Source organism: Shimia sp. W99 (assembly GCF_053851455.3).
The window spans coordinates 2,350,452-2,406,719 of the sequence record NZ_JBSQBU020000001.1 but is presented as its reverse complement, the minus strand read 5'-3'; the positions used below and the strand labels follow the sequence as shown (position 1 = coordinate 2,406,719).

At 62.1% G+C, this 56,268-nt stretch carries 54 protein-coding genes (2 of these 54 running past the window's edge); 10 read left to right on the top strand and 44 right to left on the bottom strand.

The window, feature by feature from the left end; translation table 11 throughout:
- Positions 1-256, bottom strand: the 5' end (the start) of a protein-coding gene (locus tag ACS3QZ_RS11825) for a Rieske 2Fe-2S domain-containing protein (protein WP_456038005.1). The gene continues 1,064 nt to the left of window position 1, outside the view; only the first 256 of its 1,320 coding nucleotides appear in the window; it begins with the start codon at positions 254-256; the stop codon falls past the left edge of the window.
- Positions 257-412: 156 nt separating this feature from the next.
- Between ACS3QZ_RS11825 and ACS3QZ_RS11820 the strand changes: the two genes are divergently transcribed.
- The 8 genes from ACS3QZ_RS11820 to ACS3QZ_RS11785 all read left to right on the top strand — a co-directional run bounded on the left by ACS3QZ_RS11820 (position 413) and on the right by ACS3QZ_RS11785 (position 9,548).
- Positions 413-1,180, top strand: a complete 768-nt coding sequence (locus tag ACS3QZ_RS11820) for an IclR family transcriptional regulator domain-containing protein (RefSeq protein ID WP_456038004.1) — start codon at positions 413-415, stop codon at positions 1,178-1,180.
- A 10-nt stretch (positions 1,181-1,190) separates the two neighbouring features.
- Entirely contained in the window at positions 1,191-1,448 is a 258-nt protein-coding gene (locus ACS3QZ_RS11815; protein ID WP_093091345.1) for a CBU_0592 family membrane protein, read from the top strand.
- Between the two features lie 84 nt (positions 1,449-1,532).
- Positions 1,533-3,521, top strand: coding sequence for a CocE/NonD family hydrolase (locus tag ACS3QZ_RS11810; RefSeq protein WP_456038003.1), 1,989 nt, complete (start codon positions 1,533-1,535; stop codon positions 3,519-3,521).
- 107 nt (positions 3,522-3,628) lie between these two features.
- Entirely contained in the window at positions 3,629-5,209 is a 1,581-nt protein-coding gene (locus ACS3QZ_RS11805) for an ABC transporter substrate-binding protein (protein ID WP_093091341.1), read from the top strand.
- A gap of 1 nt (position 5,210) precedes the next feature.
- Positions 5,211-6,167: an ABC transporter permease gene (locus ACS3QZ_RS11800; RefSeq protein WP_456038002.1), complete on the top strand. Its 957-nt coding sequence runs from the start codon at positions 5,211-5,213 to the stop codon at positions 6,165-6,167.
- A 13-nt stretch (positions 6,168-6,180) separates the two neighbouring features.
- Positions 6,181-6,996 (top strand): ABC transporter permease, encoded by an 816-nt coding sequence (locus tag ACS3QZ_RS11795; protein ID WP_093091337.1) that lies wholly within the window; start codon positions 6,181-6,183, stop codon positions 6,994-6,996.
- Entirely contained in the window at positions 6,993-8,630 is a 1,638-nt protein-coding gene (locus tag ACS3QZ_RS11790; RefSeq protein ID WP_456038001.1) for an ABC transporter ATP-binding protein, read from the top strand. The genes ACS3QZ_RS11795 and ACS3QZ_RS11790 overlap by 4 nt, the downstream gene beginning before the upstream one ends.
- Positions 8,631-8,711: 81 nt before the next feature.
- The gene (locus ACS3QZ_RS11785; RefSeq protein WP_456038000.1) at positions 8,712-9,548 is read left to right on the top strand and encodes an alkaline phosphatase family protein; all 837 of its coding nucleotides are present in this window, start codon (positions 8,712-8,714) and stop codon (positions 9,546-9,548) included.
- A gap of 1 nt (position 9,549) precedes the next feature.
- Here ACS3QZ_RS11785 and ACS3QZ_RS11780 read toward each other — a convergent pair whose 3' ends face one another.
- The 18 genes from ACS3QZ_RS11780 to ACS3QZ_RS11695 form a co-directional block, all read right to left on the bottom strand.
- On the bottom strand, positions 9,550-12,192 hold the full coding sequence (locus ACS3QZ_RS11780; protein WP_456037999.1) for a molybdopterin-dependent oxidoreductase: 2,643 nt from the start codon (positions 12,190-12,192) through the stop codon (positions 9,550-9,552).
- A complete protein-coding gene (gene nirD / locus ACS3QZ_RS11775) occupies positions 12,192-12,524 on the bottom strand; it encodes a nitrite reductase small subunit NirD (RefSeq protein WP_456037998.1) in 333 nt (110 codons plus the stop codon). Before nirD ends, ACS3QZ_RS11780 begins: the two co-directional genes overlap by 1 nt.
- On the bottom strand, positions 12,521-14,965 hold the full coding sequence (gene nirB, locus ACS3QZ_RS11770; protein WP_456037997.1) for a nitrite reductase large subunit NirB: 2,445 nt from the start codon (positions 14,963-14,965) through the stop codon (positions 12,521-12,523). The genes nirD and nirB overlap by 4 nt, the downstream gene beginning before the upstream one ends.
- Positions 14,962-15,387: a globin family protein gene (locus ACS3QZ_RS11765; protein WP_456037996.1), complete on the bottom strand. Its 426-nt coding sequence runs from the start codon at positions 15,385-15,387 to the stop codon at positions 14,962-14,964. Before ACS3QZ_RS11765 ends, nirB begins: the two co-directional genes overlap by 4 nt.
- A 5-nt stretch (positions 15,388-15,392) precedes the next feature.
- Entirely contained in the window at positions 15,393-17,078 is a 1,686-nt protein-coding gene (locus ACS3QZ_RS11760) for an ABC transporter ATP-binding protein (RefSeq protein WP_456037995.1), read from the bottom strand.
- Between the two features lie 6 nt (positions 17,079-17,084).
- The gene (locus ACS3QZ_RS11755; protein ID WP_456037994.1) at positions 17,085-18,167 is read right to left on the bottom strand and encodes an ABC transporter permease; all 1,083 of its coding nucleotides are present in this window, start codon (positions 18,165-18,167) and stop codon (positions 17,085-17,087) included.
- A gap of 152 nt (positions 18,168-18,319) precedes the next feature.
- Entirely contained in the window at positions 18,320-19,684 is a 1,365-nt protein-coding gene (locus ACS3QZ_RS11750) for a CmpA/NrtA family ABC transporter substrate-binding protein (protein ID WP_456037993.1), read from the bottom strand.
- Positions 19,685-19,955: 271 nt separating this feature from the next.
- The gene (locus tag ACS3QZ_RS11745; protein ID WP_456037992.1) at positions 19,956-21,131 is read right to left on the bottom strand and encodes an ABC transporter substrate-binding protein; all 1,176 of its coding nucleotides are present in this window, start codon (positions 21,129-21,131) and stop codon (positions 19,956-19,958) included.
- Complete coding sequence (locus tag ACS3QZ_RS11740) at positions 21,128-21,712, bottom strand: ANTAR domain-containing response regulator (RefSeq protein WP_093091315.1); 585 nt, start codon at positions 21,710-21,712, stop codon at positions 21,128-21,130. Before ACS3QZ_RS11740 ends, ACS3QZ_RS11745 begins: the two co-directional genes overlap by 4 nt.
- Positions 21,713-21,885: 173 nt before the next feature.
- Positions 21,886-22,629 (bottom strand): SDR family oxidoreductase, encoded by a 744-nt coding sequence (locus ACS3QZ_RS11735; protein WP_456037991.1) that lies wholly within the window; start codon positions 22,627-22,629, stop codon positions 21,886-21,888.
- Between the two features lie 90 nt (positions 22,630-22,719).
- Positions 22,720-24,171, bottom strand: a complete 1,452-nt coding sequence (locus ACS3QZ_RS11730) for an aldehyde dehydrogenase family protein (protein ID WP_456037990.1) — start codon at positions 24,169-24,171, stop codon at positions 22,720-22,722.
- Positions 24,161-24,637, bottom strand: a complete 477-nt coding sequence (locus tag ACS3QZ_RS11725) for a hypothetical protein (protein ID WP_456037989.1) — start codon at positions 24,635-24,637, stop codon at positions 24,161-24,163. The genes ACS3QZ_RS11730 and ACS3QZ_RS11725 overlap by 11 nt, the downstream gene beginning before the upstream one ends.
- Entirely contained in the window at positions 24,634-26,229 is a 1,596-nt protein-coding gene (locus ACS3QZ_RS11720; RefSeq protein ID WP_456037988.1) for an ABC transporter ATP-binding protein, read from the bottom strand. The genes ACS3QZ_RS11725 and ACS3QZ_RS11720 overlap by 4 nt, the downstream gene beginning before the upstream one ends.
- Positions 26,226-27,047 (bottom strand): ABC transporter permease, encoded by an 822-nt coding sequence (locus ACS3QZ_RS11715; protein ID WP_456037987.1) that lies wholly within the window; start codon positions 27,045-27,047, stop codon positions 26,226-26,228. Before ACS3QZ_RS11715 ends, ACS3QZ_RS11720 begins: the two co-directional genes overlap by 4 nt.
- Positions 27,044-27,991 carry an ABC transporter permease gene (locus ACS3QZ_RS11710; protein ID WP_456037986.1) on the bottom strand — a complete coding sequence of 316 codons (948 nt, stop codon included), beginning with the start codon at positions 27,989-27,991 and terminating at the stop codon, positions 27,044-27,046. The genes ACS3QZ_RS11715 and ACS3QZ_RS11710 overlap by 4 nt, the downstream gene beginning before the upstream one ends.
- Before the next feature lie 6 nt (positions 27,992-27,997).
- Positions 27,998-28,405, bottom strand: coding sequence for a (R)-mandelonitrile lyase (locus tag ACS3QZ_RS11705; RefSeq protein ID WP_456037985.1), 408 nt, complete (start codon positions 28,403-28,405; stop codon positions 27,998-28,000).
- A gap of 61 nt (positions 28,406-28,466) precedes the next feature.
- Complete coding sequence (locus ACS3QZ_RS11700; RefSeq protein ID WP_456037984.1) at positions 28,467-29,951, bottom strand: ABC transporter substrate-binding protein; 1,485 nt, start codon at positions 29,949-29,951, stop codon at positions 28,467-28,469.
- A 26-nt stretch (positions 29,952-29,977) separates the two neighbouring features.
- Positions 29,978-31,282: an acetylornithine deacetylase/succinyl-diaminopimelate desuccinylase family protein gene (locus ACS3QZ_RS11695; RefSeq protein ID WP_456037983.1), complete on the bottom strand. Its 1,305-nt coding sequence runs from the start codon at positions 31,280-31,282 to the stop codon at positions 29,978-29,980.
- Between the two features lie 173 nt (positions 31,283-31,455).
- Between ACS3QZ_RS11695 and ACS3QZ_RS11690 the strand changes: the two genes are divergently transcribed.
- Positions 31,456-31,995: a helix-turn-helix transcriptional regulator gene (locus ACS3QZ_RS11690; protein ID WP_456037982.1), complete on the top strand. Its 540-nt coding sequence runs from the start codon at positions 31,456-31,458 to the stop codon at positions 31,993-31,995.
- On the opposite strand, the gene ACS3QZ_RS11685 is transcribed toward ACS3QZ_RS11690, so the two are convergent.
- The 7 genes from ACS3QZ_RS11685 to urtA form a co-directional block, all read right to left on the bottom strand.
- Positions 31,980-32,255 (bottom strand): hypothetical protein, encoded by a 276-nt coding sequence (locus ACS3QZ_RS11685; protein WP_456037981.1) that lies wholly within the window; start codon positions 32,253-32,255, stop codon positions 31,980-31,982. The two genes, ACS3QZ_RS11690 and ACS3QZ_RS11685, sit on opposite strands and share 16 nt — an antisense overlap.
- A 1-nt stretch (position 32,256) precedes the next feature.
- Positions 32,257-34,074, bottom strand: coding sequence for a Na/Pi cotransporter family protein (locus tag ACS3QZ_RS11680; protein WP_456037980.1), 1,818 nt, complete (start codon positions 34,072-34,074; stop codon positions 32,257-32,259).
- 82 nt (positions 34,075-34,156) lie between these two features.
- Positions 34,157-34,852: an urea ABC transporter ATP-binding subunit UrtE gene (gene urtE, locus ACS3QZ_RS11675; RefSeq protein WP_456037979.1), complete on the bottom strand. Its 696-nt coding sequence runs from the start codon at positions 34,850-34,852 to the stop codon at positions 34,157-34,159.
- Positions 34,853-34,855: 3 nt separating this feature from the next.
- Positions 34,856-35,596: an urea ABC transporter ATP-binding protein UrtD gene (gene urtD, locus ACS3QZ_RS11670; protein ID WP_093091291.1), complete on the bottom strand. Its 741-nt coding sequence runs from the start codon at positions 35,594-35,596 to the stop codon at positions 34,856-34,858.
- On the bottom strand, positions 35,593-36,825 hold the full coding sequence (gene urtC / locus ACS3QZ_RS11665) for an urea ABC transporter permease subunit UrtC (protein WP_456037978.1): 1,233 nt from the start codon (positions 36,823-36,825) through the stop codon (positions 35,593-35,595). The genes urtD and urtC overlap by 4 nt, the downstream gene beginning before the upstream one ends.
- 102 nt (positions 36,826-36,927) lie before the next feature.
- Positions 36,928-38,883 (bottom strand): urea ABC transporter permease subunit UrtB, encoded by a 1,956-nt coding sequence (urtB, locus tag ACS3QZ_RS11660; protein ID WP_456037977.1) that lies wholly within the window; start codon positions 38,881-38,883, stop codon positions 36,928-36,930.
- A 68-nt stretch (positions 38,884-38,951) separates the two neighbouring features.
- Complete coding sequence (gene urtA / locus ACS3QZ_RS11655; RefSeq protein WP_456037976.1) at positions 38,952-40,232, bottom strand: urea ABC transporter substrate-binding protein; 1,281 nt, start codon at positions 40,230-40,232, stop codon at positions 38,952-38,954.
- A gap of 582 nt (positions 40,233-40,814) precedes the next feature.
- Here urtA and ilvD point away from each other — a divergent pair.
- Positions 40,815-42,665 carry a dihydroxy-acid dehydratase gene (gene ilvD, locus ACS3QZ_RS11650; RefSeq protein ID WP_456037975.1) on the top strand — a complete coding sequence of 617 codons (1,851 nt, stop codon included), beginning with the start codon at positions 40,815-40,817 and terminating at the stop codon, positions 42,663-42,665.
- 115 nt (positions 42,666-42,780) lie between these two features.
- Here the strand turns inward: ilvD and ACS3QZ_RS11645 are convergent, their stop codons facing one another.
- From ACS3QZ_RS11645 to ACS3QZ_RS11560, 18 genes are all read right to left on the bottom strand, one after another.
- On the bottom strand, positions 42,781-43,950 hold the full coding sequence (locus tag ACS3QZ_RS11645; protein WP_456037974.1) for a thiolase family protein: 1,170 nt from the start codon (positions 43,948-43,950) through the stop codon (positions 42,781-42,783).
- Positions 43,931-45,439, bottom strand: a complete 1,509-nt coding sequence (locus ACS3QZ_RS11640; RefSeq protein WP_131814327.1) for an AMP-binding protein — start codon at positions 45,437-45,439, stop codon at positions 43,931-43,933. The genes ACS3QZ_RS11645 and ACS3QZ_RS11640 overlap by 20 nt, the downstream gene beginning before the upstream one ends.
- Before the next feature lie 13 nt (positions 45,440-45,452).
- On the bottom strand, positions 45,453-45,989 hold the full coding sequence (locus ACS3QZ_RS11635) for a biotin transporter BioY (protein WP_456037973.1): 537 nt from the start codon (positions 45,987-45,989) through the stop codon (positions 45,453-45,455).
- Between the two features lie 88 nt (positions 45,990-46,077).
- Entirely contained in the window at positions 46,078-46,674 is a 597-nt protein-coding gene (locus tag ACS3QZ_RS11630) for an energy-coupling factor transporter transmembrane component T family protein (RefSeq protein ID WP_093091276.1), read from the bottom strand.
- Positions 46,674-47,348, bottom strand: a complete 675-nt coding sequence (locus ACS3QZ_RS11625) for an energy-coupling factor ABC transporter ATP-binding protein (RefSeq protein ID WP_456037972.1) — start codon at positions 47,346-47,348, stop codon at positions 46,674-46,676. Before ACS3QZ_RS11625 ends, ACS3QZ_RS11630 begins: the two co-directional genes overlap by 1 nt.
- Before the next feature lie 141 nt (positions 47,349-47,489).
- Positions 47,490-48,890 (bottom strand): TRAP transporter large permease, encoded by a 1,401-nt coding sequence (locus tag ACS3QZ_RS11620; protein ID WP_456037971.1) that lies wholly within the window; start codon positions 48,888-48,890, stop codon positions 47,490-47,492.
- 3 nt (positions 48,891-48,893) lie between these two features.
- Positions 48,894-49,535: a TRAP transporter small permease subunit gene (locus tag ACS3QZ_RS11615; RefSeq protein ID WP_456039334.1), complete on the bottom strand. Its 642-nt coding sequence runs from the start codon at positions 49,533-49,535 to the stop codon at positions 48,894-48,896.
- Positions 49,536-49,739: 204 nt separating this feature from the next.
- Entirely contained in the window at positions 49,740-50,750 is a 1,011-nt protein-coding gene (locus ACS3QZ_RS11610; RefSeq protein WP_456037970.1) for a C4-dicarboxylate TRAP transporter substrate-binding protein, read from the bottom strand.
- A 98-nt stretch (positions 50,751-50,848) separates the two neighbouring features.
- Positions 50,849-51,484 (bottom strand): urease accessory protein UreG, encoded by a 636-nt coding sequence (ureG, locus tag ACS3QZ_RS11605; RefSeq protein WP_456037969.1) that lies wholly within the window; start codon positions 51,482-51,484, stop codon positions 50,849-50,851.
- Positions 51,481-52,149, bottom strand: coding sequence for an urease accessory protein UreF (locus ACS3QZ_RS11600; protein WP_456037968.1), 669 nt, complete (start codon positions 52,147-52,149; stop codon positions 51,481-51,483). The genes ureG and ACS3QZ_RS11600 overlap by 4 nt, the downstream gene beginning before the upstream one ends.
- Positions 52,115-52,585, bottom strand: a complete 471-nt coding sequence (locus ACS3QZ_RS11595) for an urease accessory protein UreE (RefSeq protein ID WP_456037967.1) — start codon at positions 52,583-52,585, stop codon at positions 52,115-52,117. Before ACS3QZ_RS11595 ends, ACS3QZ_RS11600 begins: the two co-directional genes overlap by 35 nt.
- A 22-nt stretch (positions 52,586-52,607) precedes the next feature.
- The gene (locus ACS3QZ_RS11590; protein WP_456037966.1) at positions 52,608-52,832 is read right to left on the bottom strand and encodes a DUF1127 domain-containing protein; all 225 of its coding nucleotides are present in this window, start codon (positions 52,830-52,832) and stop codon (positions 52,608-52,610) included.
- A 122-nt stretch (positions 52,833-52,954) separates the two neighbouring features.
- The gene (gene ureC / locus ACS3QZ_RS11585) at positions 52,955-54,667 is read right to left on the bottom strand and encodes an urease subunit alpha (protein ID WP_456037965.1); all 1,713 of its coding nucleotides are present in this window, start codon (positions 54,665-54,667) and stop codon (positions 52,955-52,957) included.
- Positions 54,668-54,714: 47 nt separating this feature from the next.
- A complete protein-coding gene (locus tag ACS3QZ_RS11580; RefSeq protein ID WP_456037964.1) occupies positions 54,715-55,215 on the bottom strand; it encodes a hypothetical protein in 501 nt (166 codons plus the stop codon).
- Between the two features lie 23 nt (positions 55,216-55,238).
- The gene (locus tag ACS3QZ_RS11575) at positions 55,239-55,547 is read right to left on the bottom strand and encodes an urease subunit beta (protein WP_093091256.1); all 309 of its coding nucleotides are present in this window, start codon (positions 55,545-55,547) and stop codon (positions 55,239-55,241) included.
- Entirely contained in the window at positions 55,544-55,708 is a 165-nt protein-coding gene (locus ACS3QZ_RS11570) for a peptidase M23 (protein WP_110680244.1), read from the bottom strand. The genes ACS3QZ_RS11575 and ACS3QZ_RS11570 overlap by 4 nt, the downstream gene beginning before the upstream one ends.
- A 17-nt stretch (positions 55,709-55,725) precedes the next feature.
- Positions 55,726-56,028, bottom strand: coding sequence for an urease subunit gamma (locus tag ACS3QZ_RS11565; protein WP_456037963.1), 303 nt, complete (start codon positions 56,026-56,028; stop codon positions 55,726-55,728).
- Position 56,029: 1 nt separating this feature from the next.
- Positions 56,030-56,268, bottom strand: the 3' portion of a protein-coding gene (locus ACS3QZ_RS11560; RefSeq protein ID WP_456037962.1) for an urease accessory protein UreD. Its footprint extends 571 nt past the window's final position; the window shows 239 of its 810 coding nt (coding positions 572-810); the start codon falls outside the window, past its right edge — the gene reads right to left on this strand; the stop codon is at positions 56,030-56,032.

The following is a 56,268-nucleotide window of genomic DNA, read 5'->3' as shown; positions in this document are numbered from 1 at the left end:
GGCCGTTGTCTTCTAGTCGGCCAAAGCACATGTCGGCGCCGCGATGCGGGCAGGCGCGCTGGATCAAGCCCAGTTCGCCGTCGCTGTCACGAAACAGAACGAGGTCTTCGCCCAGAAGCCGAACCGGGACGACGGGCCGATTTCCGGCTAGTTCGTCCGAAAGGGCGGCGGGCTGCCAATAGCGGCGCATGACCTCGCCAGCGGGGGTGCCGGGGGTGATTCGGGTGATGAGGTCGTTCATTTCCTGGCTGATCATGGGAATCTCCTGTCGCGCTTGGGTGCTGGGATGGTTGCCCATGTTTGCGATAATCGCAAGAAATTTCGTATAGGTGATGATTGACCCGAGTTGCGCCATCGGCCTAGAACGGAGGAACGCTTTGACGGGATTGGGAAATTGCCAAAAGAAACGCCGTTGAAATCGACCCAGAACCGGGATATTTCGCTGACCTTTCTCAAGGGTATGTCGGTGCTGAAAGCCTTTGACGAGGACAACAGCCACATGACGTTGAGCGAAATCGGGCGGCGCACGGGGCTTGATCCGGCGGCGACAAGGCGGCTTTTGCTGACGCTGGTGCATCTTGGATATGTGCGGCGCGAGGGGCGGGTGTTTTCGCTGACGCCGCGCATTCTTGTGCTGGCGGGGAGCTTCTTGCGGGGGAACCAGTTTGGACGGGTCATCCAGCCGCTCTTGAACGGGGCGGCGGCGGAACTGGGGCGCGAAGTCATTCTCGCGATGCCGGAGGAGGGCGGCGCCTTGATGGTGGCGCAGTCGACCCTGCGCAATACGGGCGTGACCTTTGGGTTCACGATCGGGAGCCGGCTGCCGTTGTTTCACACGGCCATGGGGCGGATGCTTTTGGCGTGGGGAGACCCGGAGGCGGCAGAGGCCGAGATCGCGACGGCGGAGTTGGAGGCGTATACGGCGGCGAGCGTTACGGAGCGCGATGCGCTCAGAGCGGCGGTCGCCGAGGCGGCGGCGCAGGGGTGCGCGGTGGTCGCCGGGGAGTTCGAAAGCGGCGTAACGGGGGTGGCCGTTCCGGTGGGGGCCAAGGGCGCGGTGCGGGCAGTTCTTGGGGTGTCGGATGCCGGGGACGTCTTTGCGGAAGAGAGCGCCCTCGAGGCGAGCAAGGTGGTCTTGCGGCGCTGTGCGCGTGACCTGATAGATGCGGGTGTTTTCTAGGGGGCAACACATGGTTCAGGATTTCGGTTGGGCGGATTGGGTTGGCATCCTCGGTGCGCTGGTCATCGCGGCCGCCTATTTTGCGGCGACGCGCGGGCGGCTTCCGGCAGATGGCGTCGGGTTCAACCTGTGGAACCTGCTCGGGGCGGGTTTAGTGCTGACGTCGCTTTGGGCGCGTCCGAATTTCGGCGCCATCGTGATTGAGGTTCTGTGGGCGCTGATCGCGCTGTCCGCTTTGCTGCGGCTCTGGCTTGGGCGGCGGCGGTGATGCCGGGGTCCAAGGAAATTCGAAATTCCTTGGACAGGCGAATTCCAAATCGCGTTTAGTGGCACGGCAACGAGGGAGCCAGCCATGCAGATCGTCGAAACTTTTCCATTCGAAATCGAGGAAACGCCCCATGTGGTCATTCCGATGCCGGATGGCGTGCACCTGTCGGCGCGCATCTGGAGACCCGTGGCAAGCGGCCCTATCCCGGCGATCGTAGAATTCCTGCCCTATCGCAAGCGGGACGGTACCGCCGAGCGCGACGCGCTGACCCATCCCTATATGGCGGGTCATGGATACGCCTGCGTACGGGTGGACATGCGCGGATGTGGTGACAGCGAGGGGTTGTTTGACGACGAGTACTCCGAACAGGAACTGTCGGACGGGGTCGCGGTGGTGAATTGGCTGGCCGAGCAAGAATGGTGCAGCGGCAGCGTCGGGATGATGGGGATCAGCTGGGGCGGGTTCAACGGGTTGCAGATCGCCGCGCGCGCGCCGGAGCCGCTCAAGGCGGTGGTCAGCATCTGCTCGACGACGGATCGCTATGCGGACGACATCCACTATAAGGGCGGGCTGATGCTGGGCGAGAACCCCGGCTGGGCGGCGACCGTGCTGGGGTGGTTCGCGCTTCCCCCCGATCCCGAGATCGTGGGCGATAGTTGGCGCGACATGTGGCTGGAGCGGTTGGAGAACACACCGTTTTTGGCGGCAAAATGGATCGAGCACCAATTGAGGGATGATTATTGGAAACACGGCTCGGTGTGCGAGGATTACAGTGCAATCAAGGCGGCGGTGCTGAGCGTGGGGGGGTGGCACGACGGCTATCGCAACACGGTTGCGCATTTGGTTGAGAACCTTGATGCGCCGGTCAAGGGGCTGGTGGGGCCGTGGAACCACAAATACCCGCATATTGCCGTGCCCGGGCCGCAGATCGACTTCCTGGGAGAAATGCTGCGTTGGTGGGACCGCTGGCTGAAGGGCATTGAAAACGGCGCCGAGGACTGGCCCGAGATGCGTGTCTGGGTGATGGACAGCGTTGCGCCCAAGGTGCGTTATGACACGCGGCCGGGGCGCTGGGCCGCGATCCGCGATTGGAAGGCGGAGCGGTCGGTCGAAACCTGGCATCTGAACGGCGAAACGCTGGCAGATGTGCCCGGCGGTGGCGTGCGCAAAGTGTTTCCGGCGCTGGGCTGTGGACAGGCTACGGGCGAGTATTTCCCGTTTGGTTTTGGCCCCGGAGAATTGCCGGATGATCAGCGCACGGACGACGCGCTGAGTTGCTGTTTCGACAGCGCTCCGACGCAGGACGCGCGCGACATCATCGGGGCGCCTGAAGTGGTCTTGCGCGTGGCGTCGCAGACGCCGCGTGCGCAGGTGGCTGTGCGGCTCTGTGATTTGCGCCCTGATGGCACCAGTGCGTTGATTGCACACGGGTTCCTGAACCTGCGCCAGCGCGATGGTCGCGAGGCAATGGTTGACCTGCCGGTGGGCGAGTTCGTGGAGGCGCGCGTGGTGCTGGACCAATGCGCCTATCACCTGCCTGCCGGGCACAGGCTGCGGATCGCGGTGTCGTCGAGCTATTGGCCATTTGTCTGGCCAGAGGCGGAAATGGGTGTTCTGGAAATCGAAGGCGGGCTGGTGCGCTTGCCTTTGCGGGCGCCCGGAACGGGCGACGAATGGGTGTTCGACCCGCCGAAAGGCGCGAAGCCGGTGACACTGGAACAGTTGAGCAGAGGTGAGGAGTCCAAGCGGCTGATTCGGGATTCGGCGGGGCGGTCGCTGGCTCTGGAAATCGTCGGGGACCGTGGTAAGCTTCGGGATATGACGACCGGGCTGGAACTTGGGACACGGGTGGAGGAGCGGTTCTTCATTGTCGAGGATGCGCCCACATCCGCGTCGGCCAGCTTTCGCTGGGACCGGTCGATTGCGCGTAAGAGCTGGCGCGCGCGGGTGGAGTCCGGCGTGTCGTTGCAAGCAGATGCACGCGATTTTCACGTAAAGGCGGACATCTGTGTCAAAGAAGGTGAAGCGGTGGTTTTTGAACGCAAATGGGATGCAAAAATACCGCGGGCCTGAGGCGACTTGCGAAAAAGTTTGAATGACTATTCAAGTTTTTTCTTGATTTGTGGTCCGGGGGGATCGCAGCATGGGGAAAACACGAAAAGACCAACGGGAGAAAAACCATGAATGATGAACTGAAGTATCTCAGCCTGCGGGCTGCGACCGGGCGCCTGTCGCGCCGTAGCTTCCTTGGCCGCGCGGGCGCGCTTGGCCTGTCGGCTGTCGCCGCGAACACGATGCTGGCCGGGGCCGTCAAGGCCGCGGGGCCGCAAAAGGGCGGTACGATCAAGGTCGGGATCAGCGGCGGCGGTTCTTCGGACAGCCTTGATCCGGCGCTTTCGGCCAACCAGACACAGGGGATGGTGTCGCGGATGTGGGGCGAACCGCTGGTTGAGCTGAAAGCCGGGGGCGGGCTGGAGATGCGTCTCGCCGAAGAGTTCAGCTCTTCCCCGGACGCGCGGGTCTGGACGTTCAAGATCCGCTCGGGCGTGTCCTTTTCGAATGGTAAGCCGCTGACTGCGGAAGACGTCATGGCGACCATGGAGCGCCACTCGGGCGAAGATACCAAGTCGGGCGCCCTTGGCATCATGCGTGGCATCAAGGCGATGCGTGCGGAGGGGATGGATTTCGTCATCGAGCTTGAGACCGCCAACGCGGACCTTCCCTACCTGCTCACCGACTATCACCTGCTGATCCAGCCCAACGGCGGCAACGACGATCCGACTGCCGCGATCGGCACCGGCCCCTATGTGTTGAAATCGGTTGAGCCGGGTGTGCGTTTCGTGTTCGAGCACAATGCCAACCATTGGAACGGCGAGGGGCATGCGTCCACGGTCGAGCTGACCGTGATCAACGACGACACGGCGCGGATGGCGGCGTTGCAGTCGGGGCAGGTCCACATGGTCAACCGCGTGCCGCCGCGTACCGCCGGATTGGTGTCGCGCGTTCCGGGCGTAAATGTCCACAGCAAGTCGGGTCCGGGCCATTACGTGTTCATTGCGCATGTCGACACGGATCCCTTCTCGAACCAGGACGTCATGCTGGCGCTGAAATACGGGATGAACCGTCAGGAGATGGTGGACAAGATCCTGTTCGGCTACGGTACGGTCGGCAACGATATTCCGATCAACGCATCCTATCCGCTGTTCACGGACCTGCCGCAGCGTGAATATGATCCCGAGAAGGCCGCGCATCACTGGAAGAAGTCCGGTCATGACCAGCCGGTTCTGCTGCGTACGTCGGACAACTCGTTCCCCGGTGCGCCCGATGCGGCGGCCCTGTTCCAGCAGTCGCTGTCCCAGGCCGGTGTGCCGCTCGAGATCAAGCGCGAGCCCAATGACGGATATTGGTCGGAAGTGTGGAACAAGCAGCCCTTCTGTACCAGCTACTGGAGCGGACGTCCGGTTCAGGACCAGATGTATTCCACCGCCTACCTGTCGTCGGCCGACTGGAATGACACCCGGTTCAAGAACGAACAGTTCGACCAGCTACTCGTTGCCGCGCGGGCCGAGCTTGATGAAGGCAAGCGCAAGCAGATGTATGCCGATATGGGCATGATCCTGCACAATGAGGGCGGCCTGATCTGCCCGATGTTCAACGACTTCGTTGACGCTCATAACGACGGCGTCGCGGGATGGGATGCATCGGCAGGGTTCTCGATGATGAACCTCTATGCTCCGGTCAAGATGTGGGTCACGGGCTGATATGAACCCGGCATTGAAACTTGTTGCCCAGCGCCTTGCGCTGGGCATACTGCTGCTTTTCCTCGTATCGATCCTGATATTTGTCGGTACGATCATTCTTCCCGGTGATGTTGCGCAGTCTATTCTGGGGCAATCCGCGACTCCCGAAGCCCTTGCCAATCTGCGTGAAGAACTGGGCCTGAACGAACCGGCCTTGCAACGATACCTGAACTGGCTGGGCGGTTTGCTACAAGGAGACCTGGGAACGGCCCTTACGAACGGTCAGGATATTGCCGCGAGCCTTGGCGGCCGTCTTAAAAATACGCTTTTCCTTGCCTTCTGGGCGGCCATCGTATCGGTCCCGCTGGCAATCTTCCTTGGCCTTCTCGCGGTGCGCTACCGCGAACGCTGGCCGGACAAGCTTATTTCGGCGGTCACGCTGGCATCGATTTCGATCCCTGAGTTCCTGATCGGCTACGTGCTGATGTATTTCATCGGTGTGAAGCTGGGATGGGCGCCGACCGTGGCGACGATCCACGACGGAATGAGCCTTGGTCAGAAACTCAACACGATTGCCCTTCCGGTCACGGTGCTGACGCTTGTTGTTTTGGCGCACATGATGCGCATGACGCGTGCGGCGATCCTGAACGTGATGCAGTCGGCCTATATCGAAACAGCCGAGCTCAAGGGGTTGTCGATGTTCCTGATCATCTGGAAACACGCCTTCCCGAACTCGATCGCGCCGATCGTGAACGTGGTCATGCTCAACCTCGCCTATCTCGTGGTGGGGGTCGTGGTGATCGAGGTGGTGTTCACCTATCCGGGCATGGGGCAGTATCTTGTCGACCACGTCAGCAAACGCGATATCCCGGTGGTGCAGGCCTGTGGCCTGATCTTTGCTGCCGTCTATATCGGGCTGAACATGGTGGCCGACATCGTGTCGATCCTGGCCAACCCGCGCCTGCGGCATCCGAAATAAGGGAGGGAGAGAGATGAAGACCATACCTCTGGCCGCCCTGATCGGGCTGTTTTTCACCGGGCTTTATTTCCTTGTGGCGATTTTCGCGCCCTGGATCGCCCCCTATGGCATGGCCGAGATCGTCGGCGGTGTCTGGGAACCGTCGAGTGCCGAGCATTGGCTGGGGACCGACAACATTGGCCGAGACCTGCTCAGTCGCATGATCTATGGCGGGCGCACGACGATCTGGATCGCAACCATGGCGACCATCCTAAGCTTTGTCACCGGCTCGATCCTTGGCTTTGCGGCCGCTGTCATCGGTGGCTGGGTCGATCAGGTGATGAGCCGGTTCGTGGACCTGATCATGTCGATCCCGTCGCTGATCTTTGCGCTGGTCGTTTTGTCGGTGATGCCGGTAACGGTGCCGGTGCTGATCATCGTGATGGGGTTCCTAGACAGCACACGCGTCTACCGACTGGCCCGCGCGGTGGCGGTGGACATCAACGTGATGGACTATGTCGAAGCCGCCAAGCTGCGCGGAGAGGGGCGGAGATGGATCATCTTCCGGGAAATCCTGCCCAATGCGTTGTCGCCGCTTGTTGCGGAAATGGGGCTGCGTTTCATCTTCATGGTGCTGTTCGTTTCTACCCTGTCCTTCCTTGGTCTCGGGGTGCAACCGCCCGAGGCAGACTGGGGCGGGATTGTGAAAGAGAACAAGGACGGGATCGTCTATGGCATCGGGGCCGCGCTCTATCCGGCGGTGGCGATTGCCACGCTGGCGATCAGCGTGAATCTTGTTGCTGACTGGGTCCTGAACCGGACCACATCTCTGAAAGGGGGCCGGGGATGAGTGATGCCTTGCTGAAAGTCCGCGACCTGAAAATCGGCGCGACGGTCTATCCGCCCGGCGAAAAGCCGCATGACATCGAGATCGTGCATGGGGTGTCCTTTGACCTTGAGAAGGGCAAGGTGCTTGGCCTGATCGGGGAATCCGGGGCCGGGAAATCGACCATCGGGCTGGCGTCGATGGCCTATGGCCGGGGCGGTGTTAAGATCACCGGCGGTGAGGTCTGGGTCAATGGGCGGGACATCCTGAAGACCGGCCTGTCCGATGTGCGATCGTTGCGCGGTGGGGAAGTGACCTATGTCAGCCAGTCCGCAGCGGCATCGTTCAATCCGGCCAAGAAGATCATGGACCAGGTGACGGAAGCCTCGATCCGGCACGGCAAGTTTTCCAAGAAGGAAGCCGAGGCGCGCGCCGTGGAACTGTTCCGCAAGCTGGGTCTGCCGGATCCGGAAAACATCGGCAACCGCTATCCGCACCAGGTTTCGGGGGGGCAGTTGCAGCGTTGCATGACGGCGCTGGCGCTGTGTCCCGAACCCGACCTTGTTGTGTTCGATGAACCGACCACAGCGCTTGATGTGACGACGCAGATCGACGTGCTGATGGCGATCAAGGAGGCGATCCGGGATACCGGGGTGGCGGCGCTTTACATCACCCATGACCTTGCCGTCGTGGCGCAGGTGAGTGACGATATTCTCGTGCTCAAGATGGGGGACATGGTCGAGTACGGCAATGTCGACCAGATCATCAACGCGCCCAAGGAAGAGTACACGAAGGCGCTGGTTTCGGTGCGGTCGATCGACCACGAAGAGAAGATGCCGACTCCGGAGCCGGTGCTGAAAGTCGAACATATCACGGCGCGTTACAAGGGCACGAATTTTGACGTTCTGCATGACGTGAACGTGGAGCTTCATCCCGGTCAGACTCTGGCCGTGGTGGGGGAAAGCGGATCGGGCAAGTCAACGCTGGCACGGGTCATCACTGGGCTGCTGCCGCCGCGATCGGGCAATATCCATTTTGCCGGGCGCGATCTCTCGACCGCGCTGGACGGGCGGTCCCGGGAAGATTTGCGGGAATTGCAGATGATCTACCAGATGGCGGACGTGGCGATGAACCCGCGCCAGACGGTGGGCACGATCATCGGGCGTCCACTGGAGTTCTATTTCGGTCTCAGGGGTGAAGAGAAGCGCAAGCGGATCAAGGAACTGCTGGAAGAGATCGAGATGGGCGATGGGTTCATTGACCGCTATCCGGCAGAATTGTCGGGGGGGCAGAAGCAACGTGTCTGTATCGCCCGCGCGCTGGCGGCGAAGCCCAAGATGATCATTTGCGACGAGGTGACGAGTGCGCTCGATCCGCTGGTGGCGGATGGTATCCTGAAGCTTCTTCTGGACCTGCAGAAGATCGAGGACGTGGCCTATCTCTTCATCACCCATGACCTTGCCACGGTGAGGGCGATCGCGGATTCGATCGCGGTGATGTACCAGGGCAAGGTTGTGCGCTATGGCGGCAAGACCGATGTGTTGAGCCCGCCATTTGATGATTACACCGACCTTCTGTTGTCCTCGGTCCCAGAAATGAAACTGGGTTGGCTGGAAGAGGTGATCGCGAACCGCAAGATGGAGAGCGCAGGGAACTGATTTTGGTGCCTGCGGCGCGAGTATTTTTCGCAAAATGAAGGGGCGTGGGAGCGCCCTTTCTTTATGCAAGGAGTGTGACACATGAACGGAAAGCTGCTGCTGATCATTCTGGACGGGGTGCCCTGGCGCAATTGGGGGCGGCTTTTTGGAAACCTTGAAGGCTGGGTCGAGACAGGCATGGCGAAGAAATGGCGGATGCAGGCGGTGCTGCCTTCAACATCGGCCAGTTGTTATGCGTCGATCCATACCGGGGTGACACCTCAGGAGCATGGGTGCACCGGCAATGGCAACGTGTTTCGGATCAGCCAGCCGGATGTGTTCAGCGAAGTGCGCAAGGCGGGGGGGATCACCGGTGCGGTGGCGCATAGTTTCTGGTCGGAGTTCTTCAACCGGCATCCCTTCGATTACGTGCGCGACATCGAGTATGACGAGCCGGGCAGCGAGACTATCAACCATGGGCGGTTTCACACGATGACGGGCTATGGGGCGGCCAACCAGATGACGCCTTCGGACGTGGACCTGTTTGCGACGCTGACCAACCTGTGCCTGCGGTTCGGGCTGGATTACGGGATGCTGCACACCTGTACGCTCGACAGCATGGGGCATCGGTTTCAGCATGAAAGCCACGAGATGGACCATGCGTGTTTCGTCATGGACGAGATGTTGGCGCCGTTCATTCCCAAGTGGCGGGCCGCCGGGTACGAGGTGATTGTCACCGCCGATCACGGGCAGGACGACCGGGGCCATCATGGCGGACGCGGGGCGTTGCAGCAGGAGTTCGCGCTTTACTATTTTGGGGACGGGGAGGGCCCGTCCGAGGACACGGTATTGCACCAGCTGCAGCTTGCCCCGACGATCCTTGGCCGTTTGGGGGTGCCTGCGCCCGACACGATGAAAGCGCAGTCGTTCCTGTCCTGAGTTATTCGGCTGCGGCCTGTCCCAGTGTGGCATTGAGGAGTGCAGCGAGTTCGGGGCGGCAGGAGCCACAGTTGGACCCTGCCTGAAGGGCCGCGCCGATGTCCTCGACGCTGAGCAGGTTCTGCTCTGTGATCGCGGTGACAATGGTGTTCACGCCAACGTTGAAACAGGCACAGACTGTGGCGCCTGGGTCGGGCTGGTCCGCGCCGGGGCGTCCGGCAAGGGCGGTGGAACCGGGGTCGCCAAGTAGGGCAGTGACATGGGCACGGGCCACGGCGACGGGCTCGGGTGCGGTGTAGAGCGCACCGATTAAGACCCCCCTGTCGTGCAGGGCGATGCGCGCTGTTGCGCGTGAAGGGTCGATCACGCTGGAGGTTTGTGCGTCGGGTGCGTTGAACAGGGTCCGTGCGAAAGCTTCCCAGTTATCCGGAACGTCCCGCCCCGCCAGTTCGCAACGCCAACCCGTTGCGTGTCGGGCATGGGCCCAATAGCCGGTTTTGGGCGCAAGCTTGTTTGTCGAGACCGCAAAGCCATACCATGCAGGGGAATATGCGGAGATCGTGACCGGAGCGGCCTTGCTGTCTGGCTGACCGGAGACCGGGTCCGTCTCGGGAGGGATGACGGCACAGATGCGGCCCGACGAGGCATATTCCGAAGTCCAGTGGATCGGGGCGAAGACGGTGCCGGGCCGCACGCGGTCGGTGATCAGGACACGTAGCACGGCCTTGCCATGGTCGCTTGCGACCAGCGCGAGTTCTGCGGGCTTCAGGCCAAGGGCCAGCGCGTCCTCGGGATGGATCTCGAGAAAGGGCTCGCCGTAGTGCTGGTTGAGTCGGGGTGACAGCGCGGTGCGGGTCATGCTGTGCCATTGGTCGCGGATGCGGCCTGTATTGAGGCGATATTGCCGTGGCGTGGACGGTTCCATGGTCGCCTGTTCCACTGGCAGCATGTTGGCGCGGCCTGTGGCGGTGAAGAAGCGGCCATCCGAGAACATCCGGTCCGCTGACCTATCGCGGCGCGAGACTGGCCAGCGTGTTGGGCGCAGGGCGTCGTATTCCGAATTCGAAAGATCGGCGAGACCGGAGATGTCGAAGTCTTTTCCTTGCGCGGCGGCAAGGCCGGAGAGGGCGGCGTATTCGCGGAAAATCTCAGCGGGCCGGGAATAGTCGAAGGCATCCTTCCAGCCCATACGGCGCCCCACATCCGCGATGATATCCCAGTCGTGGCGGGCCTGACCGGGCGCAGGCAATACGCTGCGCTGGCGCGAGATCATGCGTTCGGAGTTGGTGACGGTGCCGTCCTTTTCGCCCCAGCCGGTGGCGGGCAAAACCACGTCGGCAAGGCGCGCGGTGTCGGTGGTGGCGGTGAGGTCGGAGACCACGGTGAAGTCGCATGCCGCGATGGCGTCGCGCACGAAATCGGCGTCGGGCAGGGACACGACGGGGTTCGTGCACATGATCCAGAGCGCCTTGATCCGACCGTCCGACACCGCGCGGAACATGTCGACCGCCTTGAGGCCGGGCTTTTCCGGTATGGTGGGCGCGGACCAGAAGCCGCCGACAAGGGCGCGGTGGTCGGGGTTCTCGATGTCGAGGTGACAGGCGAGCATGTTGGCCAGCCCGCCAACCTCGCGCCCACCCATGGCGTTGGGTTGGCCAGTGACGGAAAACGGCCCCATGCCGGGATGGCCGATGCGGCCCGTGGCAAGGTGGCAATTCAGGATGGCGTTGACTTTGTCGGTGCCTTGGGCGGATTGGTTCACGCCCTGCGAAAAGACGGTGACGGTCTTTTCCGTGCGCACCCAGAGGTTCAGGAACTGGGTGAGGTCGGCATGGGAAAGGCCGGTGACGCCGGCATCGGTGGAGCTGGCCGCGTCGAGCGCCTCGCTGAATCCGGTGACGTGTTTGGTGACAAAATCCGCGTCCACCGCGCCTTGTTGATGGATTTCCGACAGGAGTCGGTTGAACAGGGCCACATCCGTGCCCGGCGTGATTTGCAGGTGAAGGTCTGCGATATCGGTTGTGGCGGTGCGGCGCGGGTCGATGACAACGATGCGCATTTTGGGACGCGCTTTTTTGGCGGCGACGATGCGCTGGTAAAGGACGGGGTGGCACCAGGCGAGGTTGGAGCCGACCAGCACGATCAGGTCCGCGAGTTCGAGGTCTTCGTAGGTTCCGGGAACGGTATCAGTGCCAAAGGCGCGCTTGTGGCCCGCGACGGTGGAGGCCATGCAGAGGCGGGAGTTGGTGTCGATATTGGCAGAGCCGATGAAGCCTTTCATCAGCTTGTTGGCGACGTAATAATCCTCGGTCAGAAGCTGGCCTGAGACATAGAAGGCCACCGCATCCGGCCCGTGTTTGGCGATGGTGTCCTTGAACCGGGTGGCGACCAGATCGAGCGCGTCGTCCCAGCTTGCGGAACGGGTGTCGATCTGCGGCGCGAGAAGACGACCGTCGGTATCGACGGTTTCGCCGAGCGCCGACCCTTTGGAGCAGAGCCGCCCCTGGTTGGCCGGGTGGGCCGGGTCGCCCTTGATCCTGAGCCCGCCCGCGCCATCCGGTGATGCCAGAACCCCGCAGCCGACGCCGCAATAGGGACAGGTGGTGCAGGTGGTGTTGGCGGGGTTCAGATCAAGGTCTTTCATCAGGCAGCGGCCTCGGCGGTCAGGAGAGTTCCGTCCAGCAACACGCGCCCATCAAGGATGCGCGTGGGATAGGTGGCAATCTGGCCCTCATCGGCGCCCTGTGCCTGCCCTGTTTCAAGGGAGAACACCCAGTTGTGGAGCGGACAGGTCACCTTGCGCCCGTGCACGATGCCTTCGGAGAGAGGGCCGCCCTTGTGCGGGCAGCGGTCCGAAGTGGCAAAGACCTCGTTGTCGTCGGTGCGAAAAACGGCGACACAACCCAGTTCGGTTTTCACGATGCGCGCGCCGCGCAGGGGGATGTCGTCGATGGAACCTATGTCGATCCAGCTCATTCTGCAGCCTCCAGTGTTAGGTTTGCGATGGGTTGATAGGTGCCCGCCTTTTCGCGAGCGTGTTCGGCCCACGGGTCGGTGCGGTAAACGGACTGGGAAATCTCGAAGCGTTCGGCCAAAGCCTTGCGGTTTTCGAGATCGTCGACGACCTGTTCCTTGACCCAGTCGAGACCGACCTTGGCGACCCATTTGAAGACGCGGTCGAGATACTTGGCGTTTTCGCGGTAGATCTGGGTCATGGCCGAGATCACCTCGATCGCCTCTTCTTCGGTTGCGACCTTGCAGAGCAGCTCGGTTTCCTTGACCTCCATGCCGGCGGCCCCTGCGATGGAAATCTCGTAGCCTGAGTCCACGCAGATGACGCCGATATCCTTGCAGGTGGCCTCGGCGCAGTTGCGCGGGCAGCCGGAGACGCCAAGCTTGAGCTTGTGTGGTGTCCACGAACCCCAAAGGTGTTTTTCCAGCTTGATGCCAAGCCCGGTTGAGTCCTGGGTGCCAAAGCGGCAATGGTCCGAACCGACACAGGTTTTTACCGTGCGCAGCCCCTTGGAATAGGCGTGGCCCGAGACCAGCCCGGCCTGGTTGAGATCGTACCAGATCGCAGGAAGGTCTTCTTTCCTGACGCCCAGAAGGTCGATGCGTTGTCCGCCCGTGACCTTGACCGTGGGCACCAAGTATTTGTCGGCGGCATCGGCAATGGCGCGCAATTCGTCGGGCGTGGTGATCCCGCCCCACATGCGCGGCACGACGGAATAGGTGCCGTCTTTCTGGATGTTGGCGTGGTTGCGTTCGTTGACGAAACGGCTTTGCGGATCGTCTGCATAATCCAGCGGCCAGTCGGCAAGCAGGTAATAGTTGATCGCCGGGCGGCAGACATGACAGCCGTTTGGGGTGGACCAGCCGAGTTCCTGCCAGACGGCGGGTTGGGATTTCAACTCGCGTGCCTTGATCAGGCGGCGCACGTCCTCGTGGCTGAGATCGGTACAGCCACAGACCGAGGCGGCGGCGGGCATGACGAAGTCATCGCCCAGCGTGGTCGCCAGAACCTGTTCCACCAGCCCGGTGCAGGTGCCGCAGGACGCGGACGCCTTAGTGGTGGCGCGGATCGCGCCAAGGTCGGTGGCGCCGCCCGCGATGGCCTCGACGATCTGACCTTTGCAAATGCCGTTGCAGCCGCAGATTTCTGCGTCAGCCGGTAAGGCTGCAACGGCCGCCATAGGGTCCACGGCGGCCCCCCCTTGGTAGGCAGGGCCAAAGATCAGCGTGTCGCGCATTTCGGAAATGTCGGTGCCGTCCTTGATCAGGCCGAAGAACCAGTTTCCGTCCGCAGTGTCGCCGTACATCACGGCGCCGACGATGCGGTTTTCTTCGATCACGAGGCGCTTGTAGACGCTGCGGGCCGGATCGCGGAAGACGATGTCTTCGCGCCCGTCACCTTCTGCGAAGTCGCCGGCGGAGAAGAGATCGCAGCCCGTGACCTTGAGCTTGGTCGAGACTTCCTTGTTCCTGAAGGCCGCGTCTTCGCCCAAGAGGGTCTTGGCGAGCACCTTAGCCTGATCATAAAGGGGCGCGACGAGGCCAAAGATATTGCCGTCATGTTCGACACATTCGCCAAGCGCGAAGATGTCGGCGTCGGAGGTGATCATCTGGTCGTCGACATAGATGCCGCGACCGCAGGCAAGGCCCGCGTCGGCGGCCAGTGCAATCGACGGGCGGATGCCAACGGCCATGACAAGCAGGTCGCAGGGCAGCTCTGTGCCGTCGTCCAGCAGGAGCGCTTTGACGTGGCCGTTCTCGCCAAGGATTTCCTTGGAATTGGCCGAGCATTTCACGGTGATGCCCTTGTCGACCAGCGCCTTGCGCAACAGGTATCCCGCCGCCTCATCAAGCTGGCGCTCCATCAGGTGGCCCATGATGTGCACCACGGTTACGTCCACGCCGCGCGCCTTGAGGCCGGCCGCCGCTTCGAGTCCGAGGAGACCGCCGCCGATGACAACCGCTTTGGCGTCGGGCTTGTCGCCAAGCGCGATCATGGTGTTGGTGTCTTCAAGGTCGCGATAGGCGATCACGCCGTCAAGATCATGGCCGGGAAGCGGAATGATAAACGGGGCAGAGCCGGTGGCAATGACGAGCTTGTCGTAAGGCAGCACATCGCCGTTTTCGGAGATGACGGTCTTGGCCGTTTTGTCGATGGCGATGACCTTTTCGCCAAAGCGGCAGGTGACGCCGTTTTCTTCGTACCACTCGGCAGTGTGGGTGACGATCTCGTCGAAGGTCTTGTCGCCGGAGAGCACGGGTGAGAGCATGATGCGGTTATAGGTGCCGCGCGGCTCGGCGTTGAAGAGGGTGACGTCATAGGCGTCGGGGGCCTGCTCGAACAGATGTTCGAGCGCGCGGCCCGAGGCCATGCCGGCCCCGATGATGATCAGTTTCTCTGTCATGTTTCCCCTGTTTCCGCCGGATATGCGGCGTCTTTCATCACGCCCGCGAGGGTCGTGTAGGCAGTGGTCCAGGCGGCTTCGGTCTCAGCGTCGAAATCGTCGCCCAACCCGGTTTTTAGCGTGTGGAGCAGCGCTGCTCCCACGGGGTCGTAATCCTTGGCCTGAACGCCGTAATCGACGTGCTTGATGGCCAGTTCGCGCGCAACCGGGACGATCTTGTCCAGATCGCGCAGCCCGTTCACGACAACACCCAGCGTGGCCATCAGCTTCATGCCCTGATCGCCCATGTCGCCGGTGAAATAGGGTTTCACCTCGGGGGCGATTTCAAAGAGATGGGCATAGAAGATCTCTGCCGCCTGCGGCGCCATGGGCGCGACCTTGGCAAAGCTCTTCTGGACCAAAGAAATCTGTGTGTCGTTCATGTCGGTTACTCCGCTGCGATGGCTGGTGCCGGTTTGGGTTTCGGCTTGGCACCGTGCTCGTATTCTTCGAGGAAATCGAGCACTTCCTGGCGGAATTTGTAGTAGTCGGGATGTTCCAGCAGCGCCTTGCGGGTGCGTGGGCGCGGCAGGTCGACATCGACGATCTTGCCGATGGTGGCCTGTGGGCCGTTGGTCATCATCACCACGCGGTCGGCAAGAAGAATGGCTTCGTCGACGTCATGGGTGACGCAGATCGCCGTGACCTTGGTGCGGTCCCAAACCTCCATCAGAACCTCTTGCAGTTCCCAGCGGGTCAGGCTGTCGAGCATGCCGAAGGGCTCATCCAGCAGCAGCAGCTTGGGTGAGAGGGCAAAGGCGCGGGCGATCCCGACGCGCTGTTTCATGCCGTTGGACATGGAATGCGCGGGGCGGTCCATCGCGTCGGCAAGGCCGACCCGTTCAAGGTAGTATTCCACCACGTCCTGCCGTTCGGCCTGGGAGGCGCGGGGGTAAACCTTGTCGACACCGATGGCGCAGTTTTCACGCGCGGTCAGCCACGGGAAAAGGTTGGGCGACTGGAACACCACGGCACGTTCGGGATCTGCGCCGACAACACCGCGTCCGTCAAGGTTGATGACGCCCTTGGAGATGTCGTTGAGGCCCGCCGCCATGGTCAAAACGGTGGATTTGCCGCAGCCTGAATGGCCGATCAGAGAAATGAATTCGCCCTTGTTCAGCTTGAGGTCGAAATCCTCGACCACGGTGAGCGGCCCCTTGGGGGTGGGATAGATCTTGTGCAGTTGCGAGAACTCGAGATAGCGGTCGGTGCGCAGGGATTGGGTGGCCTTCACGTCGGCCTGCGCCTTGGGCAGGTTGTGGATGGCCGTGACGTTGGGCAGTTCGCGTGCCATGTCGACCTTGGCCTCGATGCCGACATCCATCAGGTAGTTGGTGATGTCTGCGCGCAGCTTCTTGAACCCGTCGTGGTGGTTCATCTCCATCCGGTCGCGGGGTCGCGGAATGGAAACGGCGAACTCTTCGCCAAGGGTTCCGTCGGGGTTCAGCGCGATGATGCGGTCGGCGAGGATGATGGCCTCGTCCACGTCATTGGTGATCAGCACGCAGGTTTTCTTGTCCGCGTCCCAGATCGCCTCGATCTCGTCGGCGAGATTGGCGCGGGTGAGGGCGTCGAGCGCGGAGAGCGGTTCGTCAAGCAGGAGGACCTCGGGGTTCATGGCCAGCGCGCGGGCGACGTTTACACGCTGGCGCATGCCGCCCGAAAGCTCTGCGGGGCGGCGGGTGGCAGCGTGGGAGAGGCCGACCATGTCGACATATTTGGCCACTGTCGCCGTTTTCTCGGCCTTGGGCATGTTCGGGAAGACCGAGTCGAGCGCGAGGCGGACGTTGCCGTTTACCGTGAGCCAAGGCATCAGCGAGTAGCTTTGAAAGATAAAGCCGCGTTCCGGGCCGGGGCCGGTGATGGGGGCGCCCTTGAAGGTGACCTTGCCCTTGGTGGGCTGTTCAAGGCCCGCCATGAGGTTGATCAGCGTGGTCTTGCCGGTGCCGGAGAAGCCGAGCAGGACGAGGAATTCGCCTTCCTGCACGTCCAGCGTGATGTTTTTCAGTACTCCGGTGCGGGCGGTGCCCTCACCGAAGTCCTTGGAGACGTTATCGAACTTGAGAATGCTCATGTCGGATCACCGGTTCGAAGAGAAGGTAAAGAGCGACTGGATGGCATACATCAGGCGGTCCAGAAGGAAGCCGATGATGCCGATGGTGAAGACAGCCACCATGATTTTCGCCAGCGAGGAGGAGGAGCCGTTCTGGAACTCGTCCCAGACAAATTTGCCGAGACCGGGGTTCTGGGCCAGCATTTCAGCGGCGATCAGCACCATCCAGCCAACACCAAGCGACAGGCGCAGACCGGTGAAGATCAGCGGCAGGGCCGAGGGCAGCACCAGCTTGGTGATCTTGGTGTAGGTGTTCATCTTGAGAACCTTGGAGACGTTCACCAGATCCTTGTCGATCGAGGCCACACCCAACGAAGTGTTGATCAGCGTCGGCCAGAGCGAGCAGAGCGTCACGGTGATGGCCGAGTTCAGGAAGGACTTGGAAAACAGCCCGTCATCGACCGTATATGTGGCCGAAACGATCATGGTCACGATCGGCAGCCACGCGAGCGGCGAGACCGGTTTGAAGATTTGAATCAAGGGGTTGATGGCGGCGTTGGCGTAGGGCGAGAGGCCCGCGAGGATGCCGAGCGGGATCGCCACGAGTGAGCCGATCAGGAAGCCGAAGAACACGGTTTTGATCGAGGTCCAGATCTGGTCGTAATAGCTGGGTGCGCCGGTATAGGCGATTTGCTTGACCTTTTCGGGCTGGCCCTTGTCGATGAATTTCTGGTTGCGGGCCTCGACCCGGTCATAGAATTTCTGTTCCTTGGCGGCCTTGGCCTTGGCGTCTTCGTGCAGGTTCACGGCCTCGGCCCAGACCTGCGACGGGCCGGGGACGGCACCGAGGGAGGTTTGCACCGTGGGGGCCAGCGAGGCCCATGCAAAGAGGAAGCAGCAGATTGCCAGAACCGGGACACCGAGCAGGCGCCAGATTTCCTTGGCTTGTGCCTTGGGGTTGTCGCCGGCGGCGGCCTTGAGGATCGGGGTGATGAAGCTCAGGCCGAGGACCTGGAACCAGGTGTCGGCCTTGTTGATGCGGGTGAAGAGGCGGGCGCGGCGGGCTTCGCGCTCTTCATCGGCTAGGGCTTGGGGGTCTATCGCGGTCATGGGTCAGGTCCTTGGGACAAGCGGCAAAACCGGGGTCGGTTTCACGTCGGTATTGCGTCTGTGTGGGTCGGCGCGGTTCGGGGAGCGGAAGGGTTTGCGGCGCTCGTTGCCCGTGCGGGCAACATCGCCCCGCCCACCCTCCCGTATTCGGGTCAGCCCTGGATCTCGGTGCCGATCACCTTCTGGTCGCCTTTCAGACCGATCGGCAGGCTTTCGAGATAGGCGTTGGGCGCTTTGCCGTCATAGGCGATGCCGTCGATGATATCGCCCGCAGGGGTCGGCGCCTTGTAGCCATCGCTGTCCCAGGGGAAGTCGGCTTCGTTGGCGAGGCCCTCTTCGACCAGCAGCTTGGCGGCCTGAAGATAGATCTCGGGCTTGTAGACCGACTTGGCCACTTCGTCATACCAGTTGTCCGACTTGGCTTCGGCGATCTGGCCCCAGCGGCGCATCTGGGTCAGGTACCAGACCGCGTCGGAGTAGTAGGGATAGGTGGCGTTGTAGCGGAAGAAGACGTTGAAATCCGGGACTTCACGCACGTCGCCTTTTTCGTATTCGAAGGTACCGGTCATGGAGGCGGCGATCACGTCCTTGTCGGCGCCCACATATTCGGGCTGGCTCAGCAGTTCGACCGCTTCCATGCGGTTGGCGTTGTCGTTTTCATCGAGCCACATCGCTGCGCGGATCAGCGCCTTGACCACGGCCAGCGTGGTGTTGGGGTATTCCTCGGCAAACTCGGCGGTAATGCCGAAGACCTTTTCCGGGTTGTTCTTCCAGAGTTCATAATCGGTGATCACCGGCACGCCGATGCCCTTGGCCACGGCCTGCTGGTTCCACGGCTCACCCACGCAGTAGCCATAGATCGTACCGGCCTCCATCGTGGCGGGCATTTGCGGTGGCGGGGTTACGGAGAGGAGTACGTCGGCGCCGATCTGACCGGTGATGTTTTCGGGGCTGTAGTAACCGGGCTCAAGACCACCAGCGGCGAGCCAGTAGCGCAGTTCGTAGTTGTGGGTCGAGACCGGGAAGACCATGCCCATGTTGAAGGGCTTGCCTTCGGATTTGTACTTTTCGACCACCGGTTTGAGCGATGCTGCCGAGATGGGGTGGATCGGCTTGCCCGCGTCGTCATGCGGGATGTGGGGCTTCATTTCCGACCAGATCTGGTTCGAGACGGTGATGCCGTTGCCGTTCAGGTCCATCGAGAAGGGGGTGATGATATGCGCTTCGGTGCCAAAGCCGATGGTGGCTGCCAGGGGCTGACCGGCGAGCATATGGGCACCGTCGAGCTGGCCATCGATCACGCCGTCCAGAAGCACCTTCCAGTTGGCCTGCGCTTCCAATGTGACAAACAGGCCCTCGTCATCAAAGAAGCCCTGTTCATAGGCGACGGCCAGCGGCGCCATGTCGGTGAGCTTGATGAAGCCGAAGGTGAGTTCGTCCTTTTCAAGGTCCAGTTGTGCCATGGCAGGCGACACCAGCATGGTGGTGGCCGCGAGGAGAGAGGCGATGCGTTTCATGGTGCATGTTCCTTTTGGTGTGCCCCGGGTGAGGAGGAGGGGGGCGGGAAAAACAAAAAAGCCGCTGACCAGTCCTGTGGTGTTCACAGGCGGTCGAGCGGCTTTGCTCGGCGTTCCCCGGCAGCGGGGAGGATGGGAGATGCGAGACGCCATTGCCTCGGCTTGGGATCATTAGGGCGCGGGATGGACCGTAGTGCAAGGTGTCGCGAAGGGTTTGATCATGATTTTGCTGCGCCGCCGCATTTTCTTGCTGCGAGTGCACATTTTTTGATCAGCGGGAGGGGGTAGGGTCAAAAACACGGCCATCAAAAAACGCATCCGGCCCCAGAATCAGGGTACCATTGTCCGAGGCGACGGGCGTCGGCAGTGCCAGAGCGCCTTCGACTTTGCCGGAGGCCCCGGGCATGTCGACGCCAAGCGGGGCGAGGTGTTCGCGGTAGAGATCGGTGCGAAAAACTTCGGTGGCCTTCTGGGCGGCGTTTGTGGGATCAAGGCCAAAACGCTGTGCCATGCGGGCGCCGATCCATGCGGCCTGAGACTTCCACGGGAAGGTGGCCGCTGCGTCGTGAAAGACAACCATGCGGTCAACATGGCGCACAGGGGCGTGCCGGGACAGGATCATATGTCCGCTCAAGGAGCGTTCGAGGATTTCGGCAGGCAGGCCGAGATACTCTGGCCACGCAAGGATATCGGCCGCAGTGGAGCGTTTGGATGCTTCGCTCAGCCAACGCGCGGCTTTCCAGACGGCACGCATCAGGCGCCCGGTCAGTTCCGGGTTGGCAGCGGTCCAGTCGGTACGGGCGGCAAGAACCTTTTCCGGTGCAAATTTCCAGATGGCGCTGCTTGGCAGGAGAAGCTCGCCGCCACCGTTTTCGACCGTGATCGACCCCCAGGGCTCGCCGACGCAGAAGGCGTCGATTTCGTTCGCGGCGATGGCCTCGGCCATCAGGGGGGGCGGGATGGTGCGGATATCAAGCGCCTTGGGGTCGGTGTTGCTGCTGCCGGCAAGCCAGTAATGCAGAAGTTCGGCGTGCATGGAGAAGGGGAATGGGACGCCGAGGCGCAGGGCGCTGCTGACGGAAGTCAGGGCCTCGCGCGTGGCGGCTGCGTTTCTGAAGTCCGAGGCGAAACCAGTATCGCGGAGCCGGGCGGCGATCTGGTTGGAGACGCCGATGACATTGCCGTTGACCGAGAGCACTGAGAGCGCGTCGAGCGGTGTAGTGATTCCACCAAGTCCAAGCGCCATGGCAACGGGGACCGGGGCGAGCATGTGGGCAGCTTCGATCTGACCAAGCACCAAGCGATCCCGAAGGGTGGACCAGGAGGGGCCGGATTGCAGGGTCAGGGCAAGCCCCTCTTCCTCGGCGAAGCCCAACTCGCGGGCAATGATCAGAGGGGCGGCGTCGACGAGGGGCATGAAGCCGACGGTCAGCGGTTGAATCCTCATGAGAGAAGCTCCGATGCCGTGACCAGAGCCTGGGCGACCTCGGCGATCTTTTTTCCCTGGCTCATGGCTGTCTTGCGGATCAGGGCGTAGGCCTCGTCTTCGGAAAGGCCGCGGGCGCGCATCAAAATACCCTTGGCGCGATCGATGATCTTGCGCTCTTCCAGTGCGCGCTTGGTCGCTTCGAGTTCCGCGCGCATCCGGCTGAACATGTGGAACCGGGCGATGGCGGCATCCATCACCGGCTGGATGCGATCGGCGCGCAGCCCGTCCACGACATAGGCCGAGACTCCGGCTTCGATTGCGGCCTTGGTGATGCTGTCATCCGAGCGGTCGACGAACATCGCCACCGGGCGCTCCAACGGCGAGGAGGCAAGAGTGAGCTCCTCGATCACGTCGCGCGACGGGTTGGTGACGTCGACCAGTACGATATCGGGGTTCATCTCGGCTACGGATCGGGCCAGTCCGGTATGTCCGGCCAGCACGCGAATCTGGTGATCTCCGGTCGCGGCAAGGCTGTCGATGATGGCCTCGGCGCGGGTCTTGTCGGGTTCGACGACCAGGATGGTGAGTTGGCTGGGCACGGGTGGGACACGGTCCTGACTTGGGGTCTTTGGACCGTGGTAGGCTGCCCGTCGCGCGCGGGCCAGATGGCAGGCCGGATGCGACGGGCGAATGCCTGAATTATTGGCGGTTTTTGCCGACGTGGCGGCTTTTTAGGCGTGGTGTGTTTTGCAGGTGCAGCATTTCAGGCGGGTCAGATGCAGCGCCCGCCATCGACCTCCATCAGCGTGCCGGTGATCATGCTGGCTTCGTCCGAGCAAAGAAAGGCGGCGGCGTTGCCCATGTCTTCGGGCTGGGAAAAGCGCCCGAGCGGGATGGTTGCAAGAAATTTGGCGCGCATCTCGGGCGTATCCTCGCCCATGAAGGACTTCAGGAGCGGGGTTTCCCCGGCGACGGGGTTCAGGGCGTTGACGCGGATGCCGAAGGGGGCGAGCTCGACGGCCATGGTCTTGGTTGCGACATTCACCCAGCCCTTGGACGCGTTGTACCAGTTGAGGTTGGGTCGCGGGGACAGGCCCGCCGTAGACGAGACGTTGAGGATGGCGCCTTGTCCGCGTTGTTTCATGTGCGGGACGAGGGCGCAGGCCAGAAGGTAGATGGACTTGCAGTTCACCGCGAAGACCTTGTCGAAATCCGCCTCGGACACGGTTTCCATGGGCGCGGGGAGGTGGGTCACGCCTGCGTTGTTGACGAGGATGTCGATATGACCCCATTGGCTCAGCGCGCCGTCGATCATCGCCTGAACGCTGTCGCCATCGGCGACGTTCACGGTGCAGGGGCTGGCGTTGTCATGTTCCCCCGCCTTGCGCTGGGCCGCGTCGGTGTTGATGTCGGCGACGATGACGCGGGCACCCTCAGCGAGGAATTTGTCGACGATACCGGCACCGAAGCCCTGGGCGCCTCCGGTGATGATTGCGGTTTTGTTGGCAAGACGCATGGGATTGGTCCTTTTAGAAGCTGTGCCGGGCCGATCTGTCGGAGCCTCCGGCGGGAGTATTTCTGGCAAAATGAAGAGTGGGTGTTGTGTCTATCCGTGCAGGGCGGCGACGGTTTTGAGTTGAGAGAAGTGAAAGAGCGCTTCGAAGCCTTTTTCTCGTCCGTGGCCGGATTTGCCGGTGCCACCAAAGGGCAGTTCGACCCCGCCGCCTGCGCCGTAATTGTTGAGGAAAACCTGTCCGGAGCGGAGTTGCCTGGCGAGGCGCATCTGGCGGGCACCGTTTTGCGACCAGACCGAGGCGACGAGGCCGTACTCGGTGCCGTTGGCGATGGCGAGAGCTTCTTCTTCGGTTTCGAAAGGGATCAGGACCTGTACGGGGCCAAAGATTTCCTGTTGGGCGAGTGCGTGTTCGGGGGCCACGTCCGCAAAGAGGGTTGGGGCGATATAGGCGCCGTTGGCTGGGGCGTTGGAGACGATCTCTCCGGTGGCCGCCGTGTCAAGATCGGCACCCTTGTCGAGGAAGCCTTGCACGATCTGTTGCTGGCGGGTGGAGATCAGCGGGCCAAGCTCGAGATTGTCGGTGGCGGGGGCGGCGCGCAGTTTGCCGTACGCGGTGCTCATGCGGGTGCGGACCTCGTCATAGACGGGGCGCTGGACAAGAATGCGGGAGGAGGCGGAACAGGTTTGTCCGGCGTTCTGGATACCTGCATTCACGAGGAAGGGCAGGGCGGCATCGAGATCGGCGTCTGCAAAAACCAGTTGTGGGGATTTGCCGCCGAGTTCCAGCGTGACGGGGACAACGTTCTTGGCGGCGGCGGCCTGGATCAGGCTGCCGGTGGCGACAGAGCCGGTGAAGGAAATGTGCTGAATCCCGGGATGTTCAGAAAGCGCGGCCCCTGCTTCGGCGCCGAGGCCGGGAACGACGTTGAGTGCGCCAGCGGGCAGGCCGGCTTGCTGAGCCAGATCGGCAAAGGCGAGGGCGGTGAGGCAGGCTTCTTCGGCGGGTTTCAACACGCAGGCGTTGCCCATGGCGAGCGCCGCGCCAACCGAACGACCGATGATCTGCATCGGGTAGTTCCACGGCACGATGTGACCGGTGACGCCATAGGGTTCGCGGATGGTGTAGACGGTGTAGCCGTCGAGATAGGGGATGGTTTCGCCATGTACCTTGTCCGCCGCACCGCCGTAGAATTCGCAGTAGCGGGCGAGTGCGATCACGTCGTTGCGGGCCTGGGTCAGGGGTTTGCCAACGTCGAGCGCTTCGAGCAGGGCAAGCGTGTCTGTGTGGTTGAGAACCAGTTGTCCGAGGCGCGTCAGGACGCGGCCCCGTTCGGCGGCGGTGAAGCGGCCCCAGTCGCCCATGCGTGCAGCCTGTGCGGCGGCGACGGCGGCGTCGATATCGGGCGCGGTGCCACGGGCGATGGCACAGAGGGTGGTTCCGTCTGAGGGGTTGACGAGGTCGAGCGTGTCACCCGAGGCGGGCGGCACCCATGCGCCGTTGATCAGGCAGAGGGACGGGTCGAACCAGAGGTCAGGCAGCATTGCTATCTCCGAGCATTGTGAATGCGAGTTTGTGGGATTGGGTGGGCAGTTCGGGCGCGAGCTCACGTAAACCCGAAGCGCCGGGAAGGGTGTTCAGGGTGGCGCGCCAGAAGGCACCGGCGTGCGGGCTGTTGGCGGCGACGCCGAGGGACCACGCGCCGGGATAGGTCGCAAAAAGGAGGTGCGCGGCGTCTCGGCCAAGGTGTTTGAGGCGATGCGGCGGGAAAATGGTGAACTCGCGCAACTGGCGGGAATTGGTCGCGGTTTGACGCAGGATGGCGAACCCGATCCGGGTGTCGTCTTGCAATATCCAGAGGCTGATATGGTCCGGTTCGCTGAGCGCGCGGGTCGCGATGGGGGTCGCCGACAGATCCGCGTCGGGCGCAACTTCGGCAAGATAGGTGGCGAGCGCATTCTGGAAGATCGAGAGATCGTCTGCCCGGATGTGGGAAAGCTTTGATGTCATGCGGCCCCCTTGCCGACCTGTGGCAGCACGGGTGCGGCGGCAATCAGGGTTTGGGTGTAGGGGTGTTGCGGGTTGGAAAAGACCTCCTTGGTGTCGCCCTGTTCCACGATCTCTCCGGACTTCATCACCAGCACGCGGTCGGTCACGGTGCGTACGACCGAAAGGTCATGCGAGATGAAGAGGTAGGAGAGATTGTGGGAGCGGGAGAGATCAGCGATCAGGTCGAGGATTTGGGCCCGGATCGAGACGTCGAGCGCCGACACGGCTTCGTCAAAGATGATCAGTTCCGGGCGGATGATCAGGGCGCGGGCGATGGCGATGCGCTGGCGCTGTCCGCCGGAAAATTCGTGGATGTATTTCTGCGCGTCTTCGGGTTTGAGGCCGACAGCAGTGAGGGCTTCGGCAATGGCCGTGTCACGCGCGGTTCCGGTGGGCGGATCGGGCAGCAGATGGAAGGGTTCGGTGACGATGCGGGCGACCTTGTGGCGGGGGTTGAAGCTGCCGTATGGGTCCTGAAACACGACTTGCAGACCGGAGCGCAGGGCCGGGTTCATCGACGGCCCAACGTCGTGGCCAAAGGCGGTGATGCTGCCCGATTGCAGCGGTTCGAGGCCAAGGATGGCGCGCGTGAGGGTGGATTTTCCGCACCCGGATTCGCCGACAAGCCCAACGCGTTCGCCGTGGTGGATGGTGAAGCTGATATTGTTGACCGCGCGGTGGTGTTCACGGGCGGCAAACAGGCGGGTGCGCGGCAAGGGGTAGTCGCGCACGGCATTTGTGACCGAGAGGATCGGGTCAGGGCGGCCGGGGGCGTCGGGCAGGTCGACCTGATGGCCCGAGGCTTCGAACAGGGCGCGGGTGTAGGGGTGTTTCATGTCGGCAAACAGCGCGCGGGTTTCGCCCTGTTCCACAATCTCACCATGGCGCATCACGATGATCCGGTCGGCCATGTCAGAGACCACGGCCAGATCGTGGGTGATCATCATCAAGCCCATGCCGAATTCGGCCACCAGTTCCATGAGCAGGTCGAGGATTTGCGCCTGCGTAGTGACGTCAAGCGCGGTGGTGGGCTCGTCCGCGATCAGGAGCTTGGGGCGCAGGGCGATGGCCATGGCGATGACGACGCGCTGGCGCTGGCCGCCGCTGAGTTCGTGGGGATAGCGCGAGAGCGGAAAGCGGTCGGGCGGCAGGCCGACGCGGGTGAGCATGTCGCGCGCTTGTTCCTCGGCCTTGTCGGGCGTCATGTCGGTGTGGATCAGGATGGTTTCCATCACCTGTGAGCCGATGCTCTTGACTGGGTTTAGCGCGGTCATGGGCTCCTGAAACACCATTCCGATGTCGTTGCCGCGGATGGCGCAGAGTTGAGGCTCGGTAAGCGACAGGAGGTCCCTGTTTTCAAACTGGATGCGACCGGAAGCCCGGGCGCGCTCCGGCAGGAGCTGCATGACCGAAAAGGCGGTCATGGACTTGCCCGAGCCACTTTCACCCGTGACGGCGACGATTTCGCCCGGTGTGATCTTGAAGCTGACGTCGCGCAGGATCGGGAAGTTCCCTATGTCGAGGGACAGATTTTCGACGGAGAGCAACGTCATGAGCGCACCACGCGGATTTTCGGATCGAGCAGGTCGCGCAAGCCATCGCCCAGAAGGTTCAGGCCCAACACGGCGGTCACGATGGCAAGGCCGGGGACAAGGGCGAGGTGGGGCGCGAAGCTCACCATGGTTTGGGCATCCGCCAGCATCCGGCCCCACGAGGGCGTTGGGGGCTGTGCGCCGAGGCCCACATAGGAGAGCCCCGCCTCGGCGAGGATGCCGAGGGAGAACTGGATTGTGCCTTGGACAATCAGCAGGTTGGCGACATTGGGCAGAATGTGTTCGACGCTGATGCGGGGTTTGGATTTGCCCGAAACGCGCGCGGCGAGGATGAATTCGCGTTCCCAGAGCGACAGCGCGCCTGAGCGGGTCAGGCGGGCGAAGACGGGAATATTGAAAATGCCGATCGCGATTATGGCGTTGAGCGCGCTGGCGCCCATAACGGCGGTGATCAGGATGGCGATCACGAGGCTGGGGAAGGCAAAGATCAGGTCGTTGCCGCGCATGATGATCTCGTCGATCCAGCCGCCCTTGTTGGCGGCGGCCCAGAGGCCGAGGGGCACGCCGAGCCCCATGCCGATACCTACGGCGACGATGGCCACGGCAAGCGAAGTGCGCGCACCGATCATGATCATCGAGAAGATGTCGCGCCCGAAATGGTCGGTGCCGAACCAATGGACGCCATTTGGTTTCTGCAGCTTGTTGGGGATGTCCATCTGGGTGATGTCGTAAGGCGTCCAGACAAAGCTGAGCACCGCCGCCGCGACGACGATCAAGCAGAGGGTACCGCCAATGAGGAGGTTGCGCGAGCGGATCATGTGCGGGACCTCAGGCGAGGGTCGACGGCTGCATAAGCTAGATCGACGAGGAAGTTGACGAGGATCACCGAGAACACCAGCAGCATGACCACGCTTTCCACCACGATCAGGTCACGGGCGGAAATGGACTGGAAGATGAGGCGTCCAAGGCCGGGAAGGAAAAACACCTGTTCGATGATGATGCCGCCCGCGAGCAGGAATGAGAATTGCAGGCCGATGATGGTCAGAACCGGGATCAGGGCGTTGCGTAGGCCGTGCCGCCAGAGCGCCTGACGGCGGGAAAGGCCCTTGGCGCGGGCGGTGCGCATGAAGTCCTCGGAAAGGATGTCGAGCAGCGACGAGCGCATCACGCGGGCAAGGATCGCCGATTGCGGCAGGGCGAGCGCGATTGCGGGCAGCGTGAGGGATTTCATCGAAATCCAGAAGCCCTTGTCCCAGCCGGGGAAACCGCCTGCGGAAAACCAGCGCAGGTTGATGGCGAAGACCAGCACCAGCATCATGGCAAACCAGAAATTTGGCACCGCGACGCCCAGCTGGGTGGCGCCCATCACAGCCATGTCTCCGGGTTTGCCCCGACGTGCCGCGGCGTAGATACCCGCAGGGAAGGCGATAAGGGTCGAAAGTGTGAGCGCATAAAGCGCCAGCGGAAGTGACACCCACATGCGATCGGCAATCATCTGACCGACGGGCGTGCGATAGGTATAGGAGGTGCCGAAATCGCCCCGCACCATGCCGCCAACCCAGTTCAGGTAGCGTTCGGCCTTGGGCACGTCGAGACCAAGTTCGCTGCGCAGGGCGGCGACGGTTTCAGGTTGGGCGTTGATGCCAAGCATGTAGGAGGCCGGATCGCCGGGTGCGACCTCGATCACGAGGAAGATCACCAGCGAGGCGATGGCAAGGCTGATCACCAGCGATGCGAGGCGTTTGAGGGAATAGCGGAGCATGTCGGGTCAGGTGGGCGGCGTCAGGTAGTCTTCGTCTGTCACATGTTCGAGCCAATTCGCCCCGTTGCCGTTGCGGGTTTCCTGAATGGCCATGTGTTCCATGGCTGTGTTGGGGGCTGCACCGTGCCAATGCTCGACGCCGGGTTCGATCCAGACGCTGTCGCCGGGGCGGATCACACGCGGGGCTTCGCCACGCAGGGCAACGAGACCGGAACCAGACAAAACGTGCAACAGCTGGCCGACAGGATGTGTGTGCCAAGCGGTGCGCGCGCCGGGTTCAAAGGTGACCCGCGCGGCAAACACGCTTGCCGGGGGGCGGCTTTCGGTCACGACATCAAGTCGGACATTGCCGGTGAAATACTCGGCGGAGCCCTGGCGGCTTGGCGTTGTGCCTGCGGGGATGATGTCGATCATGGGGAGCCCTTTCCGAAGGCAGGGGCCCGGTATGGGACCCCTGCCTGTTCTTGTTCCCGGGTCAGTCAGCCCAGCTCATGGCCGGGAGATCGACTGCCGCTGTCGGAGCGTTTTTCCAGAGGCCCTGGACGCCTGCCTTGGCAATAGTCGGGGTGGCCAGCTGGAACAGGTAGCCATTGACGTAATCCTCGGAGATCAGCGTCTGGAGCTTCTGCACCAGCTCGGTGCGCACCGCCGGGTCCGTGGCGCGATTGAGTTCGGCAAAGGTTTCCTGGAACACCGGGTTGTCGTACTGGAAGTAGTAATCGGGCCGCGCGTAGATGCCGATGTCAAAAGGTTCGGTATGGCTAACGATGGTCAGGCCGTAATCCTTGCCCCGGAACACCTGTTCAAGCCACTGCGCCCATTCGAGGTTGGAGATCTCGGTTTCGATCCCGACGGCACGCAGTTGGGCGGCGATGATCTCGCCACCGCGACGCGCGTAAGAGGGAGGCGGCAGCTTCAGGGTGGTTGTGAAACCGTCGGCAAATCCCGCCTCGGCAAGCAGTTTCTTGGCCATTTCGGGGTCGTATTTCGAGTTGCCGGTCAGGTCGACATAGTCGGGATGATGCGGCGCGAAATGGGTGCCGATGGGCGTGCCCATGCCGAACATGGCGCCGTCGATGATCGCCTGCCGGTCGATTGCGTGGGCGATGGCCTTGCGCACCATGACGTTGTCCAAGGGGGGCATCTTGTTGTTGGTCGACAGGATGGTCTCACCTTCGGTGGCCACGTTCAGCACCTGGAAACGCGGGTCCGCTTCGAACTGCGGTACGTTTTCAGGGGCCGGGTAGCCGGTGAAGACATCCACGTCTTCGGCCATGACCGCGCCAAAGGCGGCGGTGGGGTCGGAGATGAACTTGAAGGTGGCCGACTTGATCGCTGGCGCGTCGCCCCAGTAGCCGTCATTGACCATCAGTTCGATGCGGTCGCCCTGCACCCAGTTCGAGAACTTGTAGGGGCCGGTGCCGACCGGATTGGTCTTGATATTTTCGATGCTCTCTGGCGCGACGATCACGGCGTCGCCCCATGCGAGGTTGAAGAGCATGTTGCCGTTGGGTTCGGACAGGGTCAGTTGCACCGTCATCGGGTCGACGACGGTGACTTCCGAGATCGCGGCAAACAGCGCCTTCTGGGCGTTGGTGCTGTCTTCGGCGCGGGCGCGGTCGAGGCTGAACTTCACGTCCTCGGCGTCGAACGTGCTGCCGTCATGGAACGTCACGCCGTCTTTGAGCATGAACGTATAGGTCAAGCCGTCCTCGGAGATGTCCCAGCTTTTGGCCAGTGCGGGCACGATGGAGCCGTCATCCATGAAGCGGGTCAGGCCCTCGAAGATGTTGATGTAAACCACCGAGTCGATGGCCTGCGCGGCTGCGGAGGTCGGGTCGAGATGCGGGGGTTCAAGCTGCATCGCGACGGTGATGTCGTCCTGTGCCTGTGCCGCGCCAATCCCGGCCATGAGGGCGAAAACACTGGCCATGGCCAGCTTTCCGGTTTGAAATCGCATTGGTTTGTCTCCCTGTTATGTCTTTTTCAGTCGTCACCTTGAGGCGGCAAAAGCTGCGCCAGGCTGTGGGCCATGACCTTGGCGCTGTCGATCATGTCGTCAATGCCGATATACTCGTCCGGCTTGTGCGCCAGTTCCAGAATGCCCGGTCCATAGGCAATACAGTTCTTCAGCTTGCCGATGCGATCAATATGTTTCTGGTCGTAAGTGCCCGGAGAGGCGACATATTCCGGCGATTTCCCGAGAATCTCGGTGATCGAGCGATCCACGGTCGAGACCACGGGGGCGTTTCGGTCCGTCATCGAGGGGGAGACGTGGTTGATCTCGCGCATCGCGAAGCGAAAGTTTTCGCGGCTTTTTTCGAGGTCGCGCAGGATGGACTCGACTTCGCCCGAGACCCCGGCATGGGTTTCCTCGGCAAGATAACGGCGGTCGATCACGATGCGGCAACTGTCGGGTACGCAATGCGCCGGGAGGCCGGTGTAGTCCGGGTCTTGCTCGGGCTGACCACCATGGATCGAGTTTATGTTCATGGTCGAGGAGCGCGCGCCCTCGGGGACGACGGGCATGTCGGTGTGGCGCGCGGCCATGGCCGGGAAAAGGTCGCTTTCGAACTTGTCGAGCACGGCGCCCATGTGGCGCACGGCGCAGTCGCCGAGGAAAGGCATGGAACCGTGAGCAATCTCTCCGAAGGTTTCGATTTCCGCCCACCAGCCGCCGCGGTGGCCAAGGCAGATACGGTCCTTGTGCAGCGGTTCGGGGATGATCACGTGCTGGACACGTTCGGGGGCAAAAAACCCCTGTTCCGCGAGATAGGCAACGCCGCCATAGCCCCCGGATTCCTCGTCTGCCGTGCCGGAGATTTCGATCGATCCCGCAAAGTCTGGAAACTCCTGCAGGAAAGCTTCGGCGGCAATGATCGACGCGGCAAGACCGCCCTTCATGTCGCAGGCACCGCGCCCGTAGATCTTGCCGTCCGAGATTTCCCCGCCAAACGGATCGAAGGTCCAGCCGTGGCCGACCTCGACCACGTCGATATGCGAGTTGAAATGCACGCATTCGCCCGCGTGCCGGCCTTCCTTGCGAGCGACAATGTTCCAGCGGGGGTATTTGTCGCTGTCCCCCGGTGCGCCATGGGCGCGTACAAGCTGGGTATCAAAGCCGTGACGCGTCAACCGGGTGTCGAGGTAGTCGCAGATATCGCGGTAGCAGTCTCCGGGTGGGTTGAGCGTGGGGATACGGATCAAATCCTGTGTCAACGCAATCAGGTCATCGCGTAGCGACTCGATCCGGGTCATCAGGGAGTCAAGATTGGGGGGCGTTTTGGTCATCCTGGTCCTTGTCATCCTTGCGCGACGGAGCGTGTTTGTCTGTTGGTTGCCTCCGGCGGGGGTATTTTCGGAAAAAGAAAGTCATGGGCGCCAGCCGGGACATGGTCAGCATGGGGCAGAGCATGCTACGGTATCAATACCGTAGGAGTACGGTATCGGTGCAGGAGGTGGGGATGGATCTGGACAGGTTGGCCTATGACGCGGCCCCGGTGGGGATCGTTTTGAGCGAGGATCGCGTGATCCGGGCCTGCAATGCCGAGTTTGCCGCAATGTTGGGCTATGGGCGGGAGGCGCTTCTGGGGCAGTCGTTCCGGGTGCTTTACGGGTCGCAGGAGGAATTCGAGCGGGTGCGCGATATCGGTCTGGGCCTGTTGCAGGCGGCGCATGTCTATAGTGACGAACGGATGATGCGGCGGCGGGACGGGTCGCAGGTTTGGTGTCGGTTCCGGGCACATGCGCTGGTGCCCGAAGCGCCGCTGGCGCGTCTTGTCATGACATTCGCGGTGATCTCGGACAGCCCACCGGCGGCGCTCACGCCCCGCGAGCGGCAGGTGGTCGGCGGGCTGGGGCGCGGGCTGACCAGCAAGGAGATCGCGCGGGAACTGGGGCTGAGTCCGCGCACCGTGGAAGACGTGCGGGCGCGCCTGTTGAAGCGCTTTGGTGTGAAGAATGCGACCGAGCTTCTGGGGCGGCTGACCTATTTGGCGCCCTGATCTGGATCGGGTGGGCTGAGTTCATTGAACAGGATGGTGCCGCGGCGGATCTGTTCGCGCACGACTTCTAGCTTGGATTGGAGGCGCTCCTGACGTTCTGCCTTTTTCGTCTCGGAGATTTCTTCAAGCAGGTCAGCTTCTTTCTTTTGCAGCTTGGCGAGAATCTTGGCGACGTGGGACGGTTTCACGCGGGGGGCGTCTGGCTGGCCAATGCGGGCGATGTAGTCGTCAAGCTTGCGTGTTGACTTGCGGATGACCATTTCAGGCCTCCTTTTGTGCGATGTGCTGTGACTGGCCGATGTCTTCGGCCTCGTCTTCTTCGATGGTCAGGAGTTGTTCGATCTCGGCAAGGGCCGGATCGGTTTCTCCATAGCAGGTCCGGGCCGCTTCGAGAAGGTTGTCCATGAGATGATGTGCGGTGCGCGCATCATTGAGAAAAGAAGTGGCAGCCGTGGTGGAAATGCGTTCGTCGCGGATCGCCTGTTCGACTTCTTCCGTGAGGGCGGAGCGATGGCGGCGGATCTCGACACGTTCATCATCGAGCCAGAGGCTTGAGCGGGTCTCGGGGTCAGCCTCGGACATCGTGTCAAGCTCGATCAGGATGCGGCTGATCTGGGCGCGCAGGTCATTGTAGAGGCGTGAGGCCTTGCCGCTGGGGTGGGTGGCATAGAATTCGGTGTTGCGGCGCAGGTGTTCGGCGTCCTTGGCAGCACGCGACAGACGCCCGGCGGCTTCGCGCAGGTCAAAAAGGTGGTCGGACATGTGCGGCGGCAGTTCGGAGGCGTTGAGGCGGGCGGCAAATTTGAGGATCGCACCATAAAGCGGTTTGACGCGGGTTTCGTAGGTGATGCCGGGGCTGCGCGCAAAAAGGCTTGTCGAGATGTCGCCGGCGATGTCGGTGCTTTTGCGCAGGTCTTCGACAGTCACGCCAATGTCGCTGGCGACAAGACGTGTGGTGTTGGAGAGCAGATGCAGAGTTTCGTTGCGCAACGCTTCGGCAGCGGTTTCCGGGAAAAGCAGTACATCGTCGTTCAGGAAATGTGGGACCGAGATGTCGACCTTGGGTTCCGGGATTTGACGTTCGAGAAAACGCACCAGCTGGCGGGCGAAAGGCAGCATAAGGCCGACGCCAAGTACGTTGAATAACGTGTGAAACATCGCCAGACGCAATGTGAAATCATCCTCGGCGATGCCCACGCTGTCGCTCAGTTCACGTACTGCGGCGGCGAGCGGGACGATGAAGATCAGGGCGACGGTCGCGGTGATGCCGTTGAAAAGAAGATGGGCCAGGGCAAGGCGTCGCCCTTGGTAATTGGCGGAAATGGCACCGATCAGAGCTGTGACGGTGGTGCCGACATTGGAGCCAATGGCCAGCGCAAGGGCGTTTTCATACGTTACCTGACTGGCGGCCAGAGCGGTGATGACAAGAACCATGGTGGCGTGGCTGGATTGCATGACCACGGTCATGAGCGCACCGACGATGGCATAGACGATAAGGCCCGCGATGCCGGTCATGGCGAGACTGGCAAGGTCCATCTGGCCGCTGATCTCGTCGAAACCTTCCTTCATGAAATAGATGCCAAGGAACAAAAAGCCGATGCCGCCAAGGACGCGCCCCGTGCCTTCGAGATACTTGCCGGGGGCAAAACCAAGCACGCCGGATATCGCAATCATCGGCAGCGCATAGGCGGCAATGTCGATCTTGAGCCCGATCCCGGCAATCAGCCATGCGCCCGTGGTGGTGCCGATATTGGCGCCAAAGATGATGCCTATGCCACCCAACAAGGTGATCATACCCGCGCTGAGGAAGGAAATGGTGATCACCGTGATCAGCGAACTCGACTGCATGAGTGCCGTGGCCACGATGCCAAGGCCCAATGCCTTGGGCGTGGAAGCGGTGGACCGTTCTAATATGCGTTCGAGACCACCGCCGGAGAAATTCTGGAACCCCTGCTCCAGAAGTGACATGCCCAGAAGAAACATGGCGAGACCTGCGGCGATTTCCTGAATGTCGGGATAGACCCAGAAACCGATCAACAGGACGGCCAACGCCAGAAGGACAGGAATGGATCGGTTCAAATCAGCGCCTCGTACATGCCAATAACGGCAAGTGTGCGGGGCAGGAGCGGTTTGCGCAAGCGCGATTTCTGCGTGCGTGACGTCAGACAGACACCGCTTCGAGCAGTTCGTCCCGACTCAGTGTGCCGGCCGCTCCGGACTTGACCACTGCGCCCCGGCGCAGGATCACGAAGCTGTCGGCGTGCTCATAGGCAAAGTCGAAGAACTGTTCGACGAGAATGATCGCCATATCGCCCCGGTCCCGCAGGTAGTCGATGACCTTGCCGATCTGCTTGATGATATTGGGCTGAATGCCCTCGGTCGGTTCATCCAGCAAGAGCAGTTTCGGCTTGGTGATCAAGGCGCGCGCGATGGCAAGCTGTTGCTGCTGGCCACCCGAAAGATCGCCGCCGCGTCGGTGCAGGAAGTCCTTGAGGATCGGGAACAGCTCAAAAATCTCGTCCGGGATGAAATGTTCGGAGCGGGGCAGGCAGGCGTAGCCGGTTTCAAGGTTCTCACGTACGGTGAGCAGCGGAAAGACGTCACGCCCCTGCGGGACATAGCCGACGCCCAGCTGTGCCATGGCGTGGGCGGGCAGCTTTGCGAGGGCTTCTCCGTTCAATGAGATGTCGCCAGAACTGCGCACATGGGTGCCGGAGATCGCCTTGAGCAGGGAGGTCTTGCCGACACCGTTGGTGCCCATGATACAGGTGGTTTTGCCCAGTTCGGCCTGCATCGAGATGTCATGCAGGATTTGCGAGCTGCCATAGTGAAGGTTGAGATTGTCAATTTTCAGCATCTTTTAACGCCCCAGATACACGTCGATCACCTCTTGGTTGCTGGTCACGTGGTCCAGCGAGCCTTCGGCCAGTACCGACCCTTCGTGCAGAACCGTGACCTTGCAGTTGAGGCGGCGGACAAATTCCATGTCATGCTCGACGACGACCACGGCGCGGGTTTTGGCGGCCTCGACAAGGATTGAGGTGGTGTGTTCGCGTTCCTCGGGCGTCATGCCAGCAGCGGGTTCGTCGACCAGAAGAAGCTGAGGTTCCTGTGCCAGCAACATGCCGATCTCGAGCCATTGTTTCTGGCCGTGGGAAAGCTCGCCGGATTTGCGGGGCAGGTGATCTGTCAGGCCGATCTGCTCAGCAAGCGTGTGCACCTTTTCGGTGTCAGAGGGGCCACGTTTGTAGAACAGGACAGAGAATGGGTTTCGGTCTTTCTTTAGGGCGAGAAGCAGGTTGTCAAATACGGATTGGTCCTCGAACACCGTGGGGCGCTGGAACTTGCGTCCCACACCTGCGCGGGCGATCTGGGCCTCTGACATTTTCAGCAGGGACACCGATTTGTCACCCCAGATCACGCGGCCTTCATCCGGGCGGGTCTTGCCGGTGACGATGTCCATAAAGGTGGTCTTGCCTGCGCCGTTGGGGCCGATGATGGCGCGCATCTCCGCCTTGCCGATCTGGAAGGACAGGTTGTTGATGGCGCGGAACCCGTCAAATGTTACGGAGACGCCGGAGACTTCGAGAAGGGTGCTCATGCGTCGGCTTCCTTTTCCTGAAGCGCGCCCGCGCCGGGGCCGAGATCCTGCCCATGGCGGTCGGGTGGGCGACGGTTGGTCCAGTAGTCAAACAAGCCGCCGACCCCGCGCGGGGCAAACAGCGTCACCAGCACGAAGGAAAGACCAAGCAGCACGAGCCACCAGTCAACCCAGTCGATCGTGTAGAAGCCGAGCGGGATCGAGGGCACTTGTCCGCCGGTGAACCACGTCGAGACGAGAGAGACAAAGGCCGCGCCGATGACTGCACCATAAAGCCGCCCGCGCCCGCCGATGGCGACCCAGACGGCGAGGTAGATTGAAGCGATGGGGGCGATTTCGGCGGGGTTGATGATGCCCGCCTGCGGGTAATAGAGCGCCCCCGCGATGCCGGCGATGATGGCGGTGACGGTGAAGATGAAGAGCTTGTAGGTTTCGACCGAGTAGCCGAGGAAGCGCACGCGGGCCTCGTCGTCGCGGATGCCGCGCAGGACCGAGCCGAATTTGCCCGCGACCACCCATGCAGCGAAGAGATACCCAAGGCCGAGAGCGAGGGCAGACGCCCAGAGGAACCAGAGCGAGACTGTCGCCTGGGGCACATCATCGAGCCCGGGCAGGTTTTGGAGGCCCGAGAGGCCGTTGTTGCCGCGCAGGCCGCTGTCGTTCTGGAAGAGGTAGAGCGCGAGGGCGAGCGTCATGGCCTGGGTCAGGATCGAGAGATAAACTCCGGTGACACGGCTGCGGAAGGCGAGCCAGCCGAAAACCAGGGCGAGCAGGCCGGGGACGGCAACCACGAGGACCAGTTGCAGGGTCAGGGAGTGAGAAAAGGCCCAGATCGCGGGGAAGTCGGAACTGCCGACGACCCCGAAAATCTGGTTGCCGATGGCGTCGGTGACTTCCTGCGGCGTGGGCGGGATGTCGTTGTTGGCCATGGAGGTGACGATGATGTCGCGGGTGCGCTCATACATCAGCCACATACCGATCATATAGCCGCCGAGGCCGAAGAAGGCGAAATGGCCCAGTGACAGGATGCCGGTATAGCCCCAGACAAGGTCCATCGCGATGGCGATCAGGCAGAGGCAGAGCGTCTTGCCCAAGGTTTTGATGAAACTGGTGGAAATCAGGCCGGTGCCGACCGCCTCGGAGAGGGCGGTCACGCCGAGGGTGAATAGAGCGAGGCAGGCGAGGAAGATCAGCACCGAAGGGTTGCGGGCAAAGAGGGACTTGCTCATGGGGTTGTACCTTCTGCGCTGGGTGGGGTGGGGGCGCTGCCCCCGTCGCCACAGGCGACTCTCCCGGAGTATTTTCGGCAAAATGAAGATGCGGACATGGGATCAGTCTCCTGCGGCCCGGCCCTTGAGGGCAATGATGCCCCGCGGGCGGAACTGGATGAAGATGATGATGAAGATGATCATGTAGGTCTGGGCGGCGAGGGTGTTGGAGGGGTTCATCCACTCGATGCCTTTTTGCAGGAAGCCGATCATCGCAGCGCCTGCGAGCGTGCCCCAGATATTGCCGACGCCGCCGACAACCACGGTCATGAAACTTTGTACGATGTAGTCGGAGCCGAGTTCGGACGTGACCTTGGCAAAGAGGCCGATGGCGACGCCGGCGATGCCCGCGATGCCTGAGCCGAGGCCGAAGGTCAGCATGTTCACGCGATCCGGGTTGATGCCCATAGAGGCGGCCATGCGGGGGTTTCGCGTCACCGCGCGGGTTTCCAGGCCGAGGCGCGTGCGTCTCATGATGAAGAGAAACACCCCGAGGAAGATCAGGGCCAGAGCAAAGATGGCGATACGGATATAGGAGATCGACACCACGTCGTTCAGAACCCAAGCGCCATCGAGCCACGCGGGTGCGGTGAGGGGGCGGGCCTGTGTGCCGAAGATATTCTTGGCGATCTGTTGCAGGGCGATGGAGATGCCGAAGGTGGCCAGCAGGGTTTCGAGCGGGCGGTTGTATAGGTGGCGGATGACAAGCCGTTCCATCGCGACGCCGGCGGCGAAGGTCACGGCAAAGGCCAGTGGCAGGGCAACGAGGATCGACACGGTGTAGTTCGGGATGAACTGTTGCACCACATAGCCCGTGTAGGCGCCCATCATGATGAACTCGCCATGTGCCATGTTGATGACGCCCATGACGCCAAAGGTGATGGCAAGGCCAATGGCGGCAAGGAAGAAGATCGACGCGAGCGAGATGCCGTCGAGGGCGAGATCGAGCGTTTGGTTAAAGGCGACGCGGGTTTCAACGCTTTTCAGCGCTTTGGCCGCGGCGTCGGTGACGGGTTTGGATGGTTCGAAGTAAGCATCATAGAAGCTGTGAGTGGCCAGCGCGGCAGTGATGTCTTCGGCGGTTGGGCGAGGGACCGCCTTGCCTTCGGCGACCAGCGCGGCATAGGCGCGGTCGCGGGCGGCTTGGGTGTTGAGGCTTGCCACCGGAACTCCGCTGACCTTGCCACCGGAGATGTTGGCCGACAGGATGTTACGCTGCTCGCCATCGGTTATCAGGGCCGGAGCGAGGCCGTTGTCTGCGAGAAGCGTATAAGCGTCTCCGGCCGAGAGCTGTTCGGTGCCGGGTTTCAGAACGGCGGCGATATTCTCGGTTTCGGGCACCGCGCCGGGAGCGGCTTTGCGGGTGGTCGCAAGAAGAGTGTTCAGCGTGGCGCGCGTATCGAGCGAGATGTCCTTGGAAATGGTTTCGATGGCCGCGATGCGGGCGACATTGTCGCTGTCGAAACGGATCGTCAGAAGCGTTTCGAGCTGTTGTTTGCGGATTCTGATAGCGGGGTCGGTTTCGCCATCGACGGAAGCGCGCAGGGGGGCGAGGTGGCTGGGTTCGGGATCGCGCTGGATGGCGGTGAGGGCGTCGAGGCGGCGCGCGGGGTCGGGATCGGAAAGCTGGAACTGAACAAGCGCGACGCCGATCAGGGCGCGAACCCCGCTGTTGGGTTTGAGCTGTTTAAGGTCGGACTTGTCGAACTCGCCGACGGTTTGGCCGGTGTCGAAATCGGTCAGGCGATAGGTTTTCTTTGCCACTTCCTTGGCTGCGAAGAACAACCCGTCGGATTTGCGTTGCCACATGTCCTTGGACTGCCAGGTTTCCAGGACAGTCTGAGCCTGAGGCAGGCCGCTGGTTGCGATGGCGTTGATGGCCGGGCCAATGGATTTGCGCGACCCTTTGGCGATTGCGTCGCCATGGGCCTGCAAGACCTCCTGAACGGTGGTTGGCTGGGCCTGCGATGTGGGGGAAAGGAACAGGATGGCCGCAATGGCGGCGAGGAGTACCCGCATGAGTCCTACCAGATAGTCAGAGGAGAATGGGGCAGGGGAATGGTCCCCTGCGCCCGGAGATCAGGTGATCAATAGTTGGACAGAAGCTGTACGCAGCTCTTGGTGTCGGTGTTGTACATACCGCAGCCCAGCTCTTTCCAATCCGACTTGAGTACCGCCGATTCCGGCAGGAAGTCGGTCCATGCGTCGCCCGGAACTTCTTCGGTCTGGGAGATGATGTCGAACTGGCCGTCTTCCTGGATTTCACCGATCAGAACCGGCTTGGCGAGATGGTGGTTGGGCAGCATGACGGCGGTACCGCCGGTCAGGTTGGGTACTTCGATGCCGTACATGGCTTCGCGCACCGCGTCCACGTCGGTGGTGCCGGCTTTCTCAAGCGCTTTGACATACATTTCAAAGCCGATCACATGCGCCTCCATCGGGTCGTTGGTTACGCTGTCTTCACCGGCAAAGGCCTTCCACTTGGCGATGAATTCATCGTTGAGGTCCGACTCGGCGGACTGGAAGTAGTTCCACGCGGCGAGGTGGCCGACGAGGTTGGTGGTGTCCAGACCGGAGAGTTCTTCTTCACCCACCGAGAAAGCGACGACGGGGATGTCGTCAGCCGACACGCCAGCGGCGGCCAGTTCCTTGTAGAAACCGATGTTTGCGTCGCCGTTGATCGTCGAGATCACGCCCACTTTCTTGCCATCAGCTCCCAAGGCCACAACGTCGGCGACGATTTTCGACCAGTCCGAGTGTCCGAACGGCGTGTAGTTGACGAAAATGTCCTCTTCAGCAATGCCTTTGCCCTTGAGATAGCTTTCCAGGATATTGTTGGTGGTACGCGGGTAGACGTAGTCGGTGCCCAGAAGCGCGAATTTCTCGACGCCCAGTTCTTCAAGGAAGTAATCCGTGGCCGGGATTGCCTGTTGGTTCGGGGCAGCACCGGTGTAGAACACGTTCTTGGAGCTTTCTTCGCCCTCGTATTGCACGGGGTAAAACAGCAGGCCGTTCAGTTCTTCGATCACCGGCAGAACCGATTTGCGCGAGACCGAGGTCCAGCAGCCGAACATCACGTCGACTTCCTCGACAGTCAGAAGCTCACGGGCTTTTTCAGCAAACAGGGGCCAGTCGGAGGCGGGATCGACAACCACGGCCTCGAGCTGCTTGCCCAGAACGCCGCCTTTCTTGTTCTGCTCGTCGATGAGCATCAGCATGGTGTCCTTGAGCGTGGTCTCGGAAATGGCCATCGTGCCCGAGAGCGAGTGCAGAACACCCACTTTGATGGTGTCTTCTGCGGCAAAGGCCGTGCCGGCAAGGCCAGCCAGCATGGTGGCGCCTGCGAGGGTGGATTTCAGGAAGTTCATGTGCGTCCTCCAGCAAGGTTCGGTTCGCAGCCCTTGCGCAATGGCGCATTCGGTCCTACGTCGAACCCTGCAACTTGATGTTGCAAAACGTGTGGTGGCCTGTATCGAGGTCCAAGTCGTTGGGCCGCCACACACCCGAGAAATGTAAACGTGTGTCCGTTCGCGCTCTGGGTGCCTTACCTTTCTGCGATGCAGCACAAAGCTCAAACCATGGCGCCGGGAAAATGGGCAAAGGGTCTTGGGTGCTTGTGTTTTGGGCGGCGAATGGCGACGATGCCCGTTTGTTGGGCGCCGGGTGGGCGGGCATGTTCGGGTTTGTTTTGAAATTTCAGCAGGGGAGGCGCGCGTTTGCGCATCCTAGGGGCAAGCAGTTTCCCGGGCCTGGTCGGGCGATTCTACGTTGTCGGGTAGCGGATGGCGCCTTGTGGAGCAGACTTTGACGCGAGCCTGAGACATATTCGAGAAGAATTTACCGCGCCGACGTTCACAAAATGACGCTATTGCCTTGCAAAACGGCTTGGTGAATGGCACCCGTCTGGGCCAACCCCTTTTGGGGAGAGATCAATTCCGGGAGAGCCTGACATGCCTGATCTTCGTTCCAAGACGTCCACTTTTGGCCGCCGTATGGCCGCAGCCCGCGCGCTTTGGCGTGCGACCGGCATGCAGACTGAGGATTTCGGAAAGCCCATCGTTTGCGTGGTGAACTCGTTCACGCAGTTCGTGCCGGGGCACGTGCACCTCAAGGACATGGGCCAGCTCGTTGCGCGCGAGATTGAAAAGGCCGGGGGCGTTGCCAAGGAAATGAACACCATCGCGGTGGATGATGGCATCGCGATGGGGCATGACGGCATGCTCTATTCGCTGCCCAGCCGCGAAGTGATCGCGGACAGCGTCGAGTACATGGCCAATGCCCACTGTGCCGATGCGCTGGTCTGTATCTCGAACTGTGACAAGATCACGCCGGGTATGCTGATGGCGGCGATGCGGCTCAATATCCCGGCGATTTTCGTGTCGGGCGGCCCGATGGAAGCCGGGAAGGTGATCCTCAAGGACGGCGAGCATAAGGCGGACCTCGTGACCGCGATCGTGGGCGCGACCGATGAAGATCGCAGCGAAGAGGACGTCGAGAAGCTGGAGCGCTCGGCCTGTCCGACCTGTGGGTCGTGCTCGGGTATGTTCACCGCCAACTCGATGAACTGTCTGGCGGAAGCGCTGGGGCTGGCCCTGCCGGGCAACGGGTCGCTTCTGGCGACGCATTCCAAACGCAAGGGGCTGTTCGAGGAAGCTGGCCGCAAGATCGTGGAACTGTGTGACCGTTGGTACAAGGAAGGCGATGAAACCGCCCTGCCGCGTGGGATCGCGACCTTTGAAGCCTTTGAGAACGCCATGGCGCTGGATATCGCCATGGGTGGGTCGACCAACACGGTGCTGCACCTGTTGGCCATCGCGCATGAGGGCGAGGTGGATTTCACCATGGCCGACATGGATCGTATGAGCCGGGACATTCCGCATCTGTGCAAGGTGGCCCCGTCGACGCCGCTTTATCACATGGAAGATGTGCACCGCGCAGGAGGCATTGCCCGGATCATGGGCGAGCTGGACCGCGAGGGCAAAATCCACCGGGATTGTGCGACCGTGCATGAAAAGACCGTGGGCGCGTTCATCGACAAGTGGGACGTGCGCCGCGAAAGCGCCGGCAACGAGGCGCGTGACTTGTTCATCGCCGCGCCGGGCGGTGTGCGCACGACCGAGGCGTTCAGCCAGTCGCGAATGTACACGGAGCTTGACGTCGACATCAAGGATGGCTGCGTGCGCGATTTCGAGAACGCCTATTCGGAAGAGGGTGGGCTGTGCGTTCTCTTTGGCAATATCGCTGAGCAGGGCTGTATCCTGAAGACCGCCGGTGTCATCAAGGAGATGTACGAGTTCGAAGGCACGGCCAAGGTCTTTGAATCCATGGAAGACGCGATGCATGGCATCCTGCAAGGTGAAGTGAAACCCTATTCGGTGGTCGTGATCCGCTATGAGGGACCGAAAGGCGGACCCGGCATGCAGGAGATGCTCTATCCGACAGCCTACCTGAAATCCAAGAAGCTCGACACGACCTGTGCCTTGCTGACGGATGGGCGTTTCTCGGGCGGTACGGCGGGGCTGTCGATTGGTCACGCCTCGCCGGAAGCAGCGGAGAAGGGTGTCATTGGCCTCGTGGAAGATGGCGACAAGATCAAGATCTCGGTGCCAAACCGGTCGATCCATCTGGATGTGAGCGACGAGGAGCTTGCCCGTCGCCGCGCGAACCATCCGCAGGCGGACAAGAAGGTCTGGAAGGCCGAAGGCCGTCCGCGCGCTGTGTCCAAGGCACTCAAGGTCTATGCGGCGCATGTGTCGAACGCGTCGCTCGGAGCGGTGCGGCTGCTCGACGAAGACGAATAATTTTCGCAATATGCGAGATTGGGCGGGGTCGCGTTTGCGGCCCCGTCTTGCGTTTTGGGGCGCTGGTCTTGTGTGATTTCGAGTGTATCGCCGTTCTTGATCGAGGCAGGGGCGCTCAAAGGGTGATTGGGGCGAAGGCGGCGGTCAGGCCCTGTCCGCCGCCGATGCCGATCATGGCCATGGCGAGGGCGGATTCCGGGGCAGGCTGGCGAACAAGCTGAGAAAAGAGGCGTGTGACGAGGATGGCCCCGGATGCTCCGAAAGGATGGCCGAGGGCGATGGCTCCGCCCTGAGGGTTGGGCAGGGTGTCGGGCAGGCTGAGTTGATCGAGGCTGGCGAGTACCTGCGCGGCGAAGGCTTCGTTGAACTCGAGATGGGTCAGTTGGTCGAGAGACAGGTCGGGGCGCCGTGCAAGCAGTTTGCGGGTCGAGGCCACCGGGCCGGTGCCGAGGATATTGGGGTCCACTCCTGCACTCGCGGCGTCGAGAAAGGCGAGGGCGCGCCGGTGGCCTTGGGCGCGCGCCTTTGCCGCCGTGGTGACGAGCAGGATCGCGGCGCCGTCATTCAGGGGGCAGGAATTGCCGACGGTGACGCTGCCTTGCGGGGAGAAGGCCGGACGCAGGCGGGCAAGTCGCTTGGCCGTCATGGTTGTGCGGATGCACTCATCGTCGGATTGGCCTGCGACTGGAGTGATTTCCGCGTCAAAAGCGCCTTGGGCCTGCGCAGTCGTAGCACGCATCTGGGATTGCAGAGCAAAGGCATCCTGTCGCTCGCGGGAAACCCGAAACTGTTGGGCAACCGTGTCAGCGGCGGCGCCCATTTCGGGGTCGCCGATGTTTTCCGGGGCAAATCGTGCGCGGCTGTAGCTGTGTTCCGGCAGGGCTCGGGTGGCGGGGAGTGTGCGCAGGGGCGCGCGGCTCTGGCTTTCCATACCGCCCGCCAGGAAGACGTCGCCGGCACCGGATTGGATCAGGCGGCAGGCAAGGATCACCGCTTCAAGCCCGGAACCGCATTGCCGGTCGACGGTAACGCCGGGAATATCGGTCGGGAATCCGGCTTGCAGAAGTGAAAGCCGGGCAACATTTCCGCCCGGACCGGCCGCGTTGCCAAGGATCACGTCGTCAATCTCGTTGGCGCCGATCCCGGCGTCTTCGATCACGGCGCGCAAGACCGGGGCGGTGATGTCTTCAATCTCCAGGCCGGAAAACATGCCCCCGGCCCGGCCGATGGCGCTGCGCCGGGCGGCGATGATGACGGGTTGGCGATCAGGCGGACAGGCGGACAAGGCGGTCGTCCTTTTTGTCGATCCAATCCAGCAGAGTCTGGCGGGCAATCTTGCCGCTGCTGGTCTGCGGCCAGCTTTCAATCCGGTAGAATTGTCGCGGCAGCTTGTAGCGCGGCAGGCTGAGCGCGAGGCGGGCGCGGATTTCATCGAGCGGTGTTGTTCCGTCGAAAATGGCGATCACCTCCTGTCCGCGCGTGGGATGGGTGTGGCCAAGGACAACCGCGTCCTGGATGCCGGGCACGTCGGCAAGCGCCGTTTCGATTTCCTGAGGATAGACATTGTAGCCCGAGGTGATGACCATGCCGCCTTCGCGCCCGAGAATGGAAAGGCTGCCGTCATAGTTCAGGCGACCAATGTCACCGACAGTGGCCCAGGGACCCTCGCGGCGGAACCCGCTGTTGCGTCCGCCCCAGAGATAACCGTCGATCGCGAGGTCGCCGCGCACGAAGATTGTGCCGGGGGTGCCTTGGGGGACTTCCTCACCGTCTTTGCGCAGGGAAAGGGACACATGCGGAAACGGGTGGCCGACGCTGTCGGGGGGCGCCGAGGAACTGGTGCGGCCATGGGTGTTGAGGCTGACGAAGCCAAGCTCGGATGCGCCGTAATATTCATGCACACGGGCGCGGGGAAAGGTGCTGCGAGCCCTGTCCAGAAGGGCGGGCGGCAACTTGGCACCGGCCGTCGTGATCTCGACGATCTGGTCCTGTGGGGTGCCTCGGGTCAGCGCATCAAGCAGGGTCGGGACAGACACGATGCGGCGCACATTGGTCATGGCGCGATGGGCGCCGCCGAGGTCGAAGCGGGTAATGCCGTGGAATGCCGCGCCAAGGTCGAGCGTTTCGGCCAAAGCATAAAGAGTGATGCCATGGGCCAGCGGACCGGGTGCAAACGTATGGCTTTGATCGGTGAGGGCAAAAGCGACGCGGCTGGCGTCCAGAGAGGCTCGCCATGAGTGGCGCGCGCGAGCAAATGCCTTGGGGCGGGACGTGGTGCCGGATGTGAAACCGACTAGGAAGATGTCGGCGGGATCACCCCAAGGGAGCGGTTCGGGTGCGGCATTGAGAAAGTGGGCGAGGTCCGGCGTATCGACGCGGATGACGGGGATGTTGAGCCGCTCGGCCGCTGTGATCAGGCCGGTTTGTGATGCAAGGCAGAACAGCGCATCGGGCGGGAGCTTGACCAGCATCTGGTGATGCAGGTCTTCGGGCCATTGCGGGTCAAGCAGGGCGACGGCGTGGGGGGTGGACATGGCTGCGGTGAGCAACACTGACGCGCTGGGATGGTTGCCCGCGGCGAAGGCGTAGAGACGTCCCTCTAGGGGCAATGCGGGCGCGGGACGGGTGCGTTTGGGCAAAGCGACAAGCGCGCCATGCAAACAGGCAATGCGGGTGTGCAGGTCGCCGTATGTCAGGCTGCTGCCGGAAATGTCGATCGCCAGCGCATCGGGGCGCTGGCGGGCGTGCATTTCTATCGCGTTGCGAAGCGGCAAGCGGTGTCCCTTGTCACAGGTTCGGATAGGCGCGGCGCAGGCCGCGGGCCACGACCGTGGCCAGAACCACCTTTACCAGATCACCCGGGATATAGGCCACCATGATCGTGAGTGACTTCATCAGGCCGAGTTTGCCGACAAAGGCCATCCACGGGATGCCAACGGCATACATCAGGACAAGCCCGCCAAGCGCAATCGAGACGGCCATGGGCACAAAGCCTGCGTTGGGTGCCTTGGCGACAAGAAGGCCGATGACCGCAGCGCAGATGGGCCAGGACAGAATGAACCCGCCAGAGGTGCCGAGGATCACGCCGATCCCGCCACGCCCGCCTGCCAGAAGGGGCAAGCCGGCTGCAACAAGGGCAACGAACAGGAGCAGCGCCAACCCGCCCCGGCGCGGACCGGCCACGGCCCCGGCCAGCATGACGCCAAGCGATTGCGCGGTGATCGGAGGCAGCGCAAGCCCGGCAAAGCTGATCGGGGGCATGAGGCCGAGCGCTGCGGTCAGCGCCGCAAAAAGGGCGATGTAGACGATGCTTTTGGTGTCCATCGGGGTGTCCTCGTGACTTTGTTCGTTTGCGCGGCTGGTAGAAAGCGGTCCTTGGCCCTGCAAGCGAGGGGGCAGAAATCGCGGCAAACTAGGGACGATATCCTCGGGATTCGATGGCATCCGAAATATCGTCCGCCATCTTGATGGTGCGGATCGCCACGGGCATGGCAACGGCCAGCACCGAACGCTCCAGTCCGCGCGCCTTTTGCGCCTCGCGCACCTCCTGTGCGATCTGGGCCAGAACCGGGATGAACCGCAGGGCCAGAGAGATCGCGAGGCCGACCTTGGCGGGGTTGACGCCCAGCGGGCGGAGAAAGCCCAAGGCCCAGGTCATGGTTTCGATCATATCGCTGGAGCGGGTGGTCAGCGTCACGAGGCTGGCCAGCAGGATCAGGGCGGCGAGCCGCAGCACCACATAAGCCGCAAGTGCGATCCCAGAGAACCACCATTGCAGGGCAAAGAAGAGGGCGAAGATCCACAGGAGCGGGCGGATCTGTTGCCATGCCTGCTTCAGTGTCAACTGGGCCACCGGGTAGAGCAATAGAACGCCGCAGAGTGCGCCGACCGTGATGGGCAGGCTTTCATTCAGGAACAGGGCCGTCGCGCCGATCATCAGGACCAGCATCTTGGGGCCGGGGGAGAGGCGATGCAGGGGCGAGGTGCCGGGCGAATAGAGGTCCAGCATCAGCTCATCCGGTTTACGTAGAAGGGGATTGCCTTGCCGGGTACGTCATCCGCGACAATACTGCCTTCATCGAAGACGATGACGCGGTCGTAGTCCCCGAGCAGGTCAAGATCATGGCTTGCGATGATCACGGTCTGGTCGAGCGCGTCGATTGCACGGGTGATGCGGCGCTTGTTGCGCAGGTCGAGCAAGGTGGTGGGTTCATCAAGCACGACATAGGCGGGGTCCATCACCAGCACGCCGGAGATGGCCAGAAGCTGTTTCTGCCCGCCCGACAGGAGATGCGCCGGGTGTTCGCGCAGGTCGAGCATGTCATAGCGGGTCAGGATTTCCGTGGTCTTCGCGGCAATGGTGTCCTTGGTAAAACCAAGGTTCTTCATGCCGAAGGCGAGGTCTTCTTCAACGACGGGAAACACGATCTGGTTGTCGGGATTCTGAAAGACAAAGCCGACCTTGCGGCGCACGTCCTTGCCGTGGCTTCTGGTGTCCAGACCGTCCACTTTCACAGTGCCTTCGGTGGGCAGGAGCAGGCCGTTCAAAAGACGGGCAAAGCTGGATTTGCCCGAACCATTGGCCCCGACGATGGCGATGCGGCGCTCGGAAAGGGTGAGCGAGATGTCACGCAGCACGGTGCGCTGGCCATATGCAAGGCTGACATTGGAGATCTCGATCATGGGTGGTTCCCGTGGTTGGTCTGGGGCGCTCTTAGCGCAATTTGCCGGGCGGTTGAAGATGTCAGGTCGGCACGCGCCAATGCCCCGAAAAGGAGCGTCGGTATTACGTCGGTATGATGTCGGTATTGCGTCGGTACGGTTTCAAGCGAGGCTGGGCAGCCACAATACGATCGCCGGGAAAGCCACCAGAAGGGCGATGGTGATCGCATCGGCGATGAAAAACGGGGTGACACCCTTGAACACGTCCTGCACCGAGAGGTCATCGCGTACCCCGGCCACGACAAAGCAGTTCAGCCCAATCGGTGGCGTGATCAGACAGAACTCGGCCATTTTCACCACGAGGATACCAAACCAGATCGCGCACATAGGTCCGCTCATGCCAAAGGTGCTGTCCGCCGCCGAAACGAATTCGCCCCCGTTGAGCGCCATGACTGCCGGATAGACCACCGGCAGGGTCAATAACAACATCCCAATCGCGTCCATGAACATGCCCAGCACCGCGTAGGCGAGCAGGATCATGACGAGGGTCAGCATCGGGGACTGGTCGAGCCCGGTGATGAAATCGGAGAACGCGCCGGGAAGATCGGCAAAGCCAAGGAAGCGGACATAGATCAGCACGCCCCAGATGATCGTGAAGATCATCACCGCCAGTTTCGCGGTCTCCAGCAGGGCGTCGCGGAACTGCCTCCAGCGCATGCCCTTCCAGACGGCCATGAGGAAGACCACGAAGGCGCCAAGCGCACCGCCCTCTGTTGGCGTGCCCCAGGCATCGCCGCCAAACGGGTTGTAGATGAAGAAAATGATGATGAAGACGACGAAGAATATCGGCATAGCGGGGGGCAGGGAGCGGAAACGCTCACCCCAGGTGAAACCGCGCACCGGCGGGCCGAATTTCGGCAGTGTCATGGCCAGCGTGACGATCAGCAGGCCGTAGATCAGTGCCGAGAAGGCCCCGGGGATGAATCCGGCAAGCAGGAGCTTGCCCACGTCCTGTTCGACGATAATGGCGTAGATCACGAGGATCGCCGAAGGCGGGATCAGGCTGGCGAGCGTGCCGCCGGCAGCAACGACCCCTGCGGCAAAGCGTTTGTCGTAACCGATCTTGAGCATTTCCGGGATGGCGATGCGCGCGAACACGGCCGAGGTCGCGACCGAGGCGCCGGACACGGCGGCAAAACCTGCGGTGGCAAAGACGGTGGAGACGGCCAACCCGCCGGGCAGCCAGCCGACCCATCTCTTGGAGGCTTCGAACAGGGCCTTGGTGAGGCCCGCGTAATAGGCGAGATAGCCGATCAGGATGAAGGTCGGGATCAGGGACAGCGCCTGTGAGGAGACCTTGGAGTGGGGAACCTGCCCGGCGGTTTTTACCGCGACGGTGAGGGCCCAGCCGAAATCCTCTGGATCATAGCCCTTTTTGGCCCAGAAGATCCAGATGAGCCCCAGCAACCCCGCCATACCTGCGGCAAAGGCGACGCGCATGCCAAGAACGACAAAGAGCACCATGACGCCGGAAACGATCAGGCCGATCTCAATAGGTTCCATGGATCAGCCTCTCTCGCCGTTGGTGTCTTCGAGGACCGCGGCTTCGTCGGCAGCCTGTTGCGCGGCGGATTTGATCAGCGGGATCGCAACGGGTTCGGACAGGCCCAGCACGAAGGCGCGGCCATAGCCCCAGAGCTGAAGCCCAAAGCGCAGGCAGAGGATCGAGAAGGCGACCGGGACAAGCAGCTTTGCCGGCCAGAGTGGCAGGGCGATGTCGATCGAGCTGTCGCGACTCCACCACGGAGCGGCAAAATCGAAGCTGCGCTGGAAATGTGACCAGCTTCCCCAGACAAGCAGGATCATCAGGATCAGCGCGGCGAAGGTGGTGATGAACTCGGCGGCCCAGAGCGTACGGCCCGAAAGCCGCCCGATCAGGATGTCCATGCGGATATGGGTGCCGTCGCGCTGGGTATAGGCGATGCCCATGAAGGCAATAAGGGGCATGAGCTGTTCGATCCAGTCCACATATCCCGGCACGGGCGCGTTGAAGGCGTTGCGGCCCGACACGGATACCACGGCGAAGACCATGATCGCGAAAACCGCGAGGCCGGAGATCAGCGCCAGAAACCGTTCGATCCGGTAGAGGTTTTGGTCGAGCCGGCTGAGCAGGCTGTCATTTTCCAGAACGGATGCCCCAGTGGCCATGTCTGTCTCCGAGATGTGGTCAAGTCGCGCGCCTGCGGCGCTCATGTCTTGCGCCCCGGTGGGGCGCGGTTGGCGAGGCGCTGCCTCGCGCTCCGGGGTATTTTGGGAAAAAGAAAAGACCTTGTTCCGGAAGATACCCGAACCGCGCGGCTGTTGTCGGAAGGGGAGGGCGAGGGATTGGCTTCGCCCTCCTTGCCGCGTGGTTTACATGCGCTGTTTTTTCAGAGTGTCCATGACGAGGTCATAGAGTTCCTGGGCGGGCAGGCCCTGGGCGCTCATGTCTGCGATCCATTGTTCACGGATCGGATCGGCGGCGATTTCGCGGAACTTCGCGAGCTCGGCCTCGTCGATCATGACCTTCTGCACGCCTTTTTCCTCGAGCACGCCATCCCATTTCTTCAACAAGGCGCCGTAGTTTTCGAGATAGTGGGCGATGGCTTCGTCAACCGAGCTGTCCAGGGCGGCGCGGTGATCGTCCGAAAGGGCCTCGTAGGCGTCGATATTCACGACGACAGGGCAGTTTACCGTGCCGGGGTTGAGGTTCGCCGTCCACCATTCGGCCTGGTCGATGGTGCGGAACGACAAGTGGGCGTGCTGGGCGAAGGCCACCGTGTCGACCACGCCGGATTCCATTGCCTGGTAGGCTTCGGTGGCGGTCACCGAGGTGGGAACGGCGCCAACGGCCTTGAACGCGTTGCCGATCCCGCCGGTGGCCCGCACGCGCATACCGTCCATCTTGGCCAGCGTGTCGCGCGGCTCACCCGTGCCGACGATGTTGTACTGCGGCATTGGTGAGGTCATCAGCAGCTTGGCATTCCAGCGGGCCAGATCGGCCTGGGCGGCGGGGTGGGCATAGACCGCGTGGCTGACGGCCACTTCCTCTTCCAGCGTGTTGACGCCGAGGAACGGCAGTTCGAGCACGGTGATGGTGGGGTTTTTGTCGCGGTGATACCCGGCGCAGAACTGGGCCATCTCGAAGGCGCCGATGGAGATGCCGTCGAGGTTCTCGCGGTTTTTCGACAGGCCGCCATAGCTCACGTTCATGGTGAATTCGCCGCCGGTTTTCTCGCTGACCAGTTCGGCGAGCTTTTCAACATGTTCGGTGAAGGCGCGGCGTTTGCCCCAGACCGAGACGTTCCATTCGGTTGCCATGGCTTCTGTTGCAAAACCAAGTGCCAGCGCCGCCACGGCGGCGCGTCCAAAGAGTTTAGTCATCTTTCCTCCCTATGCGCAGCTTTTTTGCCGCGTCCGCAGGAAGCCTAGCCCAGAGTTTGCGGGTCTGGGTATCCGTATTTTTGGGTATGTTGCCAAGTTCAGGAGACTGGGTTCATGAGGGCAGGGATGCCGCCGATCTCTCCGATCAGCGGCAACAGTGTTTCGACGCCCTTGCCATGACGCAGGGCCGTGAAGACAAAGGGGCGCCCGGCGCGCATGCGGGTGGCGTCGCGCTCCATCACGTCGAGCGAGGCGCCCACGTGGGGGGCGAGGTCGGTCTTGTTGATGATGAGCACGTCGGAACGGGTGATCGCGGGGCCACCCTTGCGGGGGATTTCCTCGCCCGCGGCGACGTCGATGACGTAGAGGGTGATGTCGGCGAGTTCCGGGCTGAATGTGGCGGAGAGGTTGTCGCCGCCGCTTTCGATCAGCACCACGTCAAGGTCGGGAAAAGCGTTATTCAGTTCCGCGATGGCGGCGAGGTTGATGCTGGCGTCTTCACGGATGGCGGTGTGCGGGCAGCCGCCGGTTTCCACACCTTTGATCCGCTCAAGCGGTAAAACCTGCTGGCGCATCAGTTCCTCGGCATCTTCGCGGGTGTAGATGTCGTTGGTTACCACGGCGATGGAGAGTTTGTCCCGCAGGGCGCGGCAGAGGTTGGCGGTCAGGGTGGTCTTGCCGGCACCGACGGGGCCGCCGATTCCGATACGCAGAGGGCCGTTCGGGGAAGTCATGAGCGGAAAAGCCTTGAATATTGGGTTTCGTGGTTCATCGACGCGATGTCGGTCGCAAAAGCCGAAGCGGCGATGGCGTCGAGTGGCGCGCAAATTGCCTCGTCGGCGATGGACTGACAGAGCGGGGTGAGGTGGTGCAGGACGGATTGACCCGCCGTTTGGCCAAGGGGCACGAGCCTGATGGCGGCGGATGTCAGGTTGGCGGCGAAGGCGTGCAGGAACAGGCGGGCCGTTTCAGGCAGCGGCAGGTTTTGCAGGCTGGCCGCGCGGCCCACCGCGACCGGGTAGGTCAGGGCCGACAGATTCTGCTCAAACACGGTCGCTGTGGTTTGGGCAAAAGCGGCACCCTGTTGATCGGTTTCCAGAAGGCGTTCGGCGCTGGGTGTGAGGGCGCGGGCGAACTCATCCAGCCCTTGCAGGCTGTCTTCGTCCGTTGCCTCGTAGGCGGCGGCAAGCAGGATCACGTCATTGCGGCCCGCGCCATGTTCGACAACATCCGACAGCCAGTCACGGAAACTGTCGGCATCCTGCACCATGCCGGTCTGCACGGCCCATTCCAGGCCGTGCGAATAGGTGTAGGCCCCAACCGGATAGGTGGGAGACAGCCATTGCGCGAGGATGAGGACCGGATCAATGGTCATGGGAATGCGAGTGATCATGGCCATGCGTGCGCCCATGGCCATAGGCCCCGCCTTCGGGGGTGAAGGGCTCGGTCACGTCCGTGACCGTCGCACCGAGCATTTCCAGCATTTCGCGGATGACGTGATCGGGTTGGATCAGCAGGCGACCTGTCTCGATCTGGCAGGGCGTGTGCCGGTTGCCGACGTGCCATGCTATTCGGGTGAGATCGGGGGCGGTGATCTGCAGGAGCGGTTCCGGTGCGGCCTGCACCTCGATCTCGCGCCCATCCGTGAGGATCAGTACGCCGCCATGATCGAGCGAGGTGGTCTTGGGCAGGTCGACGAGTATCCGTTCCCCGTTAGACAGAACAAGTGTCTTGCGGCGCAGGAAACGGTCTTCATATGTCAGCGCGACGTGCCGGGTGACCGGGCCGTGCGTGTGGCTGTGGTAGCGTTGGGCGGTCGGCAGGGAGATCGTCATGCGACGGTCCCCCTTGCCGGGATCAGAGATACATGTAGTCGCGGAAGACGTGACGTACGATGTCTTCGCGGGCAAGCCCGAGCCGTGCCAGTTCGGCATCGCTCATGTCGTTGAGACGCTGCACCGTTTTTGCGCGGCTGTTGGCCTCGCCCAGCTTTACAAGAAAGTTGCCGATAGCCACGAACGGCTTTGCCAGGATCTTGCCAAGCGAAATGTGGCCGTAGGTGTTGGTTGCGATATGTGCCATTTGGACCCTCGAATTGGTTCAAGTCGTTGGTCCTCCCTTGTTCGTGAATATGGGTCATCATTATTGACGTGTGTAGGTAGTCTTTTCTCATGGCCGGATTGCGTTGCCCGCAAGGCTGTAGCTCAGAACATGAAGTAGCGCTGTGCCATGGGCAGCACCTCGGCGGGTTGGCAGGTAAGTAGCTCGCCATTGGCGCGGACTTCGTAGGTCTCGGGGTTGACCTCGATTTCTGGCGTGGCGTCGTTGAGTTTGAGAGCGGATTTTCCGATTGCCCGAGTGTTGCGCACGGCCACCGTAGTCTTGGCGAGGCCCAGTGTCTTGGCGATACCTGCGCTTTGGGCCGCTTCGGACACGAAGGTCACGGCGGAGTTTTCAACCGACCGGCCATAGGCGCCGAACATGGGGCGGGAATAGACCGGTTGCGGCGTGGGGATTGAGGCGTTGGAATCGCCCATCTGGGCCATGGCGATTGTCCCGCCCAGAAGCACCATGTCCGGTTTCACACCAAAGAAGGCGGGACTCCAGAGAACGAGGTCGGCGCGCTTGCCTTCTTCGACAGAGCCGATCTCATGGCTGATCCCATGTGCTATGGCCGGGTTGATCGTGTATTTCGCGATATAGCGGCGCACGCGAAAATTGTCGTTGTTCCCGGTTTCCTCCGGAAGCGCGCCGCGCTGTTTCTTCATCTTGTCGGCGGTTTGCCATGTACGGATGAGGACTTCACCCACCCGGCCCATGGCCTGGCTGTCGGACGCGATGATCGAAAAGGCACCCATGTCATGCAGGATGTCTTCGGCGGCGATGGTTTCGCGGCGGATGCGGCTTTCGGCAAAGGCGACGTCCTCGGGAATGGACTTGTCGAGATGGTGACAGACCATGAGCATGTCGAGATGTTCGTCGACGGTGTTCACGGTAAAGGGTCGCGTGGGATTGGTGGACGAGGGCAGGACATGCTCTTCGCCACATATCTTGATGATGTCGGGCGCATGGCCGCCGCCCGCGCCTTCGGTGTGAAACGCGTGGATGGTGCGGCCTTTCATGGCGGCAACGGTGTTTTCGACAAATCCGCTTTCGTTGAGCGTGTCGGTGTGGATCATCACCTGCACATCCATGGCATCGGCCACCGAGAGGCAGCAGTCGATCGCGCCGGGTGTCGTGCCCCAGTCCTCGTGTAGTTTCAGGCTGCAGGCCCCTCCCAGCACCTGTTCTTCGAGCGCAGCAGGAAGCGAGGCGTTGCCTTTGCCCGCAAAGGCGAGGTTCATCGGGAACGCGTCCGCCGCCTGCAACATGCGCCCCATGTGCCATGGTCCGGGCGTACAGGTGGTGGCCAGGGTGCCATGCGCCGGACCGGTACCCCCGCCGAGCATGGTGGTAAGGCCGGAATGCAGCGCGTCTTCGATCTGCTGCGGGCAGATGAAGTGGATATGGCTGTCAAATCCCCCGGCGGTGAGGATTTTGCCTTCGCCCGCGATGGCCTCGGTGCCGGGGCCGACGATGATGTCGACGCCCGGTTGGGTGTCGGGATTGCCCGCCTTGCCGATCCGGGCGATGCGCCCGTCCCTGAGGCCCACATCCGCCTTGTAGATGCCGGTGTGATCCACGATCAGCGCATTGGTGATCACCGTGTCGACGGCCCCTTCGGCACGTGTGGTCTGGGCCTGCCCCATGCCGTCGCGGATGACCTTGCCACCGCCGAATTTGACCTCTTCGCCATAGGGGCCGGTCAGGTCGCGTTCGACCTCGATGATCAGGTCGGTATCGGCCAGCCGCAGCCTGTCGCCGGTCGTGGGGCCGAACATGGCGGCATAGTCGGAGCGGGAGATGGTGGCGGGCATGCGTAGGTCTCTTGGAGCAAGGGGAAGCGGGGCGGTCCGTTTCGGAATCAGGAATTATCGGATGATTTGCCCGGCATGGCGGGTGGCTTGGATGGCTGGCGTGGGCGGCGGCGCGGCGCTGGTTGCGCTTCTTGAGATGGTGCGCTCGAGGTTTTTGCGGCGGTGGCCGTCGGTTTCGCTTTTTCTGCAACCTTGGTTTTGGGCGTGCTTTTGGCGGGGGGCGGTGCAATTGGGGTCTTTGCAACAACCTTTGAAGTCACCGCCGGTCTCGCGACCGGCTTGGGCGCAGGTTTTGCCGTCGCGGTTTTTTCGACTTTGGGTGCGACGGGAGCCTTGGCTTTGGGCTTTCTGGCGGTGCTGCGGCGGGGGCCGGTCTTGGCCTTTACGGCCTTCGGTTTGGGGGCTGGCGCCGGCGCGAGCTCGGCGGTGGCGCCAAGGAGCGCGCGACCCATGGCATAGGTAAACCGCATCTGGCGTTCCATCAGCCGGGACGCCAATAGATAACCGGTGAGCGAAACAGTTACGGGAGTGGTCAGAAATTCGGTCATTTCAGTCTCCTGAAGGATTTAGGTCAGGGGAGCGCGCCCATGACCTTTTGGTTGAAGCCAAAGACTTTGCGTGCCCCCGACAAGGGGATGAGCGGGACTTCGCGGCGCTGGCCCGGTTCAAAGCGCACCGCCGTACCCGCGGCAATGTCGAGCCGTTTGCCCATGGCCGCGTCGCGATCAAAATCAAGTGCGGGATTGGTCTCGGCAAAATGGTAGTGGCTGCCAACCTGCACCGGGCGATCGCCGGTGTTGGCGACCATGAGAACTGTCACCTCGGCACCTGCATTCAGTTCAAGGTCCCCCGCTGCGGGCAGGAGTTCGCCCGGGATCATCGCCGAACCCAGATCAGGCGGGCCAGGCAGGCCAGAGCCACGGTGCCGACAACGATCGGGGCCCAGGCCGGATCTGAGGCGTGGGGATGCAGGTGCGCGCCTTCGTGGGCCAGTACGGGGGTGGTCAACAGGGCGGCAGCGGGGGCAATCAGGTATTTCATCTTGGTCTCCTGTGCTTTCATCGGATCGGATCGTGGACGGTCACCAGCTTGGTGCCGTCGGGAAAAGTGGCTTCGACCTGAACCTCGGGGATCATGTCGGCGATACCCTCCATGCATTGTTCGCGGGTGATTACATGCGCGCCGGCCTGCATCAGATCGGCTACCGACCGGCCATCGCGCGCGCCCTCGACCACAGCATCGGTAATCAGGGCAATGGCCTCGGGGTGATTGAGACGCACGCCGCGCGCAAGACGTTTGCGCGCTACTTCTGCAGCCATCGCAATCAGCAGTTTGTCCTTTTCTCGGGGGGTCAGTTGCATGTCAGAGCATCCATGTTCGGGGAAGGTCGGCACCCCGAAGGGCGCGCAGGACAGGTATCAGGATCTGGCGCAGCGCATGGCCGTCCGGCGCCAGGAGGCGGGCAAAGAGCAGACCTTCTCGGATCAGGCTGGCACCACAGTTGTCGGGGAGCATGCCGCGCAGCCGGTCAAGGTAGCTCTCTGCATTCGGTGCCGCCAGGAGGACCGCAGCCGTGGCGCGCGCGCCTCCTGCGATGGCCG

Bases quoted from the DNA above. Each gene is read 5' to 3' on its own strand.
- ACS3QZ_RS11815 (WP_093091345.1), top strand. From the start codon at position 1,191: ATGGTTCAGGATTTCGGTTGGGCGGATTGGGTTGGCATCCTCGGTGCG.
- ACS3QZ_RS11810 (WP_456038003.1), top strand. From the start codon at position 1,533: ATGCAGATCGTCGAAACTTTTCCATTCGAAATCGAGGAAACGCCCCAT.
- ACS3QZ_RS11805 (WP_093091341.1), top strand. From the start codon at position 3,629: ATGAATGATGAACTGAAGTATCTCAGCCTGCGGGCTGCGACCGGGCGC.
- ACS3QZ_RS11800 (WP_456038002.1), top strand. From the start codon at position 5,211: ATGAACCCGGCATTGAAACTTGTTGCCCAGCGCCTTGCGCTGGGCATA.
- ACS3QZ_RS11795 (WP_093091337.1), top strand. From the start codon at position 6,181: ATGAAGACCATACCTCTGGCCGCCCTGATCGGGCTGTTTTTCACCGGG.
- ACS3QZ_RS11790 (WP_456038001.1), top strand. From the start codon at position 6,993: ATGAGTGATGCCTTGCTGAAAGTCCGCGACCTGAAAATCGGCGCGACG.
- ACS3QZ_RS11785 (WP_456038000.1), top strand. From the start codon at position 8,712: ATGAACGGAAAGCTGCTGCTGATCATTCTGGACGGGGTGCCCTGGCGC.
- ACS3QZ_RS11780 (WP_456037999.1), bottom strand. From the start codon at position 12,192: ATGAAAGACCTTGATCTGAACCCCGCCAACACCACCTGCACCACCTGT.
- nirD (WP_456037998.1), bottom strand. From the start codon at position 12,524: ATGAGCTGGATCGACATAGGTTCCATCGACGACATCCCCCTGCGCGGC.
- nirB (WP_456037997.1), bottom strand. From the start codon at position 14,965: ATGACAGAGAAACTGATCATCATCGGGGCCGGCATGGCCTCGGGCCGC.
- ACS3QZ_RS11765 (WP_456037996.1), bottom strand. From the start codon at position 15,387: ATGAACGACACACAGATTTCTTTGGTCCAGAAGAGCTTTGCCAAGGTC.
- ACS3QZ_RS11760 (WP_456037995.1), bottom strand. From the start codon at position 17,078: ATGAGCATTCTCAAGTTCGATAACGTCTCCAAGGACTTCGGTGAGGGC.
- ACS3QZ_RS11755 (WP_456037994.1), bottom strand. From the start codon at position 18,167: ATGACCGCGATAGACCCCCAAGCCCTAGCCGATGAAGAGCGCGAAGCC.
- ACS3QZ_RS11750 (WP_456037993.1), bottom strand. From the start codon at position 19,684: ATGAAACGCATCGCCTCTCTCCTCGCGGCCACCACCATGCTGGTGTCG.
- ACS3QZ_RS11745 (WP_456037992.1), bottom strand. From the start codon at position 21,131: ATGAGGATTCAACCGCTGACCGTCGGCTTCATGCCCCTCGTCGACGCC.
- ACS3QZ_RS11735 (WP_456037991.1), bottom strand. From the start codon at position 22,629: ATGCGTCTTGCCAACAAAACCGCAATCATCACCGGAGGCGCCCAGGGC.
- ACS3QZ_RS11730 (WP_456037990.1), bottom strand. From the start codon at position 24,171: ATGCTGCCTGACCTCTGGTTCGACCCGTCCCTCTGCCTGATCAACGGC.
- ACS3QZ_RS11725 (WP_456037989.1), bottom strand. From the start codon at position 24,637: ATGACATCAAAGCTTTCCCACATCCGGGCAGACGATCTCTCGATCTTC.
- ACS3QZ_RS11720 (WP_456037988.1), bottom strand. From the start codon at position 26,229: ATGACGTTGCTCTCCGTCGAAAATCTGTCCCTCGACATAGGGAACTTC.
- ACS3QZ_RS11715 (WP_456037987.1), bottom strand. From the start codon at position 27,047: ATGATCCGCTCGCGCAACCTCCTCATTGGCGGTACCCTCTGCTTGATC.
- ACS3QZ_RS11710 (WP_456037986.1), bottom strand. From the start codon at position 27,991: ATGCTCCGCTATTCCCTCAAACGCCTCGCATCGCTGGTGATCAGCCTT.
- ACS3QZ_RS11705 (WP_456037985.1), bottom strand. From the start codon at position 28,405: ATGATCGACATCATCCCCGCAGGCACAACGCCAAGCCGCCAGGGCTCC.
- ACS3QZ_RS11700 (WP_456037984.1), bottom strand. From the start codon at position 29,951: ATGCGATTTCAAACCGGAAAGCTGGCCATGGCCAGTGTTTTCGCCCTC.
- ACS3QZ_RS11695 (WP_456037983.1), bottom strand. From the start codon at position 31,282: ATGACCAAAACGCCCCCCAATCTTGACTCCCTGATGACCCGGATCGAG.
- ACS3QZ_RS11690 (WP_456037982.1), top strand. From the start codon at position 31,456: ATGGATCTGGACAGGTTGGCCTATGACGCGGCCCCGGTGGGGATCGTT.
- ACS3QZ_RS11685 (WP_456037981.1), bottom strand. From the start codon at position 32,255: ATGGTCATCCGCAAGTCAACACGCAAGCTTGACGACTACATCGCCCGC.
- urtE (WP_456037979.1), bottom strand. From the start codon at position 34,852: ATGCTGAAAATTGACAATCTCAACCTTCACTATGGCAGCTCGCAAATC.
- urtD (WP_093091291.1), bottom strand. From the start codon at position 35,596: ATGAGCACCCTTCTCGAAGTCTCCGGCGTCTCCGTAACATTTGACGGG.
- urtC (WP_456037978.1), bottom strand. From the start codon at position 36,825: ATGAGCAAGTCCCTCTTTGCCCGCAACCCTTCGGTGCTGATCTTCCTC.
- urtB (WP_456037977.1), bottom strand. From the start codon at position 38,883: ATGCGGGTACTCCTCGCCGCCATTGCGGCCATCCTGTTCCTTTCCCCC.
- urtA (WP_456037976.1), bottom strand. From the start codon at position 40,232: ATGAACTTCCTGAAATCCACCCTCGCAGGCGCCACCATGCTGGCTGGC.
- ilvD (WP_456037975.1), top strand. From the start codon at position 40,815: ATGCCTGATCTTCGTTCCAAGACGTCCACTTTTGGCCGCCGTATGGCC.
- ACS3QZ_RS11635 (WP_456037973.1), bottom strand. From the start codon at position 45,989: ATGGACACCAAAAGCATCGTCTACATCGCCCTTTTTGCGGCGCTGACC.
- ACS3QZ_RS11630 (WP_093091276.1), bottom strand. From the start codon at position 46,674: ATGCTGGACCTCTATTCGCCCGGCACCTCGCCCCTGCATCGCCTCTCC.
- ACS3QZ_RS11625 (WP_456037972.1), bottom strand. From the start codon at position 47,348: ATGATCGAGATCTCCAATGTCAGCCTTGCATATGGCCAGCGCACCGTG.
- ACS3QZ_RS11620 (WP_456037971.1), bottom strand. From the start codon at position 48,890: ATGGAACCTATTGAGATCGGCCTGATCGTTTCCGGCGTCATGGTGCTC.
- ACS3QZ_RS11615 (WP_456039334.1), bottom strand. From the start codon at position 49,535: ATGGCCACTGGGGCATCCGTTCTGGAAAATGACAGCCTGCTCAGCCGG.
- ACS3QZ_RS11610 (WP_456037970.1), bottom strand. From the start codon at position 50,750: ATGACTAAACTCTTTGGACGCGCCGCCGTGGCGGCGCTGGCACTTGGT.
- ureG (WP_456037969.1), bottom strand. From the start codon at position 51,484: ATGACTTCCCCGAACGGCCCTCTGCGTATCGGAATCGGCGGCCCCGTC.
- ACS3QZ_RS11600 (WP_456037968.1), bottom strand. From the start codon at position 52,149: ATGGCCATGATCACTCGCATTCCCATGACCATTGATCCGGTCCTCATC.
- ACS3QZ_RS11595 (WP_456037967.1), bottom strand. From the start codon at position 52,585: ATGACGATCTCCCTGCCGACCGCCCAACGCTACCACAGCCACACGCAC.
- ACS3QZ_RS11590 (WP_456037966.1), bottom strand. From the start codon at position 52,832: ATGGCACATATCGCAACCAACACCTACGGCCACATTTCGCTTGGCAAG.
- ureC (WP_456037965.1), bottom strand. From the start codon at position 54,667: ATGCCCGCCACCATCTCCCGCTCCGACTATGCCGCCATGTTCGGCCCC.
- ACS3QZ_RS11580 (WP_456037964.1), bottom strand. From the start codon at position 55,215: ATGACCGAATTTCTGACCACTCCCGTAACTGTTTCGCTCACCGGTTAT.
- ACS3QZ_RS11575 (WP_093091256.1), bottom strand. From the start codon at position 55,547: ATGATCCCGGGCGAACTCCTGCCCGCAGCGGGGGACCTTGAACTGAAT.
- ACS3QZ_RS11570 (WP_110680244.1), bottom strand. From the start codon at position 55,708: ATGAAATACCTGATTGCCCCCGCTGCCGCCCTGTTGACCACCCCCGTA.
- ACS3QZ_RS11565 (WP_456037963.1), bottom strand. From the start codon at position 56,028: ATGCAACTGACCCCCCGAGAAAAGGACAAACTGCTGATTGCGATGGCT.